This window comes from Streptococcus sp. SI1, assembly GCF_030439945.1.
In the GTDB taxonomy this organism is placed as follows: Bacteria; Bacillota; Bacilli; order Lactobacillales; family Streptococcaceae; genus Streptococcus; species Streptococcus intermedius.
The window spans coordinates 57,672-110,330 of sequence record NZ_JAQFJE010000008.1 but is presented as its reverse complement, the minus strand read 5'-3'; the positions used below and the strand labels follow the sequence as shown (position 1 = coordinate 110,330).

Here is a 52,659-nt window from a genome sequence, read left to right as displayed (position 1 = left end):
AAGCAGGTCAAAGTGAAACAATCAAACTGAAAGCCGGCACTTATACTTTCCATGAAGAATCCGCTCCAACTGGTTACTTGGCCGTAACGGATATCACATTCGAAGTAGATGTTCAAGGAAAAGTGACGGTCAAGAATGCGAATGGGAACGGTGTTAAGGCGGATGGTAACAAGCTAACGGTGACCGATCAAGCTGCTCCTAGCGTACCAACGCCTGGAAAATCAAAAACGCCATCAACTCCAAAACAAGATCTTCCGCAAACAGGAGATGGAGTGAAGCTATCTTTGTATGCTTGGTTGATGCTAATATCAGGAAGTTTGCTTGCTATTGTAGGGTATGCACGCAGAAAAAATGAAGGATAAAAGTAGCGGTTACAAAAGAGAGTGAGGAATCACTCTCTTTTGTTATGAGGACGGATAAAAAAGGGGGTATAATAGTAATAAATTCAGACATTAAATAAAGGAATGATGTTAGTATGATTTCAGGGGCATCTCCTTTGGTTAGATACTATTCTACCAAAACGTATCCATGACATCACACTAACATCAAGATTAATTATAATATAAGAAAGAGAGATAAATGAATACAATAAGATTATTAGTAAATTTTTCTAAGAAGATTATATTAGGAACAGATAGGTTAGTGTTAAAGCCTTTAAATATGACAATTTACCTCATAAAACATTGAAAGAAACCGAAGAAGGTCTAGTCACATGGCACTTATCAGCACCTTTAGGAAAATATGGGCTTTTTTTAAAATCAAATAGTGAATTAATCGGAAATATTAATTTTAGACCTGAGACCAATGAGAAAGTTTTTATCGGTTACACTTTAAATAAAAACTTTTGGAAGCTGGAGTATGCTACAGAAGCATTACAAAAATTAATATCATTATCCTTTAAGCAATTAGGTATTAAACAAATTTTAGCAAAAGTTCATTCAGAAAATAGAGCTTCTATAACATTTTTACTGAAATTGGGATTTTCTCTGTGGTTAATATTGAAAGTAATATCAAACACTATCGGGGCTATGCTTTTGATGAGTTAGCTTATGAAAAAAGAAGAGATGATTAAGATATTTTGGATGATTTCTAAAAAGTATCTAAAAAACAAAAAAGTTCAATGTTCCTAAGAGAATAAAATGATAAGAAGCTTATTAAATTAGTATTTTTAGCTTAAAAAATAACAGCATCGCACTCAAAATCCAGTGTCCGCAAGGACGTGCCGGTTCGACCCCGGCCTCCGGTAAGTTAAAGGTCTTCAAACATTGATTTGAAGGCTTTTTTCTTTGTTTTGAGCAATTTTATATTCTTTCTTTTATTCATTTAATCGAAATAAAAAAGCACCTTATCTAATAAGATAACCCCTAGCTCAGTATTTTATTTTTTTGGAAGTGTTACAAAATTCACCTTATTTAGATGAAATTATTTGAAATCAATATAACATAAAGTGAAAAGAACATAGTGATAAAAGTGCAATAGTAAAGGCTTTTAGTATTTAAAGAGATGTAAGTTCCACCAACCAGGTCTTAAGAAAGCTCGTAAAGCTAGTCAGTTCTCAAAACGTTAATTCAAAAGAATTACGATACTTATAAAGAGCACCTCGAAAGGTGCTCTTTTTTATAATGTTATAATAGCTTTTGTAAACTTTCCTCAATCTCTTTAGGTTCTGCTTTAGATGAAAATCGTTTCACAACTTGCCCTTCTCGGTTTATTAAGAATTTAGTAAAATTCCATTCGATTCTTTTTCCGAGGGGGCCAGCTTGTTGTTCTTTTAGCCAGATATAGAGAGGATCTGCTTCCTTACCATTGACTTTAACTTTAGCAAAACGTGGAAAAGTAGTTTGGTAGTGGAGGCTGCAAAAACGATTGATTTCTTCTGCTGTACCTGGTGCCTGCCCCATAAATTGATTACAAGGAAAGTCGAGGATTTCAAAGCCCTGGTTTTGATAGCGGGTGTAGAGGTGTTGTAGTCCCTTATATTGAGGGGTCAAGCCACAACCTGTTGCAGTATTGACAATAAGCAGAACATTCCCTTTATAAATTTCTAGGGAGATAGATCGATTATTCTGATCGAAAATGGAAAAATCATATATTTTAGTCATAAGTGCTTCTCTCCTATTTTTCTTTCATTGTAACAGTTTTTATCTTATTAGTCGATTCTAAAAAGATTTTCCATTTAGAATGGATTTGTTATATTCAATAAAATTGAAAAAAGTTTAGGAAGTGTCGTGTCAGTCATGAAGTATAAAAAAACAGATAATATTTACAAGACGAAAACAGATATTTATCAGAAAACGTTTACAAATAGAATTAAAAATGATATGATTTGTATAAACCGGTTTACTAAAAGAATAAATTTCATTTTGAGATTTATAGCTCTTTATTTTATAGAATAATTAATTGAGGTTTATACATGCAATCAAAAACAAAAAAGATGCTATTTAGTCTGTCATCACTTGCATTATCAGGATTTTTACTTCATCATTTATTGACAGTTACAGCAGAGGAAACACCAATAAATGCCACTCAGCAAACTCAGAAGCAATCTACTGCTGAAAAAGCGCAACAGGTAGAAAAAAATCTTGTAAAAAATGGAAATTTCAGTCAAACAGAAGCAAAAAGTGGCCTTTGGACAGGAGTAAAAGCTGTTGGATGGAATGCTTGGCTTGATACTACAAAAAGCTCTACCAATACTTCAGCAAGAACGATTGAAGTAAAAGATAATGCGGTTACTATTTCTGGAACAGAAACTTTGCGAGCGGTTGTTTATCAAGAAGTTAATTTACAGCCAAATAAAAAATATAAATTGCGTTTTAAGGTTAAAACGGAAAATAAGACGGGAATTGCCAAAGTCCGAATTATTGAAGAAGTAGGAGACAAGAAACAACTCTGGAATTCTTCTGAATTTAAAGGAACCGAAGATTGGAAGACGGTTGAAACTGATTATAGTCCAACTTTATCCGTGAACAAGATCAAGTTAGAATTATTCTACGAAACAGGGACAGGAACGGTTTCTTTCAAAGATGTAGAATTGGTGGAAGCCCCCAATCAGTCAGTTGACAAATCTCAAACATCTGAAAAGAGTTTAGAGAAAATCGTCAATTTGCCGTTGGGGAAAAAGTACGTCTTCACTAGAGAAGATTATACATATACTGTTGAAAATAGTAGTATTGCGACTGTAAAAAATGGTATTGTAGAACCTTTGAAAGAAGGGACAACCACTATCACAGTCTCTAAAGATGGGAAAGAAATCAAAAAGATTCCTTTGACAGTAAAGCCTTCTGTAAAGGATAAATACACAGAACGATTGGATGATTGGAATGGTATTATTGCCGGAAATCAATACTATAATTCTAGTAATGACAATATGAAGAAATTGAACCAAGAATTAGAAGGAAAGGTCAAGAAGAGTTTAGAAAGTATTGATTCACAAGCTGATCGGAAAAGCCTTTGGAAGGAATTATCAGACTATCAAAAATCCTCTAATTTAACTGCTACTTATCGTAAATTAGAAGAAATGGCGAAACAAGTGACCAATCCTTCGTCTCAATATTATCAAGATGCTAAAGTTATTCGTACAGTAAGAGATGCGATGGAATGGCTTCATAAAAATGTCTATAACAGCTCAAAAAGCATTGTTGGAAACTGGTGGGATTATGAAATCGGTACACCACGTGCAATCAATAATACGCTATCTTTGATGAAAGAGTATTTCTCCGATAATGAAATCAAAACTTATACCGATGTTATTGAGAAATTTGTGCCGGATCCAGAAAATTTCCGAAAAACAACAAATAATCCTTTTAAAGCTTTGGGCGGAAACCTAGTTGATATGGGACGAGTTAAAGTAATTGCAGGTCTTTTGCGTAAAGATGATCAAGAAATTTCATCAACGATTCGTTCAATTGAACAAGTATTTACTTTGGTTAATAAAGGCGAGGGTTTTTATCAAGATGGCTCTTACATTGACCATACAAATGTTGCTTATACAGGTGCTTACGGTAGTGTTTTAATTGATGGTTTATCTCAATTGTTACCAGTTATTCAAAAGACAGACACTCCAATTGATACAGCAAAAATGCAGACGATGTATCATTGGATTAACAAGTCATTTGCGCCCTTGATGGTTCATGGAGAATTAATGGACTTAAGCCGCGGACGATCTATTAGTCGCGCTAATAGTGAAGATCATGTAGCAGCAGTTGAAGTACTTAGAGGGATTCATCGCATTGCCGAAATGTCTGAAGGAGAAATAAAACAAAATCTGAAATCTCTTGTAAAGACAATTGTAAAATCTGATACTTACCATGATGTCTTTAGAAATTTGAAGACTTACAAAGATATTAATTTGATGGAAGCTTTGTTGAAAGATGTTACAGTGCCGGTCACTCCGCGAGAAAGTTATTTATCAGCTTTTAACAATATGGATAAAACTGCTATGTATAACGCCGAAAAGGATTTTGGCTTTGGGCTATCTATGTTCTCCAGTCGTACATTAAATTATGAAAGTATGAACAAGGAAAATAAACGGGGCTGGCACACTGGTGATGGAATGTTTTATCTGTATAATGGTGATTTGAGTCATTATAGTAATGGCTACTGGCCAACAGTGAATCCTTATAAGATGCCAGGAACAACAGAGACAGATGCCAAGCGTTCTGATACAGAAACTGGGAAAGTGTTGCCATCTGGTTTTGTAGGAACCAATAAACTGGATGAGAAAAATGCAACTGCAGCAATGGACTTCACTAACTGGAACAAAACTTTAACGGTTCATAAGAGTTGGTTTATGCTGAATGATAAAATAGCTTTTCTTGGAAGCAATATCAAGAATACATCAAAGGATGCGGCATCAACAACTATTGAGCAAAGAAAGGTTGAAAAAAATAGCCCATATAAGGTCTATGTCAATGATAAGGAAGCGAACTTGACGGATAAAGAACAAGCATACAATGAAACGAAGAGTGTCTTTCTTGAATCTGCAGATAAGAAAAGGAGTATTGGTTATTTCTTCTTTAAAAAGAGCAATCTTACAATGATGAAAGCTATCCAAAAAGGTGCGTGGAAAGATATCAATGATGCTCAGCCAGCAGCTCAATTACAAAATGAATTTATCACAATTAGTCAGGCGCATAAACAAAATGGGGATAGTTATGGCTATATGCTTATTCCAAATGTAGATCGTGCTACTTTTAATCAAATGGTGAAAGATTTAGAGGGTAGTCTTCTTGAAAATAATGATAAATTACAAGCAGTCTATGATGCGAAGCAGAAAATTTGGGGAATTGTCAAATATGACGATTCTGCGTCTACAATTTCCAATAAATTCCAAGTTTTGAAACGAGGAATCTATACTATTCGTAAGGAAAATAATGGCTATAAAGTTTCTTACTACAATCCAGAAACAAAGAACTCTGCTAGTAAAGATAGTGTCTTTAAAGAATTAGCATCAAAACCAACTGTTGAAGATTCGTCAAAAAAGACAGGAAAAAAAACGAAAGAAAATCAGCCAACACTTCCTCAAACAGGGGAATATAGCGGCGTTTTACCTCTTGTAGGTATGCTATTGATGGGAAGCGGTTATTTTAGTCTTCGATTGAAATAAGTCCCCAAAAACCGAGAATCTAAGGATTAGTTTTTCGGTTTTTTGATTATGTAACTTTCAGTCTATCTTGCTCCGTCATGATTGTTACTTAATTAATAGTTATGATGATAGAAAAATAAAAAAAAATTACATAAAATTAGAAGTTTGTTGCCTATTTTTAACTAAAATATTATATAATATAATACATGAGGTAACTATTTAATGATTGTTACGATTTTTATTTGGTTGGAGGAACTATAATAGTGTTAAAGATTGGAAAAAAAGCCAAGCAGAGAATTGGTGTTGTATTATTTTTGCTAGCACTGATATTTGGTTTTAATATAATAAGTAATCAGGTGATTCATGCCAAAACGATTCCGAATGTTATTACGTCAATGAAAGTCACAAGTAGTGAAGGTAAACCTTTACAGGGTGATCTTAAAAAATGGCAGGATTTCAAGGTTAGTGCAACCTTCTCGTTGCCAAATAATACGGTAGAAGCAGGTGATACGACCACAATTGATTTCCCCAAACAGCTTGTTTATAACTCGCCTAATAAAAGTTTTAATATTGTAAGCAGTCAGGGAGATATTGTTGCAGTAGCAAAGATTGATGCAGCGAAGAAAAAAATTGTCTTGACCTATACAGATTATGTTGAAAAACATTCTGACATTAAAGGGACATTCGATTTTCATGTTCGTTTTGATCATCGGGAGCACAAAGCTAATGGAAAAGTCGATTTGGAATTTAAAATCGATGGTAAGATTACAAATGCAGGTAGTCCAGGATTTGCTGGTGCAGGCGATTCCGAAAAATTCTCAATTGTAAAAGGTGGATGGCCTTTAACAAATGATCCAGAACGTTTGGGTTATGATGTAGCGCTAAATCGGACACAAGAACTCTTTAAAAATGCTGTTGTTGAAGATGAATTTATGGGCAATGGTGTTATTGAGGCTGACTCTGTCAAGATTATCAAGGGAGTATGGCTTTACAATTCGAAAATTTCTGAGTGGGAATTGCAGCATGCAGAAGATGTGACAGCTAAATTGAAAGCTAATATTACAGTAAATGAGCGAAAAGCTACTGTCAAGATTGGCGATATTGCTCCAAACGAGGGCTATTATATCAATTATAAAGTTAAACTAAACGGTGAGCCAAAGATTGGGGATGCTTTCACAAACAAAGCCAAATTAACAGCCGACAATACTGGTAATAGAACTACAGAAGTTGAAACACGCTATGTAAAAGCTAACGGTAAAGCAGATGGGAAAGACTTCACGATTAAGGTTAAGAAAATTGATGCTAATGGTCAGCCTCTTGCAAATGCGGAGTTTCAAGTGATTCGCAATCGTACTAAAGAAGTGGTTGGAACCATTACCACGGATACGAATGGTATGGGGAATTTGTCACATCTTGTGAAAGATGAGTACACCCTGAAAGAAAGCAAGGCACCAGATGGTTATGAAAAAACTGATGAAGAGTTTAAGATTTCCCCTTCTGATTTTGGAACAGAACAATCTGTTTTAAAAACAGTTGTCAATCAAAAAATAGGTAATAAGAAGATCAAAATCGGTAAGCTAAATCCAAATGGTAAAAGGATTGCGGGTGCTAAGCTTCATGTTTATAAGGGAGAAGGAACACAGGGTGACGTCGTTGCTTCTTGGACATCAGAGTCAGGTAAAGCACACGAATTAAGTTTAGAGCCTGGAATTTATACTTTCCATGAAGAATCGGCCCCTAATGGTTACACAGTTGTTAGTGATATTGTCTTTGAAGTAACAGCAGCTGGACAAGTGAATATCCTTAAAGCTGAGAACAATACAGCGACTGTCAAAAATGATACATTAAATATTACAGATCAGTTTGATGATGCAAGAACAAATATCTCGGTTGTGAAACATTGGGATGACAAAGATAATCAAGCCGGAAAACGTCCAAATCATATTACAGTGAATTTGCTGGCTGACGGGAAAAAGATAGAGTCTCAAACGATTAGACCAAATGAAAACGGTGAATGGCGTGCAGAATTTGCCAATAAACCAAAATATAAAAATGGAAAAGAAATTCATTATACCATTACTGAAGAGGTTGTTGCTTCTTATCGCTCAGAGATTAGTGGGGATACAGCATCAGGTTTTGTATTGAAAAATCTGTATGATCCATCTCAACCGCCAGCACCAAAACAAAAGATTTTACCAAGGACAGGAACGACGGTTATGGGCGCCTTGATTGTTGTAGGGGTCGTAGTTCTTAACGGGGGTATCTACTTAGCAAAACGAAAAAATAAATAGGGTTATCTGGTTTGACAAATCGTCCTTTATAGGTGCTTTTGATAGTGTAAGATAGTTAAAACAGGCTAGGATTTTCCTAGCCTGTTTAGCTTGTATTTTTCAATAATAGATTTCTTGTTTTTCTTTTTTTAATCGAAAAGGACTAGATTTTTTACTTTAGTGCGGTATATTGTTTAGCAATCGTTGTGATCGCTTCGTAATTACCTTGGCTGGCAAGTTTGTTAAATTCTCCACCAATACCAATGGCATCCGCACCGGCAGAAAACCAATCTGAAACATTATCCAAATTGACGCCGCCTGTCACCATGATAGCTACTTGAGGAATCGGTGCTTTAACGGCAGAGATATATTTTGGACTTAGAGCGCTTCCTGGAAAGAGTTTGATGATTTCACTGCCAGCTTCTAGTGCTGTGGTGATTTCTGTTAAGGTCATACAACCCGGAATATAGGGAATGCTGTAGAGATTACAGATTCTTGCAGTTTCAGAGTTGAAAGAAGGAGAAACAATATAATGAGCACCTGCTAGCATTGCATCTCTTGCGGTTACAGCATCCAGTACAGTTCCAGCTCCGATACAAACACTGGCATCATCTTGATATAGGTGGTTTAGCTCTTTTATAATTTCGCCGGCGTATTGATTGGTATAAGCAACTTCAATAGCTTTGATACCACCTTTGATACAGGCGATAGATGCTTTGAGGCCTTCTTCTTTTGTCTTTCCACGAACAACAACGACAATTTTTTGTGTTTTTAATTCAATAATGATATCTGATTTAGTCATGCTATTCTCCTAACGAATAATATCTTTGGTGGTTGTTAGCAATTTTTCAATAGCTGTAGCAGATTTGCTCATACTGTCGCCAGCGAGAGTACACTTCATGGTCGCACTAGCAACAGCAAAGTCAAGTGTATCTTTTAAAGAAGCTTGCATGAGTAATTGATAGAGTGCGCCAGAAACAAAAGCATCTCCGCTTCCAACGCGTTGATAGACAGCGGTTTTTAGCTGGGCAGATTGCTCAAATGTATCACTGAGCGCATAAGCCTGATAGACATTTTTATCTTGTGCATCAGTGGAGCGGAACGTATGAAAAATGGCTTTAAAGGAATAGATTTCTTTTAAATGACGCATGCGATTTTCAATCTCCGCCAAACTTGCTGTTTCTCTTGGAAACATGTCAAGATCTGTTTCATCTGCCATAATTGGATCGATTCCAAAGCAATAGTCGGCATAGCGAGCGAATTTTGAAAATTCATATTTGGCTTCTAATACAGAAATCATTTTAGTGCGCAAGTTGAGATCCATAGAAATGGTGATGTTCCTTTGCTTTGCTTCTTTCAAAAGACATAGTAGCACTTCGCGGACTTGCTCATCAATGGCAACTGTGATGCCACTGAAATGAAAATGGCTGATTCCTTTAAACAAGCAGTCCATATCCAGCATTTCAGGACGAATCTGACTGATACTAGTATGCTTACGGTCGTAAAAAACTTCACTTTGGCGGCAACCAAATCCATTTTCCAGATAATAAACCCCAAGTCGGTCACCAAGTCGGAAAATAGTGCTAGTGTCAATGTCATGCTGTTTCAAAAACGTTAGGAATCGATTACCGATTTCATTATCTGGCAATCCTGTAAAAAGTTTTGTGCAAATTCCTAAGGCCTGTAAATTACAGGCGATATTGACTTCCGATCCACCAAAATAAGTTGTGCTGACCACTTGGTCACCAAGAGAAGCAACGTCTACAGGCGTAATTCGAATCAGTGGCTCACCAAATAGCAATAATTTCGTCATGTGTCAATTCCTTTCGGGTTGCAAAATGGATTTATGCATCAAGAAGTCCTTTTAAGTAAGCTGCGATTTCGTTATCTTGGCAGTTCGCAAAGAAGTATTCTTGGAAATGTTCCCCTGCAATGGTTTCTCTCAAGAAATCTTGGTCGATGTTTTTTAGAACGCTTAGCAGGTCGTTATGGGTAATCTTTTTAACCTCGTTTAAAATACGAGCATTTCGTTGTTCAGGAATTGCTCTTTCCTTTGGATAGCCACCGCCAACTTCTTCAGCAAAAAGTCGTTCAAATATCAATTTTAGATTTAATTCTGCACCCCAGCCAAAGCCTTTTGCATAAGGGATTGAAAGAGCATTGCCACCATTTATTTGAGAGAAGAGATAGGCGTCTGTTGGTTCGACAGCCAAGCCACAGACAACACCAGGAAAACTATTTAAAGCAACCATTGCTCCTTCACCAGTACCGCAACCGGTGATGACAAAGTCAGCAGCTTTTGTATTTAAGAGAATGGCTGCCAGTAAACCATTTTGAACATAAGTTAATTGGCTTTCGCCTTCTTTTCCATACATACCGTAGTTGTACAGTTCATATCCTTTTTTGTCAGTTGTTTCTTTTAAAGCATCATAAATAATGTGGTTTTTAGCAGCTTGACTATTTTCGTTAATTAAAGCAATTTTCATTTTTATTCCTTCTTTCTATTCTGGTTGTTTTCCGATATAAGCTAGGATACCACCGTCAACGTAGAGAATATGTCCATTGACAAAGTCGCTAGCATCACTAGCGAGAAAAACAGCTGGTCCCATGAGGTCTTCTGGATTTCCCCAGCGTGCCGCAGGTGTTTTAGCGATGATAAATTGGTCAAATGGATGGCGTGAGCCATCTTCTTGTAATTCGCGTAATGGTGCTGTTTGAGGAGTGGCAATATAGCCAGGACCAATACCATTACACTGAATATTAGCACTGCCGTATTCTGAAGCGATGTTACGTGTTAGCATTTTGAGTCCACCTTTAGCAGCGGCGTAAGCACTAACTGTTTCGCGACCGAGCTCACTCATCATGGAACAAATGTTGATGATTTTTCCGTGTCCTTTTTTAATCATCGAAGGAATGACGGCTTTGGAAACAATAAACGGTGCGTTTAAGTCAATATCAATCACCTTGCGAAAATCAGCTGCACTCATTTCGCACATAGGAACTCTGCGAATGATGCCTGCATTGTTGACCAAAATATCAATAATGCCAACTTCTCGCTCAACTTGCTCAACCATTGCTTGGATACCAGCTTCATCAGTAACATCGCAAACATAACCATGTGCTGAGATTCCTGCTTCATGATAAGCAGTTAAACCTCGGTCAACTAATTCTTGGTTGATGTCATTAAAAACAATAGTAGCCCCTACTTCAGCGTAGGCTTTGGCAATGGCAAAACCTATTCCGTAGGAAGCTCCAGTGATAAGGGCGATTTTTCCCTTTAGAGAAAATTGTTCTATGGAGAAAATTTTTTCTGTCATATTTTATTTCCTTTCAATTTAGTAAGATTTCATTCTAACAAGATTATATTCTAGTAAACCGGTTTTGTCAACGATAAAAAATGTTTTTTTGATATTTAAGTAGTGGAACCTTTGTAAAAATCTGCTTTTCGGATTTTTGGAAATAATCTATGAAATGTTAAAAAAGAATATAGATTTCAAAAGAGATGTAAGCGCTAATATTTTTTTGAAAAAAGTATTGACAAGTAAAAAACAATAGGCTACAATGGAAAATGTAAGTAAACCGGTAAACTTAAAAGAGAGGAGAATGTATGAAAATCATAGTTATAGGACATGGAAATTTTGCTACAGGGATTCATAGTTCTTTGAAATTGATTGCGGGCGAGCAAGAGAAAGTAGATGCTATTGATTTTGTGGAAGGCATGTCCGCAAACGAACTAAAAGAAAAAATTCTAGCTGCTATTACAAGCGACGAAGAGGTCTTAGTCTTGTGTGACTTATTAGGTGGAACGCCGTTTAAAGTGGCATCCACGATAATGGGAAATAGACCAGATTTGCAAATGAATGTTTTGTCAGGTTTGAATTTAGCTATGTTGCTGGAAACCGTTTTTGCGAGAATGACACTTTCATTTGATGAAGTTGCTGAAAAAGCAGTTGCAGCAGCACATAGCGGTGTTGTCAATGGCAGAGAGTTGTTTTCAGATGATTCAGAAGTAATAGAAGAAGATTTTGAGTCAGGAATTTAAAAAGGTAAAAGGAATGATTAAAAAAGTTACAATTGAAGAAATTAACACTCCTGAACGATTTTTAGAAGTTCCGCTTTTGACAAAAAATGAAGTAGAACAGGCAATTGAGAAAGTCATTCGGCAGTTAGATATAAATCTTGATTATTTTAAGGAAGACTTCCCGACTCCCGCAACCTTTGATAATGTTTATCCAATTATGGATAATACAGAATGGACCAATGGTTTTTGGACGGGAGAACTGTGGCTGGCTTATGAATACAGTCATGATGAAAAATTTAAAGAAATAGCTCATAAAAATGTCTTGTCTTTCTTGGAACGGGTCAATAAAAGAGTAGAACTAGATCACCATGACTTAGGCTTTCTTTATACTCCGTCGTGCATGAGTGAATATAAGTTGGATGGTGACAAAAATGCTAAAGAGGCTGCCTTAAAAGCAGCAGATAAGCTGATTGAACGCTACCAAGAAAAAGGAGGCTTTATTCAGGCTTGGGGTGAGTTAGGTAAGAAAGAACATTATCGTTTGATTATTGATTGTTTGCTCAATATTCAGTTGCTATTCTTTGCGTATCAAGAAACAGGTGAGCAAAAATATTATGAGATTGCAGAAAAACATTTTTATGCCTCTGTCAATAATGTCATTCGTGATGATGCCTCATCTTTTCACACATTTTACTTCGATCCTGAAACAGGTCATCCTCTAAAAGGTGTAACAAGACAAGGTTATAGCGATGATTCTTGCTGGGCAAGAGGACAATCTTGGGGTGTGTATGGTATTCCATTGACTTATCGCCATTTGAAAGATGAATCTTGTTTTGATTTATTCAAAGGTGTAACGAATTATTTCTTGAATCGCCTACCAAAAGATCATGTTTCCTATTGGGATTTAATCTTTAGTGATGGTAGTGAACAGTCTCGTGATTCTTCTGCGACAGCTATTGCGGTCTGTGGGATTCATGAGATGCTGAAATACTTGCCGGAAGTAGATGAAGATAAAGACATTTACAAACATGCGATGCACGCTATGCTTCGCTCTCTGATAGAAGATTATGCTAGTGATCAGTACAAGCCTGGAGGAACGACGCTTCTTCATGGAGTGTACTCATGGCATTCTGGCAAAGGAGTAGATGAAGGCAATATATGGGGCGATTATTATTACTTGGAAGCTCTAATACGTTTCTATAAAGATTGGAATTTATATTGGTAGGAGGAGAGAGATGACAACACCAAATATTATTATGACCCGTGTGGATGAACGATTGATTCATGGCCAAGGACAGTTATGGGTGAAATATCTAGGCTGCAATACAGTTATCGTGGCAAATGATGAAGTGAGTACTGATAAGATTCAACAAACATTGATGAAGACGGTTGTACCAGATTCTATTGCCATGCGTTTCTTCTCGTTGCAAAAAGTTATTGATATTATTCACAAAGCAAATCCTGCTCAAACGATATTTATTGTTTTGAAAGATATGAAAGATGCACTAACTTTGGTCAAAGGTGGTGTTCCAATTAAGGAAATCAATATTGGAAATATTCACAATGCAGAAGGAAAAGAACAGGTTACACGTTCGATTTTCCTTGGAGAAGAGGATAAGGCAGCGATTAAGGAGCTGAGTCAGTCTTATCAGGTAACTTTTAATACAAAAACAACTCCAAGCGGTAATGATGGAGCTGTAGAAGTAAATATATTGGATTATATTTAAAAAAAGGAGATTCATGATGTCAATTAATTTATTTCAAGCGATTTTAATTGGTTTATGGACAGCGTTCTGTTTTAGTGGAATGCTGTTAGGGATTTATACGAACAGATGTATTGTTTTGTCATTTGGCGTAGGGATTATTTTAGGAGACCTGCCAACTGCTTTAACAATGGGAGCAATTGGTGAATTGGCTTATATGGGATTTGGTGTTGGTGCTGGAGGAACGGTTCCGCCAAATCCAATCGGACCTGGTATTTTTGGAACGTTGATGGCGATTACAAGTGCAGGAAAAGTTACACCAGAAGCAGCACTTGCTCTATCTACTCCAATTGCCGTTGCAATTCAATTTGTACAAACTTTTGCATATACGGTACGTGCAGGTGCGCCAGAAACAGCTATGAAGCATTTAAAAAACCGTGATATGAAGAAATTCAAAATTACGTTGAATGCGACGATTTGGTTGTTTGCTGTGATTGGCTTTGCTTTGGGATGCTTGGGTGCTCTGTCAATGGATACTTTGCTGAAATTAGTAGGCTACATTCCACCAGTATTACTTTCTGGTTTAACGGTTGCTGGTAAAATGCTTCCGGCTATTGGGTTTGCAATGATCTTATCTGTCATGGCTAAGAAAGAATTGATCCCGTTTGTATTACTAGGTTATGTTTGTGCGGCCTATCTAAAAATTCCGACAATTGGTATTGCTATTGTAGGTACAATCTTTGCTTTAATCGAATTTTACAACAAACCAAAAACAGCAGATCATGTGGTAGAGGAGGAAGCACACGATGACTGGATCTAAATTAAACAAGAATGATTATCTCAAAACATCTTTGCGGGCATTCTTTTTACAAAATGGCTTTAACTACAGCAATTATCAAGGGTTAGGGTATGCAAATGTTATGTATCCTGCTTTGAAAAAACACTATGGTGATAATCAAGAAGGTCTCTACAAAGCATTAGAAGAAAATTGTGAATTTTACAATACGAATCCTCACTTTCTACCCTTTATTACGAGTTTACACTTAGTCATGTTAGAAAATGATCGTCCCACAGAAGAAACACGTAACATTAAAATGGCATTGATGGGACCTTTGGCTGGGATTGGAGATTCACTTTCACAATTCTGCTTGGCACCACTCTTCTCCACAATCGCAGCTTCTTTTGCGAAAGATGGTTTGATCATTGGTCCAATCTTGTTTTTCTTGGCTATGAATACCATTTTGACAGGGATTAAATTATCTACTGGTTTGTATGGCTATAAGTTGGGAACAACTGTCATTGACAAACTGAGTGAGCAAATGGCGACTATTTCGCGGATTGCTAATATCATTGGCGTGACGGTTATTGCAGGTCTAGCAGCTACTTCTGTTAAGATGACAGTGCCTATTACATTTGCCGCTGGAAAAGTAAAAGCAGGTACAAACCAAAGCATCGTGAGCATTCAAGGTATGCTTGATAAAGTAGCACCAGCGCTTCTGCCAGCTCTCTTTACTCTTTTGGTTTACTATTTGATCAAAGAAAAGAAATGGACAACCTATAAACTAGTTATTCTGACAGTTATCATTGGTATTATTGGCAGCTGGCTTAAGATTTTAGCATAATGAATACGACTTTACTTTATGGAATATTGATTGTTTTGGCAGGAACTCCGATTATACTGTCAAGCATCAGTCATTTCCGTCAGCAAAAAATGCTTCAAGAACAGATGGAGCAACGAAAAACTTATCTAGCTTCTTTAACAGCTGGTGATGAAGTTCTATTACTGTCTGGAATTCATGGTAAAATTATTTCCATTCAAGATGAGTTGGTGACCTTGCAAATTGCTAAGAATGTAACGATTTATGTGGAAAAAGAAAGCATAATGGGAAAGACAAAGGAACAAGGACAGAAGTTTCCAACCTCTGATTAATGGTAAGGTGTAGCATTATATGGTATTTGAATTGATAATCTAGTAACACGAATGCTGCTTGCTTTATTTATGATGGATTGGAGATAAAAATCTCTAACCTCAAAGCGTACTGTATAATAAATCAACAACTAGATGACAGATTAGGTTCTCTTCCAAGCTTAAAAAAGCGAATGGAGAGAACCTAATCTGCTTTGTAGGGTGGGATAAAAGGCAGATTTCTAGAGAAGCAGAACTGTATCAACCATTTTTTAGGTAAGGAAATATGAAACAAGAACGAACTATTTTTTTTGAAGATTTTGATATAGAGTATTATCGACATTATATTCTTCGCTATCAAAAGGAAGAATATAGCCGCATTCAGCACTCCCTTGAACGAATGTTCAACCATTATTTTTTATTTGATGGAAATTGGGATATGGAGCCGTGTCCGAGAGAACATCAGATTCAGCCGATGAATTGGGAAGTGCTATTTGAAGAAGATCCAGAGTGGGCTTACATGCTCAATCGGCAGGAGTATTTACTGAACTTTGTTATTGGTTACTTGGTTGAGGGAGACATGCGATATATTCAAAAATTGAAGTTTTTCATTTTTGATTGGATAGAGCAAGTACAGGAATTTTCTCCGCAATCTTTGACGACTAGAACCTTAGATACAGGGATTCGCTGTTTTACTTGGTTGAAAATTTTGCTGTTTTTACTGGAATTGGATTTGCTGGAAGAAAAGGAGTTGCAAATCATTTACCGCTCTCTTGAAACTCAGATTCACTTTATGAGAAGGTGTTATCGTGACAAGTATACACTCAGTAATTGGGGGATTTTGCAGACCATTCCAATGATTGCCATCTATCATTTCTTTTCAGAACAGCTCGATATTGAAGAAGAATATCTGTTTGCAATAGAAGAATTACAGCAACAGGTACAAATTCAAATTTTGGAAGATGGCACCCAGTTTGAGCAGTCTATTTTGTATCATGTAGAAGTTTATAAAGCTCTGTTAGAATTGTGTATCTTGCTACCAGAGTTGAAGCACAAGTACGCGACTTTGTTAGGAAAAATGGCTACCTACATTCAGATGATGACAGGCTTGGATGGAAAGACGATTGCTTTTGGTGATAGCGACTGTACAGATACGTGGGATATTCTGAATTTATCTGCTCTCGTTTTAGAAGATGAACAATTACTCTCATTAAAAAATCCATACTTAGATCCATATAGTTTGCTGTTGGTTGGGAGAAAAGGTGCTGATCGTTTAGCAACATTAAAAGCTCAAAAACAAGGAACAAGAACTGCTTTTTTCAAGGATTCTGGTCAGGTTTGTATTCAGACACCTCGGAGCCATTTCTTTTTCAAAAATGGACCAATGGGTAGTGCCCATACTCACAGTGATCAAAATAGCTTTTGCCTACAGGATCAAGGCAAGCTAATTTTTGTGGATTCTGGTCGCTATACCTACAGAGAGACAGGAGAACGTTCTGTTCTAAAAAGTGCTTGGAGTCACACCGGATGTATCCTTGATGAAACACCACCTGAAATGGTATCTGGTTCTTGGGATTACGAAAATTATCCACAATCTTTGTTTTGCGGATATCAAGAGAACGCAGCTATTCACTATGTAGAGGGGAGTTATCTTGCTTCAAATCCATCTTCTTACTTGCATACTCGGAAAATCATCATGTTGGAAGAAGGTGTTTGGCTTGTAATAGACGATATTAGATGTGCCGGAGATCATAAGTTACGAACTCAATTTATACTAGATAGTCAAGTTATCTACAGTCCAAGTCAAGTCAATAACCTCAAGCTTTGGAGTAAGATTCCGCTAGAGTTAGAAAAAACATTTATTTCGAAGAAATACAACGAATTAGAAGAGAGTTCTAAACTGGTTAAAATACAGGAATTTTCAGATCGAATCATTGATGCTACTCTGATTGCGGATCAATCATTTACTGTCAAGCATCATAAAGTGTATCAAACAGATGGCGGTCAACTTCCTAATGCACTTGCAATTGAAATAGAAAACAATCACACAAATAAGCTTATCTTAGTATTAAATGATGACCTTTACAAAGGAGAAAAATTGTGTGTAGTGGATGGTGTGAAAATGAGAGGAAAATGTGTTGTTTATGACAAAAAAACTTGTACAAAAATCAGGCTAAAATGCTAGAAAAGTCTGGTTTTATGGGATTTCAAGAAATTCCTTTTGAATAGAATATGTTATAATATAAGTGCTTAGGAGGGACTTTAGATTGGCAAAAAAGCTTACAATAAAAGATATTGCAGAACTTGCTCAAACCTCAAAAACGACTGTCTCCTTTTATTTAAATGGTAAGTATGAAAAAATGTCTCAAGAAACAAGGGACAAGATTAAAAGGGTTATTGAAGAAACCAATTATAAGCCTAGTATTGTAGCGCGAAGTCTCAACTCTAAACGAACCAAATTGATCGGTGTGTTGATTGGTGACATCACTAATAGTTTTTCCAATCAAATTGTCAAAGGAATTGAGGATATCGCACATCAAAATGGCTATCAGGTTATGATTGGGAATAGTAATTACAATCAAGAAAGTGAAGATAAGTATATAGAAAGTATGCTTCTTTTAGGAGTGGATGGGTTTATTATTCAGCCAACGTCTAATTTCCGCAAGTATTCGCGTATTATTGATGAAAAAAAGAAGAAAATGGTCTTTTTTGATAGTCAGTTGTACGAGCACCGGACTAATTGGGTTAAGACTAACAATTATGATGCAGTATATGATGTGACGCAAGCCTGCGTTGCGAAGGGGTATGAGAAATATATCCTTATCACAGCAGATATTAGTCGATTGAGTACACGGATTGAACGGGCTAGTGGTTTTATGGATGCTTTGGCTGATTCTAACTTTGAATATACAAGTCTAATCATTGAGGACAAGCACACGGACTTGGATAAAATGAAAGAATTTCTGCAAAGGGAAATCAATCCAGAAGAGAAAACGTTAGTTTTTGCACCCAATTGTTGGGCTTTGCCGCTTGTGTTTACCGTTATGAAAGACTTGAATTTTGTCATGCCAAATGTGAGCTTGATTGGTTTTGATAATACAGAATGGACGAGTTTATCTTCGCCGAGCATCACGACAATTGTGCAACCAGCTTTTGAAGAAGGGCAGCAGGCAACTAAGATTTTGATTGATCAGATTGAGGGACGTTATCAAGAAGAAAAGCAACAAGTGCTGGATTGTAGTGTTCATTGGAAAGAATCAACGATTGATTGATAACGATTGAGTAAAATCTGAAGGCCAAAAGGCATATTTTCTCTGTTGGTCTATGCAAATTTCATTTACTTGTGCTACAATAGGAAAAAGTGTGTTGATTGGAGTAAAAGATGAAAGCAATTATTACGGTCGTTGGTAAGGATAGAACAGGAATTGTGGCAGGAGTTTCTAGCAAGATTGCCGAACTTGGTTTGAATATTGATGATATTTCTCAAACGGTTTTAGATGAATTTTTCACGATGATGGCTGTTGTTTCAAGTGATGAGAAGAAGGATTTTGCAGCTCTTCGCAATGAATTTGAAACCTTTGGTGAGACTCTCCATGTGAAAATTAATATTCAGAGTGCAGCGATTTTTGATGCCATGTACAATATTTAACAGAGGTGCAAAATGGATATAAAGCAAGTTACTGAAACGATTGCCATGATTGAAGAACAGAATTTTGATATTCGAACCATTACCATGGGCATTTCACTCTTAGACTGTATTGACACAAATATTGAACGGGCGGCGGAGAAGATTTACCAAAAGATCACGACCAAAGCTAAAAATCTGGTGGCAGTTGGGGACGAAATTGCAGCAGAGCTCGGGATTCCCATCGTCAACAAGCGGGTCTCAGTGACACCAATTTCTCTGATTGGGGCGGCTACGGATGCAACAGATTATCTTCCGTTGGCTAAGGCTTTGGATCAAGCAGCCAAAGAAATCGGCGTGGACTTTATCGGTGGTTTTTCTGCTCTGGTGCAAAAGGGTTATCAAAAAGGAGATGAAATCCTTATCCGTTCCATTCCACGAGCTTTAGCAGAGACGGATAAGGTTTGCTCCTCTGTCAATATCGGTTCAACAAAAAGTGGTATTAATATGACGGCAGTTGCAGATATGGGACGGATTATTAAGGAAACAGCTGAACTTTCTGATATGGGAGCTGCGAAATTAGTTGTTTTTGCGAATGCAGTTGAGGATAACCCTTTCATGGCAGGAGCTTTTCACGGTGTCGGTGAAGCGGATGTAGTCATCAATGTTGGGGTTTCTGGTCCTGGTGTTGTCAAGCGAGCTCTTGAAAAAGTTCGTGGTGAAAGTTTTGATGTGGTTGCAGAAACAGTTAAGAAAACAGCCTTTAAAATCACGCGGATTGGTCAATTGGTCGGACAGATGGCTAGTGAACGACTAGGTGTCAAGTTTGGAATTGTTGATTTGAGTTTAGCGCCAACACCAGCCATTGGTGATTCAGTGGCTCGTGTTTTGGAAGAAATGGGATTAGAAACGGTTGGTACGCATGGGACGACTGCAGCTTTAGCTCTGCTCAATGATCAAGTGAAAAAAGGCGGTGTTATGGCTTGTAATCAAGTTGGCGGTTTATCTGGTGCTTTCATTCCGGTGTCAGAAGATGAAGGGATGATTGCAGCAGTTCAAAATGGGTCTCTCAACTTAGAAAAATTAGAGGCTATGACAGCTATTTGCTCAGTTGGGTTGGATATGATTGCGATTCCTGCGTCAACGCCTGCTGAGACTATTGCGGCTATGATTGCAGATGAAGCTGCTATCGGTGTTGTCAACCAGAAAACGACAGCGGTGCGGATTATTCCAAAAGGCAAGGAAGGCGATATGATTGAATTTGGCGGGCTCTTGGGAACGGCTCCGGTCATGAAGGTCAATCAGGCTTCGTCAGCTGATTTTATTGCGCGTGGTGGCCAAATTCCAGCACCGATTCACAGTTTTAAAAATTAAAAAGGTCTGTATGACAGACTTTTTCTTTTGAAAGCGATATTGAAATGGGCAAAACACAATTATACATTATTCGTCATGGGAAGATGATGTTTAATACCATTGGCAGAGCCCAAGGCTAATCAGATACTCCTCTGACTGCTGAAGGGGAACTAGGGATTCGTGAGTTGAGGATTGGACTGAGAGAATCAGGGTTGACATTTTCAAAAGCATTTTCAAGTGACTCGGGTCGAACCATTCAGACCATGGGGATTGTGTTGGAGGAACTTGGCTTAACCGGTCATATCCCTTATGCTTTTGATAAAAGAATCCGCGAGTGGTGTTTTGGTAGTTTTGATGGAGCTTATGGTGGCGATCTTTTTCATGGTGTGATTCCACGAGTGCTTGATGTAGAAGATTATAAGAAACTAAGCTTGTAGGAGTTGGCAGATGGTCTAGGAGAGGTGGACACGGCCAGCTGGTCAGAGACTTGGGAACAGTTGAGCGGTCGATTTTAGAAGGATTTGCAGCTATTGCAAAAGATGTAGAAAGTTCTGGCGGAGGCAATGCTCTGGTTGTTAGTCACAGCATGACAATCGGTACTTTCGCTTGTTTGATTGATCCATCGATTATCTTAAATCCTGGTGTACAAATGGCAGCGTAACGGTCATAGAGTATGAAAATGGAAAAATCACCATTCAAACATTAGGAGACCTGTCTTACCGTCAAGTAGGTGCTAAGATATTGGAGGGACAAAAATAATTAAGAGAGACTGAAATGCTTCCTCGCTTTAAAGTAGATGATGGATATAGCTGCTAGTTGCTTAAAGATCTTCTGTGAGACTACAGAGAAACTTTTGGCCTTCAAGTTTGGAAATAGATTTAATAAAGAAAATGCCGTTTCCCTATTGACAACTTCAGATAGGTTAGTAGACTATTTGAATCATGTTAGGGTGAGACTATGAACTAAAAAAATCAAATTTTAATTCAGTCTCATTCCTTTTTCATTCATCTCGCAAATGATTTTCTATAAAAAGTGATATAATGTAGTAAGAAAAACGGAGGTGAAATATGGCAAAGACAAAATTATATATTGTTCGCCATGGGAAAACGATGTTTAACACCATTGGTCGGGCACAAGGCTGGTCTGATACGCCTTTGACTGATGTAGGAGAACGTGGGATTCGTGAACTTGGAATTGGACTGCGTGAATCCAAGCTTCAATTTTTAAAAGCCTTTTCTAGCGACAGTGGACGAACCATACAAACTATGGGGATTATTTTAGAGGAACTTGGCTTGACAGAGCGCATTCCTTATCGCACAGATAAACGAATCCGTGAATGGTGTTTTGGTAGTTTTGATGGAGCCTATGATGGTGAACTGTTTATGGGAGTAATGCCCCGTGTTTTTAACGTAGAGCATGTTCATCAATTGAGTTATCCTGAGTTGGCTGAAGGCCTAGTAGAAGTAGATACTGCAGGTTGGGCTGAAAGTTGGGAACAATTGAGTGGTCGCATTTGGACAGGATTTTCAGATATTGCTAAAGAAATAGAAGCTGCTGGTGGGGGGAATGCTTTAATTGTTAGTCATGGTATGACCATCGGAACCTTTGTGTATCTCATTAACCAAACGAGACCGCATGGTTTAGATAATGGCAGTGTGACTGTTATTGGTTATGAAGATGGCCAGTTTACCATTGACTGTGTCGGAGATATGTCTTATCGAGAGACTGGTGCCAAAGTAATGGAGGAAGAAGTTGAAACACGCTAAACATCGCAGAGAAAATCGAAGCCTAAGCATATTGGGTTAACAGTTCTGCTGTTAATTGTCTTGTGTCTGGCAGCTGGAGGAACGGCGATTTATTGCCGTTCCTCCCTGTTTTAGAACCTTCTTGGTAAGATTCAGTTTTCGGGATTGTTTAGTAGTTCTGCTAAAAAGGGCTCTTTTAGCTCAGAGAGTTCGCGGTCTGATTTGTCCAAGGCGTCTGACTGGAATTTGATTTTGGTTAATCGTGACAACCAGCAAGAAGAAAAGATGCCTGATCTGACTTAGATTGGAGAGGTACAGGTGGACAGCCGCATTGGTGAAAACACTCGGCAATTCCTAGCTGCAGCCCAAGCGATAACTCTGCAAGACACTCTAATCTCTGGCTATTGCAGCCGAGTAGAGCAGGGGGAACTTTATAACGAAAAAGTTGCTGGGGAAGTAACCAAAGGCTTGTCGAATGAAGAAGCAGTCAGCATCGTGTTGAAGCAGGTGCAGCTTCCAGGAGCCAGCAAGTATCAAACGGGCTTGGCTATTGATATGAGTGTTCCAGAAGGCCAGGAGGATGAACTAGCAGGCAAGATTGACCAACTAGCTCCCCAATATGGTTTTGTCCTTCGCTATCCGGATGGCAAGAGTGCCATTACTGGAGTTGATTTTGAGAACTGGCATTACCGCTATGTCGGTGTAGAGAATGCCCAGTATATGCAGAAGCACAATCTGGTTCTGGAAGAATATATCGCCCTACTTAAAGCAGCGGGGAAATAAAAAAGCAAGTCAGGTTTTCCTGGCTTTTTTTTATGCTGATTTATCAGGATGCAGCTCTATAATCACTTATGCTTCTGACTTAAAGCTACAAGTATTAAAAGATAAAAACGAATCACTTTCTGTAAAAAATATTTCTAAATTCTTGACAACTATATCGGACTGCGATATAATTTTTATATCAAGGTTCGATATATCGAGATAAAAGTGAGGTAAAAAGTGAGTGAGTTAACAGAAAAGCTTAGGCGGGTCTATGCGCCTATGACAGAGACAGGTTTTTATATCCTCTTCTGTCTTCAGAAAGAGAGGCACGGTTACAGTATTACTCAAAAAGTCAAGCAATTGACAGAAGGACAGCTATCTATTAGCCCAGGAACCATGTACGGAACCTTGGCAAAGATGGAAAAAGATGGTCTGATAGCCTTTGTTCGCGAGGAAGAAAAGAGAAAACTGTATTCTATCACGAAGCTTGGAAGACAGATTTTAGAGTTGGAAATCCAGCGGATTGAGCGCCTTTATCGCAATAGTAAGGAGGAAGTTTGATGGAAAAGAAAATTGTCTATAAAATCTTTACCATTGCAGACTATGACAGAGAAGCGGTTTATTTAAAAGACATGCATAGCCAAGGCTGGAAATTGAAAAAAGTAAGTTATTCTCCCTTTCTTGTTGCAGTTCGCTATACCTTTGAAGCATGTCTGCCTCAGGAAGTGGCCTATCAATTAGATTTTCGCCCCATAAAGAAAGCGGAACAAGAACCCTATTATCAACTGTTTGAGGATTGTGGCTGGGAGCATATTACAAACTTTAATCAATTTTCTTATTTCCGCAAGCCAGTTTCTCAGCTTGATGCAGACAGCGATCTTGAAATCTATAATGACGCATGGTCTAAGCTAGAAATGGTCAAGCGTTTGCTTATATGGCGATTTTTGCCAGCTATTATGGTTTTGTGTGTCACTACCTATCTCATTCTAGATATTTTCCAGAAGAGTTTGAAAGCAAGTCTATTATTCAAATCAATCTTAGCAATAGACTGTGTTATATTGCTCATTCTGTTCTGTCAACTGCTTCATATTGGTTTGAGTTTCTGGAAAATGAAGCAGGAACTGAAAGACTGATTGCAGTTTTGTTAAATACTGTTTTGAAAGTGAGGGAAACAATGAAAAAGACGATTATTGAAGTGCAAGGCTTGAAAAAGAAGTTTAAGGAACAAGAAGCCTTGGCAGGAATCGATTTTTCCATCCAAGAGGGAGAAATTTTTGGCTTCCTAGGACCGTCTGGATCTGGTAAAACTACGACCATCAATATCTTGACTGGTCAGTTATCTGCTGACGCTGGAACAGCCTATGTGCTGTCTGCACCAGTTGAGGATTTAAAGGCAGAAGTGCTGGAGCAGATAGGGATTGTCAGCGATGCTAGCGGTTTTTATGAAAAGATGTCACTTTATAAAAATCTCAAGGCCTATGCTATGCTCTTTGGTGTTAAGATGACAGAAGTCGATAAACTTCTCCGAAAAGTGGGGCTCTATGATAGCCGCAACAAGGTAGCTGAAAAACTATCTACCGGCATGAAGCAGCGCATGTTACTGGTTCGTGCCTTGATTAATCGACCTAAACTGCTCTTCTTGGATGAGCCGACTAGTGGCTTGGATCCGTCAACCTCTCGCACTATTCACGAATTACTATTGGAACTAAAGGCTCAGGGGACAACTATTTTTCTGACGACTCATGATATGCAGGAAGCTACTCTTTTGTGTGATCGCTTGGCCTTGCTAAGTAAAGGGAAACTAGTCGAAATAGGCAGTCCGCATGATATTATCCAAAAGTATAATACAGATAAGAAAGTTTGCTTAGAGTATGCGGATTTATCAACTAAGACGGTGGCCCTTGAGGAACTGCAAGGTGGGGTGAACCTATCAAATGTCATTAGTATTCATTCTTGCGAACCAACTTTGGAAGATGTTTTCATCACTTTGACAGGAGGTACCTTAAATGTCTAGTAAGTTAAAAGGTATGATTTGGCTGAGAGGTCAAGTGACACTAGCTAATAAAAGTATTCTATTGCAGGTTTTCATGCCGATTTTCCTCATTTTTCTCTATAAATTTATGTTTTCTCTAAATGGAGCAGGTCAAGAACTAGGAGCAGATAGACTGGCTATGATGCTGCTCAATATCTCGCTGCCATTTTCCTTAGCTATGTCTGTTGGGACGCCCATTATCATCATTCTAGCTGAGGAGAGAGAAAAACATAATTTGCAAAGTTTGCGCTTGGCTGGTGTGACAGCTGGTCAATACATTCTCTCTGTCTTAATCTGGCCAGCGATTATTGGAATTTTTTATATTGTCATTACCCCAATTTTGGTAGGAGCTAAGCTTTCTAATCATGTATTTAGCTATAGTTTGGTTCTCTTATTGACCATGCTAGTCTTAATTTTCTTCTTTTTAATGGTTGGTCTATTTTGTAAAAATCAGGTCATGGCACAATCTCTTAGTGTTCCAGCTATGCTCTTGGCGACATTTATTCCTATGTTTTCAAATATGAGTGAGGATTTATTTAAGGTGTTGCGTTATAGCTTTATGGGTCTATTTACTAGTTATATGAAAGGTTGGGCTCATTTCCATTTATGGAGCGGAGAATTTTTGGCTCTGCTACTTTGGTTGCTTCTTTTTGCAGGACTTTCTTTCTATTTGATGCGCCATTTGCAAATTCTGGACGACTAATCTAGGTCGCCAGACTGATTTTTAGCACTCTTGTAAAAAGAGTGCTAATTTTTTGAGTTTTTGTCTTGACTTTGGAGTAGAAGAGTGTATAATAGAATCATGAGTTAGCACTCGAGGTGATTGAGTGCTAATTGAGATTGGAATCTTGATTGGAGGTGATGCCGTGGTCACGGAGCGTCAAAATGAGATTTTGAATTTGATTATTGATATCTTTACCAAGACTCACGAGCCAGTCGGATCCAAAGCGCTACAAGAGTCAATCAAATCAAGCAGTGCGACGATTCGTAATGATATGGCTATTCTTGAAAAACAAGGCCTTTTAGAAAAATCACACACATCAAGTGGACGTAAGCCTAGTGTTGCAGGTTTTCAATACTTTGTCAAACATTCACTTTCCTTTGATCGTCTCGCTGAAAATGAACTCTATGAAGTGATAAAGGCATTTGATCGTGAATTCTTCAAGTTAGAGGATGTTCTTCAACAGGCAGCAGATGTTCTTTCAATGTTGAGCGGATGTACAGTGGCAGCACTTGATGTAGAGCCAAGTCAACAACGCTTGACTGCTTTTGACATCGTGATTCTCAGCCAACATACAGCTTTAGCAGTTTTCACTTTAGATGAGTCCAATACGATTACCAGCCAGTTCATGATTCCTCGTAATTTTCTACGAGGTGATTTGGTTCAGCTGAAAGAATTGATTCAAGATCGTTTTTTAGGACAAACAGTTCTTAATATTCACTATAAAATCCGAACAGAGATTCCTCAGATTATCCAGCGTTATTTTACAACGACCGACAATGTTCTGGATCTTTTCGAGCATATCTTTAGTGATATTTTCAAAGAAAATGTCATTGTGTCTGGGAAGGTAAGATTATTAGATTTTGCAGATTTAGAGAGTTATCAGTTCTTTGATCAGCCCCAAAAAGTTGCTTTTGAGCTTCGAGATAGTTTAGCTGAAGATCAGATACAAAGCGTGCGCGTGGCAGACAGTAGAGAAAGCTGTTTGGCTGATTTGACACTAATTTCCAGCAAATTCCTGATTCCTTATCGAGGTTTTGGGGTGCTGGCAGTTGTTGGTCCGGTCAATCTTGACTACCAACGGCTGGTCAGCCAGATGAATGTTGTCAACCGTGTGCTGACCATGAAATTGACTGATTTTTATCGATATCTGAGTAGTAATCACTATGAAGTCCATTAATTATAGTATAAATATTCCTAAAAAGGAGGTGCCTTGTGGCAAAACATAAACAAGAAGAACATTCAGAAGATGTAGAAGTAAAAGAGGAAGCTGTAGAAACAGCTGAACAAGTTGAATCAGCAAGCCCTGAAAAAACAGAATTAGAACTAGCTAATGAGCGTGCAGAAGATTTTGAAAACAAATATCTCCGTGCTCACGCTGAAATGCAAAATATTCAGCGCCGCGCTAATGAAGAACGCCAGCAGCTGCAAAGATACCGCAGTCAGGATCTGGCAAAAGCTATCTTGCCTTCGTTGGACAATTTAGAGCGAGCCCTGGCTGTCGAAGGGTTGACGGATGATGTCAAAAAAGGTTTAGAGATGGTGCAGGAAAGCTTAATTCACGCTCTGAAGGAAGAGGGAATTGAAGAAATCGCAGCTGACGGAACGTTTGATCATAACTATCACATGGCCATTCAAACAGTTCCAGCTGATGATGAGCACCCTGCCGACACTATTGCGCAGGTCTTCCAAAAAGGCTACAAACTCCACGATCGTATTCTTCGACCAGCAATGGTGGTTGTTTACAACTGAGTGGTAAGTTTGACATCTTTTGTTTTGTCCGAAACGACAATAAACTATGAGGAAAGATAAGAGGCAAGCCGGAGGCTTGCAAGGAAGATATTTCCCGCCGTGGTGAAAGTTTCAGTAGCTTGTGCTACTGAAACAGGGGATTTTTGAGACAATAGGCTCAAAAATAAGTGATGAAATCCCGTAGGGAGTTGCTCACGTCCCCACCACTTAAGGGAAATATCAAAAATAGAAAATTAATTAACAAGGAGAAAAACACATGTCTAAAATTATCGGTATTGACTTAGGTACAACAAACTCAGCAGTTGCAGTTCTTGAAGGAACTGAAAGCAAAATCATCGCAAACCCAGAAGGAAATCGCACAACTCCGTCTGTCGTGTCATTCAAAAATGGTGAAATCATCGTTGGTGATGCGGCAAAACGTCAAGCAGTGACAAACCCAGATACAGTGATTTCTATCAAATCAAAAATGGGGACTTCTGAAAAAGTTTCTGCAAACGGTAAAGAATATACTCCACAAGAAATCTCAGCTATGATTTTGCAATACTTGAAAGGTTATGCAGAAGAGTACCTTGGTGAAAAAGTAAGCAAAGCGGTTATCACAGTACCTGCTTACTTTAACGATGCGCAACGTCAAGCAACAAAAGACGCTGGTAAAATCGCTGGTCTTGAAGTAGAGCGTATCGTCAACGAACCAACTGCAGCAGCCCTTGCTTACGGTCTTGACAAACAAGATAAAGAAGAAAAAATCTTGGTATTCGACCTTGGTGGTGGTACCTTTGACGTTTCAATCCTTGAGTTGGGTGATGGTGTCTTTGATGTATTGGCAACTGCTGGTGACAACAAACTCGGTGGTGACGACTTTGACCAAAAGATTATTGACTACATGGTAGCTGAGTTTAAGAAAGAGAACGGCATCGACTTGTCAAATGATAAGATGGCTGTGCAACGTTTGAAAGATGCAGCTGAAAAGGCTAAGAAAGACCTTTCAGGTGTGACTTCTACGCAAATCAGCTTGCCGTTCATCACAGCTGGTGACGCTGGACCTCTCCACTTGGAAATGACTCTGACTCGTGCAAAATTTGATGATTTAACGCGTGACCTTGTAGACCGTACAAAAGAACCAGTTCGCCGTGCTCTTTCTGACGCAGGTTTGAGCTTGTCAGAAATTGACGAAGTTATCTTGGTTGGTGGGTCAACTCGTATCCCAGCTGTTGTAGAAGCTGTTAAGGCTGAAACTGGTAAAGAACCAAACAAATCAGTAAACCCTGACGAAGTAGTTGCTATGGGTGCTGCTATCCAAGGTGGTGTCATTACTGGTGATGTCAAAGACGTTGTCCTGCTTGACGTAACACCATTGTCACTTGGTATCGAAACAATGGGTGGTGTCTTCACTAAACTGATTGACCGCAACACAACGATTCCGACTTCTAAATCACAAGTCTTCTCAACTGCAGCAGACAACCAACCAGCCGTTGATATCCACGTTCTTCAAGGTGAACGCCCAATGGCAGCGGATAACAAGACTCTGGGGCGTTTCCAATTGACAGATATCCCAGCTGCTCCTCGCGGAATCCCTCAAATCGAAGTAACCTTTGACATTGATAAGAACGGTATCGTATCTGTTAAGGCCAAAGACCTTGGAACTCAAAAAGAACAAACAATTGTTATCCAATCTAACTCAGGTTTGACAGACGAAGAAATTGACCGTATGATGAAGGATGCAGAAGCAAACGCTGAAGCAGATAAGAAACGTAAGGAAGAAGTTGACCTTCGTAACGAAGTAGACCAAGCAATCTTTGCGACTGAAAAAACTATCAAGGAAACTGAAGGAAAAGGCTTCGATGCAGAACGTGATGCTGCTCAAACTGCCCTTGATGACCTTAAGAAAGCCCAAGAAGACAACAACTTGGACGACATGAAAGCGAAATTGGAAGCTCTTAACGAAAAAGCCCAAGCTCTAGCAATGAAACTTTACGAACAAGCTGCTGCTGCTCAGCAAGCCCAAGCAGGAGCAGAAGGTGCAAATCAAGCAAATACAGGCGATAACAAAGGTGATGATGTCGTAGACGGAGAGTTTACGGAAAAGTAAGATGTTGAGGCGTTAGGAAAACGAAAGAAAAATAGGAAGCCATCACCTTGTGCGATGCACAAAAGATAGCTTATCTTTTTTCCGAAGTTTTTAGCCGAAACTCAATACAGCCTAACTCGTTAAGAATGATTAATCACTAAAGTGATTGTCATTCCTACGGCAATCGCTATGGCGCCTTGCCTAAACGCTGTACTACTTCTAAAACAAAGTGTAATCGACTTTGTTTCAGAAGGTCGTAATGATAAGAAGAAATCCAGAGGTTGCAGCCCAGCCTCTGTTTTTCGGTAAGAAAGAAATTGGAATGGAAACTTCCGGTTCTTTCTTGTACTAAATTAGAAAGGAACTGAACCCGACCTAAATTCTCAGAAAAAAGAGAAATCAGCCTAGGAGCATCACTCCGTCACCTGATTTCCTATTTTTCAGTTGAATTTTACGGTCTTGGTATCTTACATGAACAATACAGAATATTATGACCGTCTAGGCGTCTCCAAGAATGCTTCTCAAGACGAGATCAAGAGAGCCTATCGGAAATTATCTAAAAAGTATCATCCGGACATCAATAAAGAATCAGGTGCTGAAGAAAAATATAAAGAAGTCCAAGAGGCTTATGAAACCTTGAGCGATGAGCAAAAACGGGCAGCTTATGATCAATATGGTACCGCAGGTGCTAATGGCGGCTTCGGCGGTGGAACTGGCGGTTTCGGAGGCTTTGATGGTTCTAGCTTTGGTGGTTTTGAAGATATTTTTTCTAGCTTCTTTGGCGGAGGTGGTTCAACTCGCAACCCGAATGCACCTCGTCAAGGGGATGACCTTCAATATCGGGTCAACCTGAAGTTTGAAGAAGCCATTTTTGGTACAGATAAAGAAATTAAATATCATCGTGAGGCTACCTGCCATACTTGTCATGGTTCGGGTGCGAAACCAGGAACTAGTCCAGTCACTTGTAGTCGCTGTCACGGAGCAGGAGTGATTAATGTTGATACGCAAACTCCTCTTGGTATGATGCGTCGCCAAGTAACTTGTGATGTCTGTCATGGGCGAGGGCAAGAAATTAAAGAACCTTGCCAAACCTGTCACGGAACAGGGCATGAAAAACAAGCTCATAGTGTCCATGTAAAAATCCCAGCAGGTGTTGAAACTGGTCAGCAGGTTCGTCTGTCTGGTCAAGGTGAAGCAGGCTTTAATGGTGGTCCTTATGGTGACCTTTATGTCGTGGTCCAAGTTGAGCCGAGCGACAAGTTTGAGCGAGATGGCTCTACCATTTACTACAAGCTCAATCTCAACTTTGTCCAAGCAGCTCTTGGTGACAGTGTGGATATTCCAACTGTTCACGGGGATGTGGAGCTGAATATCCCAGAAGGAACACAGACTGGCAAACGATTCCGTCTGCGTGGTAAGGGAGCACCGAGTCTGCGCGGTGGAAGCATGGGTGACCAGTATGTAACTGTCAATGTTGTGACGCCGACTGGCCTCAACGATCGTCAAAAAGCAGCGCTGAAAGAGTTTGCAGAAGCTGGTGATATTAAAGTCAATCCAAAGAAAAAGGGCTTCTTTGATAAAATGAAAGATGCTTTTGAAGGAGAATGAAATAAACGGGGATCACACTGTTCCCCGTTTTACTGTGCTATATTTCTTGTAATGATGTGTTGCACGCCCGAATTTAATTCGTTTAAAATGTGCGGAATGAAATTTGGAAATACCTTGTAATTTTCTAATTCTTGAATAGGAATCCAGTAAACCTGTTCATTCCCTATTTGGTTTTGAAATTGTTTCCCTTTAGATTTCATAAGATAGTATAGGCAAATCTCATGACAATCTAGTCCTGTTAAAACACCACTTGAATTTGAAAAGAAATTTTCATGAAGACAAAGCAAACGATCAATTGCATACTGCTGTCCCGTTTCTTCTATAATTTCTCGCAAGACAGCCTCTTCTGTTGTTTCACCAAATTGAACGGCTCCACCAACGGAGTAGGCATAGTCTTCGGTAGTGTTTTGTATAAAGCAAACAGCTTCTTCTTCAATAATGATAGCAGCTACTCGATAGCGAAAACGCTGCTGTCCATTTGTGTAACTAATATCTGCTGGCATTTATTTCTCCTTAGTTGCTTTATTGTATATTCTTTCGTTAATGTTGTCAAGTCAAACTGTACCCATACAGTTTGACTTTTATAGTCTTGCGATGGGCATTTTTTCTTGTTACAATAAACACATGACACGATATAAAGCGATTATTTCTTATGATGGCCATGACTTTGCTGGTTTTCAGCGACAACCTCATGAACGTAGTGTGCAGGAAGAAATTGAAAAGACCTTGATCAAAATCAATAGTGGAAAACAAGTTGTTATCCATGGAGCTGGACGCACGGACAGTGGCGTTCACGCTTTGGGACAAGTCATTCATTTTGATTTGCCACAAAAAAGAGATGAAGAAAAGCTACGTTTTGCTCTTGATACACAGACGCCAGAAGACATTGATTTTATTAGCGTAGAAGAGGTGGATGATAAGTTTCATTCCAGATATAGGAAACATAGCAAAACCTATGAATTTATAGTAGATATTGGACGCCCTAAAAATCCCATGATGCGTCATTATGCAACACATTATCCTTATCCACTTGATTTGAAACTGATGGAAAAAGCAATCGTAAAGCTAGAAGGAACTCATGATTTTACGGGATTTACAGCTTCAGGGACTAGTGTAGAAAATAAAGTTCGAACAATTACAAGAGCCCGTTTAGAGTTTGATGAAAATCGTAATTTTCTGATTTTTACCTTCTCTGGTAATGGATTTTTATATAAGCAAATTCGCAATATGGTTGGAACATTGCTGAAAATTGGGAATGGACGAATGCCTGTTGAGCAGATTGATAGAATTTTAATAGAGCAAGATCGTCATTTGGCTGGTCCAACAGCGGCTCCAAACGGACTTTATCTAAAGGAGATACGGTATGAAGAATAATTATATTTTAGCTATATCAGGGAATGATATTTTTAGTGGTGGTGGCTTACATGCTGATTTAGCAACTTATACAGTCAACCGGCTTCATGGTTTTGTAGCAGTAACTTGCTTAACAGCTATGACAAAGCAAGGTTTTGAGGTTCTTCCGGTAGATACAACGGTCTTTGCTCAGCAGCTCGATTCTCTCAAAAATGTGCCTTTTTCAGCCGTTAAGCTAGGCCTTTTGCCAAATGTAGAGCTGGCAGATTTAGCTTTAGATTTTGTGAAAGCTCATGTTGATATTCCAGTTGTACTGGATCCTGTCTTAGTTTGTAAAGAAAATCATGACGTTGAGGTCTCGGCACTTCGAGATGAATTACTAAAATTCTTCCCTTATGCCAGCATTATCACACCAAATTTGCCAGAAGCTGAGCTCTTGGTTCAAAAAGAGTTGCGAACGGTGGAAGACGTAAAAGAAGCGGCTAGAACTCTCTATTCCTTAGGGGCTAAGACTGTTGTTATCAAAGGAGGGAATCGTCTAGATTCTCAAAAAGCAGTTGATGTTTTTTATAATGGAGAGCAATTTCAAATTCTGGAATCACCTGTTTTAGACAACAATAACACAGGTGCTGGCTGTACCTTTGCTTCCAGCATTGCCAGTCAGCTTTTGCTAGGAAAATCCACTTTTGAAGCGGTTCAAATTTCAAAAGAATTTGTTTACCAAGCTATCCAATACTCAGATCAATATGGGGTCGTTCAATATGAAAAAGAATCAGACGTATAGACTTGTCCTTTTATCCATGATTGCTGCGTTGACAGTTGTTTTGGGCTACTATTTAAAAATTCCAACACCGACGGGGATTTTAACGTTCCTTGATGCGGGGATTTTCTTTACTGCTTTTTACTTTGGTAGAAAAGAAGGAGCAATTGTTGGTGGTTTAGCTGGATTTCTCATTGATTTGATTTCTGGCTATCCACAGTGGATGTTTTTTAGCTTGCTTTTTCATGGCCTACAAGGATATTTTGCAGGTTTGAAAGGGAAAAGTCGCTATCTCGGCTTGCTATTAGCTACTCTTGTTATGGTAGGAGGATACGCTCTCGCATCTACTATCATGCACGGTTGGGGAGCAGCTTTCCCAGAAGTGTTTCCTAACTTTTGTCAAAACACTTTGGGGATGCTTGTTGGAGCTATCTTAAATAAGGTGATGACCGATATTTTAGGAAAGTATGATTGAAGATTTTGAGGTGAAATTACCTAGATTTTTAGAATGAAGTGCAGTAATCAAGAGTATCTTTAATTTTTTGTCAAACAAAGGCTAATGTCTGACTTAGCAATCTACGTGGGAGTAGTGGAGCAGCGAAAGTGATTTTTGCTCCACTCTTTTTAAATGTTTATTTGTAAAAATGTTTAGAATGGTTTATGATAAGGATAAAAAGAGGTGGAATGATGGATTTACAAGAATTGAAAAAACAAACTGAAACCATTTTGGCAGATATTTTAGAGAAATCGGCACTTTCTTCAGGTGATATTTTTGTCCTTGGTTTGTCATCTAGTGAGGTGACTGGAGGGCATATTGGGAAAAATTCCAGTCAAGAAGTGGGAGAAGCTATTGTCAAAACTATGTTGGATACGTTGTCAGTTCGCGGAATTTACTTGGCGGTTCAGGGCTGTGAACATGTGAATCGCGCTTTGGTCGTGGAGAAAGAATTGGCGCAAAAACAAAACTTGGAAATTGTCAATGTTCTGCCAACTCTTCATGCTGGTGGAAGTGGTCAATTAGCAGCTTTTAAATATATGAACAACCCAGTTGAAGTGGAATTTATTACGGCTCAAGCAGGGATGGACGTCGGAGATACGGCAATTGGTATGCATATTAAGCACGTCCAAATTCCGGTACGACCAATTTTGAGAGAACTCGGAGAAGCGCATGTGACTGCACTTGCCAGCCGACCAAAACTCATCGGCGGAGCACGAGCTACTTACCAAAAGGATAAAATCCGGAAAGTGTAAAGCGAAAAATCAGCAAGTTGTTGGGAAATGGCAAATTTTCATTAGAAAATTTGTGAATTAATGTGTATTTATGGTATAATTGATTGTATTCAATAAATTTTAAGGAGAAATGACAGAATGTCTGTATCATTTGAAAGCAAAGAAACAAATCGCGGAGTTTTGACATTTACAATTAGTCAAGAACAAATCAAGCCAGAATTGGATCGCGTATTTAACTCAGTTAAGAAAAATCTGAATGTACCAGGTTTCCGTAAAGGTCATCTTCCACGGCCAGTGTTTAACCAAAGATTTGGGGAAGAAGCTCTTTACCAAGACACGCTGAATGCTCTTCTCCCAGCTGCCTATGAGGCGGCAGTTAAAGAAGCAGAAATTGAAGTTGTCGCTCAACCACAATTTGATGTGACGTCTATGGAAAAAGGTCAAGATTGGACGATTACTGCTGAAGTGGTTACAAAACCTGAAGTAAAATTAGGTGAATATAAAAACTTAGAAGTATCTGTTGATGTCTCTAAAGAAGTATCTGATGCAGATGTAGATGCAAAAATTGAACGTGAACGTAATAACTTAGCAGAACTTGTATTGAAAGAAGATAAGGCTGCTAATGGTGATACAGTTGTAATTGATTTTGTTGGAACAGTTGATGGTGTTGAATTTGATGGTGGAAAAGGAGATAACTTCTCACTGGAGCTTGGAAGCGGTCAATTCATTCCAGGCTTTGAAGATCAATTGGTTGGGCATGCTGCTGGTGAAACAGTGGAAGTAAATGTAACATTCCCAGAAGACTATCAGGCAACAGACCTTGCTGGTAAAGATGCTAAGTTCGTAACCACAATTCACGAAGTCAAAGAAAAAGAAGTTCCAGCATTGGATGATGAACTTGCTAAAGACATCGATGAAGATGTTGAAACACTGGATGAATTAAAAGAAAAATATCGTAAGGAATTAGCTGAGTCAAAAGAAGCTGCTTTTGACGATGCTGTTGAATCTGCAGCGCTGGATCTTGCTGTAGAAAATGCAGAGATTATCGAATTGCCAGAGGAAATGGTTCATGAAGAAGTTCATCGCTCTGTAAATGAGTTTCTTGGAAATATGCAACGACAAGGTATTTCACCAGATATGTATTTCCAAATTACTGGCACAACCCAAGAAGATCTTCACAAGCAACATGAAGCTGATGCCGAAAAACGTACTAGGACTAATCTTGTGATTGAAGCTGTTGCAAAAGCAGAAGGATTTGAAGCGAGCGATGAAGATATTGAATCAGAAATTTCATCACTTGCAACTGACTACAATATGGAAGTAGAGCGTGTTCGGCAACTTCTTTCAGCAGATATGTTGAAACATGATATTGCTATTAAAAAAGCCGTTGAATTGATTACAAGTACTGCGACAGTAAAATAATCTAATGAGACATAAGGCAAGTTCAGTCGGAGGTTCGGCTGAATTGCCTTTTTGCTTCTTTTTATATAAAAGTAGAAATCGTGTTGGTGAAAAAGAGTGATTTTATTGAATGGAGGGTAAAATTCTTTTGACGAAAGAAGATTTTTATCGTACAATAAAAAGTAGCGAAAATTGAACAATTAAATTTTTGGGAGCTAATGCGGGCAAAAGCTCTCAAACCTTAGAAGGAGATCAACTTTGGAATTAGAAGTATTTGCTGGACAAGAAAAAAGTGAGCTTTCTATGATTGAAGTGGCACGTGCTATCTTAGAGACACGTGGTCGTCATCATGAAATGTATTTTAACGATCTTGTCAATGAAATTCAAAATTACCTTGAAAAATCAAATAGTGATATTCGTGAAGCATTGCCACTCTTTTATACAGAATTGAATGTGGACGGTAGTTTTATTTCTCTAGGGGATAACAAATGGGGCTTGCGTTCCTGGTATGCCATTGACGAAGTAGATGAAGAAATCATTACACTTGAAGAAGATAATGAAGAAGCTCCTAAGAAACGGAAGAAGAAACGTGTGAATGCCTTTATGGACGGAGATGAAAACGCCATTGACTATAATGACGATGATCCAGAAGACGAAGATTCATACGAAGCGGATCCTGCTCTCAATTATGACGAGGACAATCCAGACGATGAGAAAAGCGAAGTGGAAGCTTACGATGCTGAAATTAACGAAATTGCACCTGATGATTTAGATGAAGAAGTCGAACTCAATGAAGAAGATGAGGAGTACTCAGATGATGAGGTAGATTCAGAGGATGAAGAATAGTTAAGTCCACTAACGTTTGCTTCTGTTCTTATTTGACAAAAAATTTATTCTGCGTTATTATAATATCGGGCACTTCTTTTAAGAAGTCAAAAGCTCCCTAGCTCTAGGGAGCTGTTTTTGTTTTTACTATTAGGGATGACCACGCCTGAAAGCGTCGAAAAGAGAGAAGATGATTTGTGATGGTTGCTTCCTATTTTCGTGTGTTTTCTAAACGAGTTTTGTATCTTAGATAAGGAGAATTTATGGCAACAAAATATATTTTTGTTACAGGTGGTGTAGTTAGTTCGATCGGCAAAGGGATTGTGGCAGCAAGTCTCGGTCGTCTTTTGAAAAATCGGGGTCTTAAGGTAACCATTCAAAAGTTTGACCCATATATCAATATTGACCCAGGAACAATGAGCCCTTATCAACACGGTGAAGTGTTTGTGACAGATGATGGTGCAGAAACTGACTTAGACCTTGGACACTATGAACGCTTTATTGATATTAACTTAAACAAATATTCTAATGTGACAACGGGTAAGATTTATAGTGAAGTTCTTCGCAAAGAACGCAAAGGTGAATATCTTGGAGCTACTGTTCAGGTCATCCCACATATTACAGATGCTTTAAAAGAAAAAATTAAACGTGCGGCAACGACAACCGATTCAGATGTTATCATTACCGAGGTTGGTGGTACTGTAGGAGATATTGAAAGTTTGCCATTCTTAGAAGCACTTCGTCAAATGAAGGCAGATGTTGGTGCAGATAATGTCATGTATATCCACACGACGTTGCTTCCTTATCTGAAAGCTGCTGGGGAAATGAAAACGAAGCCCACTCAGCATTCTGTAAAAGAATTACGTGGACTTGGAATTCAACCGAACATGCTTGTTATTCGTACTGAAAAACCAGCTGGCCAAAATATTAAGAACAAATTGGCACAATTTTGTGATGTAGCACCAGAAGCAGTGATTGAGTCCTTGGATGTGGAACATTTGTACCAAATTCCGCTCAATCTGCAAGCGCAAAACATGGATCAGATCGTTTGTGAACATTTGCAGTTGGATGTTCCAGAAGCAGATATGACAGATTGGTCTGCTATGGTTGATAAAGTAATGAATTTGAAGAAAAAAGTAAAAATTGCTCTGGTTGGGAAATATGTGGAATTACCAGATGCTTATATTTCTGTTGTGGAAGCTCTCAAACATTCTGGTTACGCCAATGATGCAGAAATTAAATTGAGCTGGGTCAACGCAAATGATGTCACGACTGAAAATGTTGCCGAATTGCTAAAAGATGTAGACGGGATTATTGTGCCTGGTGGATTTGGTCATCGTGGAACGGAAGGAAAGATTGCGACGATTCAATATGCTCGTGAAAATGATGTGCCAATGCTTGGAATTTGCCTCGGCATGCAGTTGACTTGTGTCGAATTTGCTCGCCATGTGCTAGGATTTAAGGACGCTAATTCTTCAGAATTGAACCCTGATACGCAACATCCTGTTATTGATTTGATGCGTGATCAGATTGATGTGGAAGATATGGGAGGGACACTTCGCTTAGGACTTTATCCGTCTAAACTAAAACGTGGATCCAAAGCAGCTGCAGCTTATGATAATCAAGAAGTTGTTCAGCGTCGCCACCGCCACCGTTACGAATTTAATAATGAATTCCGTCAACAATTTGAAGATGCCGGTTTTGTATTCTCAGGAGTTTCACCGGACAATCGCTTGGTGGAAATTGTTGAAATTCCAGAAAATAAATTCTTTGTAGCTTGTCAATACCACCCAGAATTATCTAGCCGTCCTAATCGTCCAGAGGGACTTTATACAGCTTTTGTTACAGCAGCAGTTGAAAATAGTGAAAATAAATAGAGCGAGACAGACTTTCATGACTGCAGTCATGGAAGTCTGCTTAGCATCATTCTTTCATAAAAGAATTTTATTGGTAGAATAAACTGGTACACTATTTTGAATGAGATTTATAATTTGATTATCATAAAAAGCAGTAGTTTAAAGAAAATATAAGTCTTTTTGCAAGAGTATAAGACTCTAATCGTTAATCAATGAACTAAACTATTAACCGGAGGTGGATCATGATGAAATTTATACTGAATGAAAGTCTCGCAATGCTTGGGATTAAAAATGTGGTTATTGGCATCGCTAAAAATGTAGACCCACATGCACCTTTACCTGCTTCATTTTTGAAAAAGCAAAAAGAGATGGAAAAGTGGGCGTTGAATTGCGATATCGATGAGGTGTCTGATACTCCAGTCATTCAAGGCTACAAGGATTTATTGCAAAGTGTCGGACGTAGTGTCAAGAAGAACCCTCCTACCGTTTTGGCGCTTATTCGGAATATTCGACATCGTGGATCCATCCCGAATATTAATAGTATTATTGATATTTATAATGTTGAATCTTTACATTCTTTATTAGCCATCGGTGGGCATGATTTGGATAAAATAGCAGGGCAAATTGAATTTACGGTTAGTCAAAAAGAAGATGTGTTTCTACCGATTTTATCTACGGAAAAACACGTTTCACAGACTGATTATGTTTATCGTGATCAAAAAGGAATTTTAGCATGGCTAGATGTTCGCGATGGAGAACACTATAAATTTGATGATGAAACCCAAAACGCCATTTTTATTATTCAAGGGAATGCACATACATCTGTGGAAATGCGTTTGGAAGCACTGGAGCGCATTGAGAACGATTTAGCAGAATGTATGCCGAATCTAGAGTTTGAAACGTATGTCATTTGTTCAGAGAAAGAGATATAAAAACAGTGCATTCACTGATAGGATACGAGAAGTAAAGCGGTTTTTTGAAGGCATTTGGAACACAACCACATTTTTTAATAAAAGATTTGTTTGAAAATTCTTTACTTTTTGTTAAGTTATAGTATAATTAGAATATATCATACTTTTCGGAGGTAACTATGAAAAAAGGTAAAATCATCGCAGTTGCGGGGTTAGCTCTTTTAACTTCTGGCCTTTTAGCTGCTTGCTCGGGTTCGAAATCGAACTCCGCTGAAACCAAGTTCGGTTATGTGTATTCTGGTGATCCAGAAACTTTGGATTACGTAACATCAGGAAAAGCAACTACTAGCGATCTTGTGACAAATGGAGTTGACGGATTGTTAGAAAATGACAAATATGGAAATCTTGTACCATCAATGGCTAAGTCATGGACTGTATCAAAAGATGGTTTAACCTATACTTATAAACTTCGTAAGGGTGCCAAATGGTACACATCAGAAGGTGAAGAGTATGCTGAAGTCAAGGCGCAAGATTTTGTAACTGGACTGAAACATGCTGCCGATAAAAAATCTGAAGCTCTTTATTTGGTTCAAAATTCAATTAAAGGTTTAGATGCTTACGTGAATGGTCAAACAAAAGATTTTTCAACAGTAGGTGTGAAAGCAGTTGATGACTATACTGTTCAGTATACATTAAACAAGCCAGAACCATATTGGAATTCTAAGACAACCTCTGCCATTATGTGGCCAATCAATGCCGAATTTTTGAAATCTAAAGGAAATAAATTTGGCCAATCAACAGATCCTAACTCTATCCTTTATAATGGGCCATTCCTGATGAAAGCTATTACAGCGAAATCTGCGGTAGAATATGTTAAAAATAAACATTATTGGGATAAAGATAAAGTAAAAGTTGATAAGATTAAACTTGCTTACTATGATGGTCAAGACCAAGACTCTCTTGCGCGTAACTTTAAAGATGGAGCTTACTCTTATGCTCGTCTCTTCCCAACAAGCTCAAACTTTGCAACTTTTGAAAAGCAGTTCAAAGATAATATCTATACTGCAGAAGCAGGTGCAGGAACAGCAGCTTTAGCATTGAATATCGATCGTCAATCATACAAGCATACTGCCAAAAAGACAGATGAGCAAAAGAATTCAACGAAAAAAGCATTGTTGAACAAAGACTTCCGCCAAGCGCTAAACTTTGCACTGGATCGTGAATCTTACGCAGCACAAGTCAATGGTAAAGCTGGAGCTGCCACAGCAATCCGCAATATGTTTGTGCCATCTAACTTTGTTCAAGTTGGTGAAAAATCATTTGGTGATGCTGTAGAAGAAAAATTAGCGAGCTATGGTGATACATGGAAGGGTGTTAAATTAGCTGATTCACAAAACGGCTTGTACAATCCAACAAAAGCAAAAGAAAAATTTGCAAAAGCAAAAGCAGCTTTGCAAGCTCAAGGTGTACAGTTCCCAATCCACTTAGATGTTCCTACTGTGGAAACTTCTAAGAGCTATGTTGCTCGGATGCAGTCTTTGAAACAATCTGTTGAAAAAGTACTTGGCAAAGAAAATGTTGTCATGGACTTGAATATGATGTCAGAAGACGACTTTAATAACATCACTTACTATGCTCCAAACGCAGCTGGAGAAGACTGGGATATTTCAGGTGCTGTTGGTTGGAGTCCTGATTATCAAGATCCATCTACTTATCTTGATATTTTGAAATCAACGGCTTCTGACAATACGAAGACTTGGTTTGGATTTGACTCTGGTAGTGAAAATGCTGGTGCTAAAGCAGTTGGCTTGGACGAATATAATAAATTAGTCGATGAAGCAGGTGCAGAAACAACAGACATTGCAAAACGTTATGAAAAATATGCAGCAGCACAAGCTTGGTTAACAGACAGTTCACTTGTCTTACCAACAATGGCTTCAACAGGTGCCGGAACTTTTGTGTCACGCATTCAACCGTTCTCAGGTGCATTTGCGCAAACAGGTAGTAAAGGTAGCTCAACCTACTATAAATACATTAAAGTCGGTAAAGATGCTGTCACGAAGAAAGACTATGAAGCAGCTAAGAAGAAATGGCAAAAAGAAAAGGCCGAATCTAATAAAAAAGCTCAAGATAAATTAGCTGATCATGTAAAATAATACAACTTATAAAAGCAGGTGAAACTCACTAAAAGGTGAGGAAAACCTGCTTTTTTAATTTCTAAAGATTAATAGATTAATATAAACCTTATTAAATCAACTTCCAAAATTTGTCATAAAATTTAGAAAATTCTATTTACTTTTTTCTTTTTGTGTGCTAGAATGTATAAAAATAATGATTTTGGGGGGAATATTCATGAAGAAAAGTAAAATCATTGCCTTAACGGCTGTTGCCTTACTCGCGACGGGGACATTAGCGGCTTGTTCTGGTTCTAAAACAGGTTCTAGTAACAAAACGTTTTCGTATGTTTATGAACAAGATCCGGATAATCTAGATTATCTGACAACTGGGAAGGCCTCTACTTCAAACATTACAAGTAACGTCATTGATGGCCTCTTGGAAAATGACCGTTATGGGAACTTAATTCCTTCTGTGGCAAAAGATTGGACCGTCTCTAAAGACGGCTTGACTTACACTTACAAACTTCGCAAGGGAGTTAAATGGTATACTTCAGAAGGGGAAGAGTATGCAGAAGTTAAAGCGCAAGACTTTGTGACAGGTTTGAAGCACGCTGCAGATAAGAAATCTGATGCCATTTATTTGGTGCAAGATTCCATTAAAGGTTTGGATGCTTATATGAAAGGTGAAAATAAAGATTTCTCTGCTGTTGGTATAAAAGCAGTTGATGATTATACCGTCCAATACACACTTAATCGACCAGAAAGCTTTTGGAACTCGAAAACAACAATGGGAGTTTTAGCACCAGTTAATGCAGAATTTTTGAAATCAAAAGGCAATAAATTTGCGCAAGCAACAGATCCATCTAGTATTCTTTACAATGGACCTTACTTGCTAAAATCTATCACAGCGAAATCATCTGTTGAATTTGCTAAAAATCCAAACTATTGGGATAAGAAAAACGTGCACATTGATCACATCAAGTTATCTTACTATGATGGTCAGGATCAGGATAAACTGGCTAAAGGATTTAGCGATGGCTCATTTACCAATGCCAAAGTATTTCCAACCAGTCCAAGTTATGCTTCTGTCAGCAAGAAATACAAAAACAACATCGTTTATACTCCGCAAGATGCAACCACTTATCTAGTGGCTACAAACATTGATCGTCAATCTTACAATCATACATCAAAGACAACAGATGCTCAAAAGACATCTACTAAGAAAGCATTATTGAATAAAGATTTTCGTCAAGCAATTACCTTTGCATTTGACCGTACTGCTTATGCTTCACAGGTGAATGGTAAAGACGGTGCGACGAAGATGCTTCGTAATCTCTTTGTACCGCCAACTTTTGTTCAAACAGATGATAAGAACTTTGGAGAATTGGTCAAAGAAAAATTAGTTGGTTACGATGAAAGTTGGAAAGATGTCAATTTAAATGATGCGCAAGACGGGCTTTACAATCCAACGAAAGCCAAGGAAAAATTAGCTAAAGCCAAAGCAGCGCTTCAAGCAGACGGTGTTCAATTCCCGATTCACATTGATATGCCAGTTGACCAAACGGCAACGAATAAAGTTCAACGTGTACAATCATTGAAACAATCGATTGAAAAGAATCTTGGCAAAGAAAATGTTGTGATTGATATTCAACAAATGTCTAAAGACGATGTAAATAATATCACTTACTTTGCTGAATCTGCTGCTGCAGAGGATTGGGATCTTTCAGACAATGTTGGTTGGAGTCCAGATTTCCAAGATCCATCTACTTATCTTGATGTCATCAAGCCTTCAAGTGGTGAAAACACTAAGACTTATCTAGGATTTGATTCAGGTAAAAATAATGCTGCTGCGGCACAAGTTGGTATGAATGAATATGAAAAATTACTGAATGAGGCCGAAAAAGAAACCACTAATACGAATGCACGCTATGAAAAATATGCTGCAGCCCAAGCTTGGTTGACTGATAATGCTTTGGTTATTCCGACAACAACCTTGACTGGTCGTCCAATTCTTTCTCGCACAGTGCCATTTACTAATCCATTTGCTTGGTCAGGAAACAAAGGGAATAGTGAAATCATTCTATATAAATATCTTGAACTCCAAGATGAGCCTGTTACACAAGATCAGTACAAGAAAGCTATGACTAAATGGAATAAAGAGCGATCAAAATCTAATAAAAAAGCTCAAGAAGAACTTGCAGATCATGTTAAATAATTGAAAAAAATTAGAAAAAATTTAACAGAAAAACAAAAAAGGTTCATTTATGATAAAAATATTCTGACAATTGATTTTACAATTGACTAGAATTGTGGTATAATTTTAAACAATCAGTTTAAAATTGAAGGTATTCTAAAATCGAAAATAGATATTTGTCGTGACGCGTGACATTTTTCTAGCTCTTCCTTCGGTCTTGACTGACAGGTTAAGTTTAATAACTTAATCATAGTGATTGAAGTAGAATATCTGATGTGACTCATGCTAAATCAGTAAATACCAAAGAATTAGCAGATCATGTAAAATAAACTTCTCATCAGAACTTTCTCTAACAGGGGAGAAAGTTCTTTTGGGATTTTAAAGGAAACGGTAAATGAAGAAATATATTTTTATGCGTATCTTACGCTCTTTAGTATCTATTTTCATGGTAACAACATTGACTTACACCATTATCTATACTATGGTGCCAAGAAAGTTGATTTTTAAACAGGATCCAAACTATAATAAAATAGCTACAACTCCTGATAAAAAGACTAATTATGAAAATACAATTTTTGATCGTATGGGTTACATTGACTACTATGATACGAAGGAATTACAAGAAAAAGCTAGTAAAGAGAATCCTTCTGTAACAGTAGAACCTACTAATGCAAATAAAAAAATCTATGAAGCTTACATCAAAAAGTTGGGGCGTGGTTGGAAATTGCAGCAATTCAAAGAAAGTAAGCAATTTTATGCAACTCGAGAGGTTCCGGTTTATGAACGCGTTCTTGGTTTCTATGGTAATTTGATTCAAATTGATCATACAGGGGCTGTGAAAGATGCTTCTAATCCAAACTTGAAGCGTTATCTTCGTATTGAAAATGATCCTGCTATTGGTTGGTCTGTTGTTGGTTCTGGAACGAAACATAAATACTTGTTATATTTCAACAGTCAATTTCCATTTATCCATCAAAATTTTGTAAGATTAAATTTGGGAACATCTTATCCAACCTATGCAAATCTCCCTGTTCTACAAGTTATTTCACAAGGGCAAGGTCAAACGCAGACTTCAGAAGTTCAATTTCCAACAGGAAAGAAAACATCGTCTGTTAATATTTACACGCGTACCTATAAGTCTCCAAAACACGCTGATGTGCGAGATGTTGCTAATTACGGGAAAGACGATCCTTATACAGCAACAGAAAGCAACTATCAGTATCCATCAATGCTTGTAAGTTCTTCAATTGTTGGTTTGATTGGTCTAGCATTGTCTTACTTAATCGCTGTGCCGTTAGGCTCTTATATGGCTCGTTTTAAGAATACATTGTTTGACAGTATTTCAACTGGTGCTTTGACTTTCTTAATGTCGCTGCCAACTATTGCTTTGGTTTATATCATTCGCTTGATTGGTTCAGCAATAGGATTGCCAGACTCCTTCCCTATTTTAGGTGCAGGAGATTGGCGTTCTTATGTGTTGCCAGCAGTCATTCTTGGACTGTTGAGTGCGCCTTGGACTGCTGTTTGGATTCGCCGTTATATGATTGACCTGCAATCACAAGACTTTGTTCGTTTTGCTCGGGCAAAAGGTCTCTCTGAACAAGAAATTTCAAATAAACATATTTTTAAAAACGCTATGGTACCACTTGTATCCAGCATACCTGGTGCTATTATTGGAGTTATCACAGGTGCAACCTTGACTGAAACAATTTTTGCTTTCCCTGGAATGGGTAAAATGCTGATTGACTCTGTCAAAGCATCTAATAATTCTATGGTCGTTGGTCTTGTATTTATCTTTACATGTCTATCTATCTTTGCTCTTCTATTGGGTGATATTCTGATGACCATGCTTGACCCACGTATTAAATTAACATCAAAAGGAGGTAAATAATGGCTACAATTGATAAAAGTAAGTTCACATTTGTAAAACGCGATGATTTTGCCTCTGAAATAATTGATGCACCAGCTTATTCTTACTGGAAATCTGTTATGCGTCAATTCTTAAGGAAAAAATCAACAATTGCTATGTTGGGTATTCTTGTTGCAATTGTTTTGATGAGTTTCATCTATCCGATTTTTTCAAATTTCGATTTTAATGATGTAAGTAAAGTAAATGATTTTAGTGCTCGTTATATCAAACCGAATGCTCAATATTGGTTTGGTACAGATAGTAACGGGAAGTCTCTCTTTGACGGAGTGTGGTTTGGAGCACGTAACTCTATTCTTATTTCAGTTATTGCAACCGTGATTAACCTTGTGATTGGTATTGTTATTGGTGGCATCTGGGGAATTTCAAAAACTGTCGATCGTGTGATGATTGAGATTTATAATATTATTTCTAACATCCCACCGCTTTTGATTGTCATTGTCTTGACGTACTCAATCGGTGCAGGTTTCTGGAATTTGATTTTTGCCATGACGATTACTGGTTGGATTGGGATTGCTTACAACATTCGTATCCAAATTCTACGTTATCGTGATTTAGAATACAACCTCGCCAGTCGTACCTTGGGAACGCCAACGCTTAAAATTATTGTGAAAAATATTATGCCACAATTGGTTTCTGTCATTGTGACTACTGCTTCACAATTACTACCAAGTTTCATTTCATACGAAGCCTTTCTATCTTTCTTTGGTTTGGGGCTTCCTGTGACGGTGCCAAGTTTAGGGCGTTTGATTTCAGATTATTCACAAAACGTTACAACAAATGCATATCTTTTCTGGATTCCATTGACAACTTTAATCTTGGTTTCCCTTTCATTATTCGTTGTCGGTCAAAACTTAGCGGATGCTAGTGATCCACGTACACATAGATAGGAGTAAATATGACACAAGAAAAAAATGTAATATTGACTGCTCGCGATATTGTCGTGGAATTTGATGTTCGTGACAAAGTTTTAACAGCTATTCGGGGCGTTTCGCTTGACCTCATCGAAGGTGAAGTTCTTGCGCTTGTAGGAGAATCTGGTTCTGGTAAGTCCGTTTTGACAAAAACCTTTACTGGAATGTTAGAGGATAATGGTCGAGTAGCGCAAGGATCGATTAACTATCGTGGACAAGATTTGACAAAATTGAAATCCAATAAAGATTGGGAACCTATTCGTGGTGTTAAAATTGCGACAATTTTCCAAGATCCAATGACAAGTTTAGACCCAATTAATACGATTGGTAGCCAGATTACAGAAGTTATTGTAAAACATCAAAAGAAAACGGCAAAAGAAGCGAAGGAAATGGCTGTTGACTATATGAATAAAGTAGGTATTCCTGATGCTGAAAAGCGTTTTAATGAGTATCCTTTCCAATATTCAGGGGGAATGCGTCAACGGATTGTTATTGCCATTGCACTTGCTTGTCGTCCAGATATTCTAATCTGTGATGAACCTACGACAGCACTGGATGTTACCATTCAAGCGCAAATCATTGATTTGTTGAAATCATTGCAACAAGAGTATCAATTCACCACTATTTTTATCACCCACGATCTTGGAGTAGTAGCAAGTATTGCGGATAAGGTTGCTGTTATGTATGCTGGAGAAATCGTCGAGTATGGTACAGTAGAAGAGGTCTTTTATGATCCACGTCATCCGTATACTTGGAGCTTGTTATCAAGCTTACCACAGTTGGCAGACGATAAAGGGGAGCTGTACTCTATTCCTGGTACGCCACCGTCTCTTTATTCACATTTGCAAGGAGATGCGTTTGCTCTCCGCTCAGACTATGCGATGGAAATTGATTTTGAGGAAAAACCGCCTCAAATCTATGTATCAGATACGCATTGGGCAAAAACATGGTTGCTTCATGAAAATGCTCCAAAAGTGAATAAACCTGCTGTTATTGATGATTTACACGAAAAAATTAGCTCAAAAATGGGATTTGCCCATTTAAATGCTTAGGAGGAAGGAAATGTCTGAAAAATTAGTAGAAGTTAAAGATTTGGAGATTTCCTTCGGAGAAGGAAGCAAGAAATTTGTTGCTGTTAAAAATGCTAATTTCTTTATCAATAAAGGAGAAACGTTTTCGCTTGTAGGAGAGTCCGGTTCTGGTAAAACAACAATCGGACGCGCGATTATTGGTTTGAATAATACTAGTAAGGGAGATATCTTCTTTGATGGAAAAAGAATCAATGGTAAGAAATCAAAAGAAGAAGAATCAGAAATCATTCGCAAAATTCAGATGATTTTCCAAGATCCTGCTGCTAGTTTGAATGAACGTGCGACGGTTGATTACATTATTTCAGAAGGTCTGTATAATTTCCATCTGTTTAAAGATGAAGAAGAACGTCAGAATAAAGTAAAAGATATTATTCATGAGGTAGGGCTGTTATCAGAGCATTTAACTCGCTATCCGCATGAATTCTCGGGTGGTCAGCGTCAGCGGATTGGGATTGCTCGTGCGCTTGTTATGGAACCAGACTTTGTGATTGCCGATGAGCCAATTTCAGCACTTGACGTGTCTGTTCGTGCTCAAGTTTTAAATCTTCTTAAGAAATTCCAAAAAGATCTGGGCTTGACCTATCTTTTCATTGCTCATGACCTTTCTGTAGTGCGTTTTATCTCAGATCGGATTGCTGTTATTTATAAGGGAGTGATTGTTGAAGTTGCTGAAACAGAAGAACTCTTCAATAATCCAATCCATCCTTATACTCAGTCTTTATTGTCAGCTGTCCCAATTCCGGATCCGATTTTGGAACGGAAGAAAGTGTTGAAAGTCTACGATGCTGATCAACATGATTATTCAGTAGATAAGCCAGAAATGGTTGAAATTCGTCCGGGGCACTTTGTCTGGGCTAATAAAGCAGAAGTTGAAAAGTATAATAAGGAATTATAATTTGCCCTCGACTTTGTTGATAGATTAAAATCACTTCAAATGAACTTTGAAGTGATTTGTTATTTGTTTCTCCTTTTCTATTAGATTTTATGCTATACTGAATTTAGTAGAAAAAGGAGAAATGTTATGTATCAATTGATTGCATTTGACATGGATGGAACGCTTTTGACCAGTCAAAAGACGATTGCTAAAAGTAGTATTGCAGCTATTGACAGAGCGTATGCAGCTGGAAAACAAGTTGCACTTTCAACAGGGCGCTCTTTGTCAGAACTAGGTCTTTATAAAAAAGATTTGCAAGGGATTCGCTATGCCGTTCTTGCTAGTGGTGCATTGATTTATGATATGGAAGCTAAGCAAACTTTAGCAGAGCAAACATTACCTGCTGTTGTGGTGGATAAAGTGAAAACGTTGGCAGAAGCTCACGATTTAATGGTGGTCGGTGTAATCAATGGACAAGGCTATCTTCAGCGCTCTAATTTTGAGAACATTGCGAACTACTATATGGAAATTTATACTGAACTTTATGACGAAACAGCGGTATTAGTAGATAATATCTGTGATTTGTTAGCAAAGGAAAGAGAAAATTTTGGTAAGATCAATATTTATCACTTAACAGCTGATGAGCGAGATCAATCGTATGAGGTTTTGTTATCTGAGGATATTGCCATGATAAAATCAGAAGTAAGTGGTCTTGAACTAACAGCGCGGGGTGTTGAAAAAGGGAAAGGTTTAGCTCACCTGGCTCAATATTTGCAACTCCCTATGGAACAGATCATTGCTGTTGGTGACGCAGATAACGATGAAAGTATGATTCGTGAAGCAGGCTTGGGTATTGCTATGGGAAATGCTAATGAGAGTATTAAAGGATTGGCGGATGTCATTGTAGCTGATAATGATCATGATGGCTGCGCTCAGGCAATTGATGAGTTTCTCCTTGTAGAATAATTAATAGAAGTCCATAGGAAACGAATAAAGATTAGACCCACTTAAGTATGAAGAAAGCTTAAGTGGGTTTTCACTATTTACAGTATTAAATACTTTTACCAGAAGATAGATGAACAGGTAAGAAGTAACCAGTTGTTGGAATTTCTTCTCCTTCAATTTTTCGCAACAATAAATCGACCAGTAAGCAAGCTATATCTTTTAATGGTTGCTGAATAGTGGCGAGCTGTGGATAGTAATTTTCCACAAAATAAGTTCCGTCATAACCAATAACTTTTAGTTCCTCTGGGATGTTGACCCCCAGTTCTTGAGCGACTTTCATGATTAAAATGGCAGTTAAATCATCTGAAGCAAAAATAGCATCAGGTTTTCTATTTTTTAAGATATTTTTGATTTCCATTTCTTTGCGAATGGGAGAGAAGTCGCTAGATACATTGATAATAGGAGCGGTTGGTAGGATAGAGGCAAAGCCTGCATGGCGGAGACCTGTTGGTGAATTGGAATTATCATTTCCGGTAATCATAATAATCTTTTTAGCTCCAGATTTGACCAATGTTTCTGCGGCTAGGGTTCCACCAGCATAGTTGTCGGAAGATACAACAGGAATAGAAGGAGACAAGTTGCGGTCAAAAGAGATAATAGGAGCTGTTACGCGGTCATAATCCGAAATGCCTAAGTTATGGCTGCCAGAGATAATGCCATCGACTTGATTGGCTTCTAGCATCTCCAGATATTCTTTTTCTTTGTTCGAATTGTGTTCGCTGTTGCAGATAATTGTTTTGTAACCTCTATTAAATAACTCGTGTTCTAATTTATCAATGAGTTCAGCATAAAATATATGACTAATATTTGGAAAGATCAATCCAATTAATTTAGCGGATTTTCCTTGTAAGCTGCGAGCGAGATTATTAGGTTTGTAGCCTAATTCTCGCATAGCTTCAGTTACTTTTGTGATTGTTTTTTCTGAGAGGTAGCCTTTTTTGTTAATCACACGGGAAACAGTTGTTGGGCTAACTCCGGCAATTTTTGCAACATCAGTTAACTTTGCGACCATAATCTAATTCATAGTAAGTTCCGGTTGGATTTCCCTCAGTGATACAAATGCCGTTTTGGTCATTATGTGGGAAAATACGACCTGAAAATACTTTCTCTCCTTTGTTAATAAAAATTTCAAAAACTGACTTATCAATGAAAATTGAGGCAGTTGTAGTTTGGTTTTCAATCATACAGCGGCGAACTGTCCCAAATTCAAGAGCATATTGTTCGCCAACTTCACTACGGTCAATTGTTACTTGACCATTTTTGATGTCAAAGCGAATACGGAAGCCTTTTTGTTTTTGATCTGCAAAGAGGACGATTTCAGTTTGTGAATCACTTGCAAATTCTAATTCCAGTTCATAGCTATTTTTTGTTTTTGCTTGGTTGGTGAATACTTTATTCTCTTTTCGCAGGTTTTGGATTGCTTGGACAGGATATTGATAGAGTTTTCCTTTTTTTAGTGTTAATTCTTTGACAAGCGAGAAAATTCCTTGATGATCAAAACGATCAGATGGGTAAGCAATATCCGGCAAACCTAACCAGCTGACTGCTAAGACACGGCCATCTGGAGCATTGAAAGCTTGGGTGGCATAGCAATCAAATCCATAATCTAAATTTTGCAGAGGACTCGGATCGACAATTGCTGTCTTTGCTGTGTCAAACGATTGACCTATCTTATACATGTTTGGGAAAATATTGTCGTAAGGAGCAACTTCTTTTGATAAACCTTGAGGGCAGTAGAGCAAAATAGGTGTTTCATCAATAAAGACAAGATTGGGGCATTCCATCATGTAGGCTGTATTGTCATTTTCAAAGTCTAAATCGCCGACTTCTTCCCAGTTTATATAGTCGTTTTCAACTGCTTTATAAAGCTTGATAAACCCTTTTTTGTCCAGATTTTGTCCGCCGACAATGGCATAGATCTGGCCTTTATAATTGAAAATCTGTGGATCGCGAAAGTGATCTGTAGCTTCTTTTGGTTGCTCAATCAAGACTTTATCAATCTTCTCGACTTTCCCTTCTTTATTCAACAATGCTCCAATTTGGTATGGGTGGCGTACCCAATTTTCATCGCGAACATTTCCGGTATAAAAAAGGAAAAGCTTGTCATTGAACTGCATAGCAGAGCCAGAGTAGGCGCCGTGGCTATCCAGTTTCGTATCTGGTAGAACTCGTACACCAGTTTCCGTGAAATGGACTAAATCATCACTTTCGAGCTGTACCCAGCATTTTAGACCGTGGGTTGCTCCAAAAGGGAAGTTCTGATAGAACACAATCCATTTACCATTAAAATAAGAGAAGCCGTTTGGATCATTGAGTAATCCTGTCTGAGGTTCTACATGGTAACTAGTACGCCAAGGGGATTTTTCAATATTTTCTTTTATTTGATTGATTTCATCTGTTGTCCAGTTTTCATAACGTTTGTAGCGTTGTTCGGTTGTCCAAGCCAATCTTTTATCCTCCAATATAGTTTTCTTACTTATATAGTAAACGTTTTCTTTAGAAAAATCAACTTTTTAGCAGAAAAAAATAAAATTTCTGCAAAACGCTTGACATATTTTTAAATCATGTTAAAATAATAGTCGTAGGAGCGATTAAATCGCTTTCATAAAAGTTAATTATTTTCAATAAGGAGATGCAAATGGAAAATAAGGACATTGCAAAAGCGGTCATTGAAGCCATTGGTGGACGAGACAATGTAAGTAGTGTTGCTCACTGTGCGACCCGTCTGCGTATCATGGTCAAGGATGAAGCTAAAATTGCTAAAGACAGAGTTGAGAATCTTGAGAAGGTTCAAGGAGCGTTCTTTAATTCAGGTCAATATCAAATTATCTTTGGGACTGGTACCGTTAATAAAATATATGATGAAGTGGTTGCACTTGGCTTACCAACTTCTTCAACTGGTGAACAAAAAGCAGAAGCTGCTAAAAAAGGAAATTGGTTCCAACGTGCTGTTCGTACATTTGGTGATGTATTTGTACCTATCTTACCAGCCATCGTAGCAACAGGTCTGTTCATGGGGATTCGTGGTGCGATTAATAATGATACGATTCT

General features: G+C 38.2%; 47 protein-coding genes and 2 pseudogenes (1 of these 49 cut by a window edge). 41 read left to right on the top strand and 8 right to left on the bottom strand.

Features of this window, described 5'->3' with window-relative positions; translation table 11 throughout:
- Both PCY10_RS09540 and PCY10_RS09535 read left to right on the top strand, forming a co-directional pair.
- The coding region (locus PCY10_RS09540; protein ID WP_301559012.1) for a SpaA isopeptide-forming pilin-related protein at positions 1–362 on the top strand (362 nt) is incomplete at its 5' end.
- 321 nt (positions 363–683) lie between these two features.
- Entirely contained in the window at positions 684–1,046 is a 363-nt protein-coding gene (locus PCY10_RS09535; RefSeq protein ID WP_052318186.1) for a GNAT family N-acetyltransferase, read from the top strand.
- A gap of 579 nt (positions 1,047–1,625) precedes the next feature.
- Here the strand turns inward: PCY10_RS09535 and PCY10_RS09530 are convergent.
- Positions 1,626–2,102 carry a glutathione peroxidase gene (locus PCY10_RS09530; protein WP_003076218.1) on the bottom strand — a complete coding sequence of 159 codons (477 nt, stop codon included), beginning with the start codon at positions 2,100–2,102 and terminating at the stop codon, positions 1,626–1,628.
- A gap of 311 nt (positions 2,103–2,413) precedes the next feature.
- On the opposite strand from PCY10_RS09530, the gene PCY10_RS09525 reads away from it, so the two are divergent.
- Together PCY10_RS09525 and PCY10_RS09520 are read left to right on the top strand one after the other, a co-directional pair.
- On the top strand, positions 2,414–5,605 hold the full coding sequence (locus PCY10_RS09525; RefSeq protein ID WP_021003190.1) for a polysaccharide lyase family 8 super-sandwich domain-containing protein: 3,192 nt from the start codon (positions 2,414–2,416) through the stop codon (positions 5,603–5,605).
- A 242-nt stretch (positions 5,606–5,847) separates the two neighbouring features.
- Positions 5,848–7,875: a SpaA isopeptide-forming pilin-related protein gene (locus PCY10_RS09520; RefSeq protein ID WP_021003189.1), complete on the top strand. Its 2,028-nt coding sequence runs from the start codon at positions 5,848–5,850 to the stop codon at positions 7,873–7,875.
- A 151-nt stretch (positions 7,876–8,026) separates the two neighbouring features.
- Here the strand turns inward: PCY10_RS09520 and PCY10_RS09515 are convergent, their stop codons facing one another.
- The 4 genes from PCY10_RS09515 to PCY10_RS09500 are packed head-to-tail and all read right to left on the bottom strand — an operon-like array spanning position 8,027 to position 11,171.
- On the bottom strand, positions 8,027–8,656 hold the full coding sequence (locus PCY10_RS09515; RefSeq protein WP_003075974.1) for a bifunctional 4-hydroxy-2-oxoglutarate aldolase/2-dehydro-3-deoxy-phosphogluconate aldolase: 630 nt from the start codon (positions 8,654–8,656) through the stop codon (positions 8,027–8,029).
- Positions 8,657–8,665: 9 nt separating this feature from the next.
- The gene (locus PCY10_RS09510) at positions 8,666–9,667 is read right to left on the bottom strand and encodes a sugar kinase (RefSeq protein ID WP_125455691.1); all 1,002 of its coding nucleotides are present in this window, start codon (positions 9,665–9,667) and stop codon (positions 8,666–8,668) included.
- A 31-nt stretch (positions 9,668–9,698) separates the two neighbouring features.
- On the bottom strand, positions 9,699–10,340 hold the full coding sequence (locus PCY10_RS09505; RefSeq protein WP_009569354.1) for an RpiB/LacA/LacB family sugar-phosphate isomerase: 642 nt from the start codon (positions 10,338–10,340) through the stop codon (positions 9,699–9,701).
- A 15-nt stretch (positions 10,341–10,355) separates the two neighbouring features.
- On the bottom strand, positions 10,356–11,171 hold the full coding sequence (locus PCY10_RS09500; RefSeq protein ID WP_301559011.1) for a gluconate 5-dehydrogenase: 816 nt from the start codon (positions 11,169–11,171) through the stop codon (positions 10,356–10,358).
- A 290-nt stretch (positions 11,172–11,461) separates the two neighbouring features.
- Here PCY10_RS09500 and agaF point away from each other — a divergent pair, with 290 nt between their 5' ends.
- The 21 genes and pseudogenes from agaF to dnaJ all read left to right on the top strand — a co-directional run bounded on the left by agaF (position 11,462) and on the right by dnaJ (position 31,150).
- The gene (gene agaF / locus PCY10_RS09495; protein WP_048785488.1) at positions 11,462–11,896 is read left to right on the top strand and encodes a PTS galactosamine/N-acetylgalactosamine transporter subunit IIA; all 435 of its coding nucleotides are present in this window, start codon (positions 11,462–11,464) and stop codon (positions 11,894–11,896) included.
- 13 nt (positions 11,897–11,909) lie between these two features.
- Positions 11,910–13,100, top strand: a complete 1,191-nt coding sequence (locus tag PCY10_RS09490; RefSeq protein ID WP_003076002.1) for a glycoside hydrolase family 88 protein — start codon at positions 11,910–11,912, stop codon at positions 13,098–13,100.
- A 10-nt stretch (positions 13,101–13,110) separates the two neighbouring features.
- Complete coding sequence (locus PCY10_RS09485) at positions 13,111–13,602, top strand: PTS system mannose/fructose/N-acetylgalactosamine-transporter subunit IIB (RefSeq protein WP_003035570.1); 492 nt, start codon at positions 13,111–13,113, stop codon at positions 13,600–13,602.
- A gap of 16 nt (positions 13,603–13,618) precedes the next feature.
- Entirely contained in the window at positions 13,619–14,398 is a 780-nt protein-coding gene (locus PCY10_RS09480) for a PTS mannose/fructose/sorbose/N-acetylgalactosamine transporter subunit IIC (RefSeq protein WP_003070605.1), read from the top strand.
- A complete protein-coding gene (locus PCY10_RS09475) occupies positions 14,385–15,200 on the top strand; it encodes a PTS system mannose/fructose/sorbose family transporter subunit IID (RefSeq protein ID WP_003035586.1) in 816 nt (271 codons plus the stop codon). The genes PCY10_RS09480 and PCY10_RS09475 overlap by 14 nt, the downstream gene beginning before the upstream one ends.
- Entirely contained in the window at positions 15,200–15,508 is a 309-nt protein-coding gene (gene yajC, locus PCY10_RS09470; protein ID WP_003035584.1) for a preprotein translocase subunit YajC, read from the top strand. Before PCY10_RS09475 ends, yajC begins: the two co-directional genes overlap by 1 nt.
- 262 nt (positions 15,509–15,770) lie before the next feature.
- Positions 15,771–17,669 (top strand): heparinase II/III family protein, encoded by a 1,899-nt coding sequence (locus PCY10_RS09465; RefSeq protein ID WP_021003185.1) that lies wholly within the window; start codon positions 15,771–15,773, stop codon positions 17,667–17,669.
- Positions 17,670–17,751: 82 nt separating this feature from the next.
- Positions 17,752–18,756 (top strand): LacI family DNA-binding transcriptional regulator, encoded by a 1,005-nt coding sequence (locus PCY10_RS09460; protein WP_003074345.1) that lies wholly within the window; start codon positions 17,752–17,754, stop codon positions 18,754–18,756.
- Between the two features lie 110 nt (positions 18,757–18,866).
- The gene (locus PCY10_RS09455) at positions 18,867–19,133 is read left to right on the top strand and encodes an ACT domain-containing protein (protein ID WP_003075941.1); all 267 of its coding nucleotides are present in this window, start codon (positions 18,867–18,869) and stop codon (positions 19,131–19,133) included.
- Between the two features lie 12 nt (positions 19,134–19,145).
- On the top strand, positions 19,146–20,483 hold the full coding sequence (locus tag PCY10_RS09450; RefSeq protein WP_021003184.1) for a PFL family protein: 1,338 nt from the start codon (positions 19,146–19,148) through the stop codon (positions 20,481–20,483).
- Positions 20,484–20,527: 44 nt separating this feature from the next.
- Positions 20,528–21,221 (top strand): annotated as a pseudogene (locus PCY10_RS09445) (histidine phosphatase family protein).
- 308 nt (positions 21,222–21,529) lie between these two features.
- A complete protein-coding gene (locus PCY10_RS09440) occupies positions 21,530–22,228 on the top strand; it encodes a histidine phosphatase family protein (RefSeq protein WP_021003182.1) in 699 nt (232 codons plus the stop codon).
- A pseudogene (locus PCY10_RS09435) lies at positions 22,215–22,990 on the top strand (D-alanyl-D-alanine carboxypeptidase family protein). The gene PCY10_RS09440 and the pseudogene PCY10_RS09435 overlap by 14 nt, the downstream one beginning before the upstream one ends.
- Before the next feature lie 216 nt (positions 22,991–23,206).
- Positions 23,207–23,530 carry a PadR family transcriptional regulator gene (locus PCY10_RS09430; RefSeq protein WP_021003181.1) on the top strand — a complete coding sequence of 108 codons (324 nt, stop codon included), beginning with the start codon at positions 23,207–23,209 and terminating at the stop codon, positions 23,528–23,530.
- Positions 23,530–24,102, top strand: a complete 573-nt coding sequence (locus tag PCY10_RS09425; RefSeq protein WP_021003180.1) for a DUF2812 domain-containing protein — start codon at positions 23,530–23,532, stop codon at positions 24,100–24,102. Before PCY10_RS09430 ends, PCY10_RS09425 begins: the two co-directional genes overlap by 1 nt.
- Positions 24,103–24,143: 41 nt before the next feature.
- Complete coding sequence (locus tag PCY10_RS09420; RefSeq protein WP_021003179.1) at positions 24,144–24,983, top strand: ABC transporter ATP-binding protein; 840 nt, start codon at positions 24,144–24,146, stop codon at positions 24,981–24,983.
- Positions 24,976–25,704 (top strand): ABC transporter permease, encoded by a 729-nt coding sequence (locus PCY10_RS09415; protein ID WP_112384775.1) that lies wholly within the window; start codon positions 24,976–24,978, stop codon positions 25,702–25,704. The genes PCY10_RS09420 and PCY10_RS09415 overlap by 8 nt, the downstream gene beginning before the upstream one ends.
- Before the next feature lie 163 nt (positions 25,705–25,867).
- Complete coding sequence (gene hrcA, locus PCY10_RS09410; protein ID WP_112384796.1) at positions 25,868–26,902, top strand: heat-inducible transcriptional repressor HrcA; 1,035 nt, start codon at positions 25,868–25,870, stop codon at positions 26,900–26,902.
- Between the two features lie 35 nt (positions 26,903–26,937).
- Complete coding sequence (grpE, locus tag PCY10_RS09405; RefSeq protein ID WP_112384774.1) at positions 26,938–27,474, top strand: nucleotide exchange factor GrpE; 537 nt, start codon at positions 26,938–26,940, stop codon at positions 27,472–27,474.
- Between the two features lie 256 nt (positions 27,475–27,730).
- Positions 27,731–29,563 (top strand): molecular chaperone DnaK, encoded by a 1,833-nt coding sequence (gene dnaK / locus PCY10_RS09400; protein ID WP_021003176.1) that lies wholly within the window; start codon positions 27,731–27,733, stop codon positions 29,561–29,563.
- 450 nt (positions 29,564–30,013) lie between these two features.
- Positions 30,014–31,150 (top strand): molecular chaperone DnaJ, encoded by a 1,137-nt coding sequence (gene dnaJ, locus PCY10_RS09395; protein ID WP_021003175.1) that lies wholly within the window; start codon positions 30,014–30,016, stop codon positions 31,148–31,150.
- A 29-nt stretch (positions 31,151–31,179) separates the two neighbouring features.
- Here the strand turns inward: dnaJ and PCY10_RS09390 are convergent, their stop codons facing one another.
- Positions 31,180–31,653, bottom strand: coding sequence for an NUDIX hydrolase (locus PCY10_RS09390; protein ID WP_021003174.1), 474 nt, complete (start codon positions 31,651–31,653; stop codon positions 31,180–31,182).
- Positions 31,654–31,774: 121 nt separating this feature from the next.
- Between PCY10_RS09390 and truA the strand changes: the two genes are divergently transcribed.
- The 15 genes from truA to PCY10_RS09315 all read left to right on the top strand — a co-directional run bounded on the left by truA (position 31,775) and on the right by PCY10_RS09315 (position 49,569).
- Positions 31,775–32,524 carry a tRNA pseudouridine(38-40) synthase TruA gene (gene truA, locus PCY10_RS09385; RefSeq protein WP_082312365.1) on the top strand — a complete coding sequence of 250 codons (750 nt, stop codon included), beginning with the start codon at positions 31,775–31,777 and terminating at the stop codon, positions 32,522–32,524.
- Positions 32,514–33,287, top strand: a complete 774-nt coding sequence (locus tag PCY10_RS09380) for a bifunctional hydroxymethylpyrimidine kinase/phosphomethylpyrimidine kinase (RefSeq protein ID WP_082312131.1) — start codon at positions 32,514–32,516, stop codon at positions 33,285–33,287. Before truA ends, PCY10_RS09380 begins: the two co-directional genes overlap by 11 nt.
- A complete protein-coding gene (locus tag PCY10_RS09375; RefSeq protein WP_020999100.1) occupies positions 33,265–33,738 on the top strand; it encodes an ECF transporter S component in 474 nt (157 codons plus the stop codon). The genes PCY10_RS09380 and PCY10_RS09375 overlap by 23 nt, the downstream gene beginning before the upstream one ends.
- 212 nt (positions 33,739–33,950) lie before the next feature.
- The gene (locus PCY10_RS09370) at positions 33,951–34,514 is read left to right on the top strand and encodes a TIGR01440 family protein (protein WP_021003171.1); all 564 of its coding nucleotides are present in this window, start codon (positions 33,951–33,953) and stop codon (positions 34,512–34,514) included.
- Between the two features lie 117 nt (positions 34,515–34,631).
- Positions 34,632–35,915 (top strand): trigger factor, encoded by a 1,284-nt coding sequence (gene tig, locus PCY10_RS09365; protein WP_009569331.1) that lies wholly within the window; start codon positions 34,632–34,634, stop codon positions 35,913–35,915.
- 237 nt (positions 35,916–36,152) lie between these two features.
- Positions 36,153–36,740: a DNA-directed RNA polymerase subunit delta gene (gene rpoE, locus PCY10_RS09360; RefSeq protein WP_003074392.1), complete on the top strand. Its 588-nt coding sequence runs from the start codon at positions 36,153–36,155 to the stop codon at positions 36,738–36,740.
- 242 nt (positions 36,741–36,982) lie between these two features.
- Positions 36,983–38,596, top strand: coding sequence for a CTP synthase (locus tag PCY10_RS09355; protein ID WP_021003170.1), 1,614 nt, complete (start codon positions 36,983–36,985; stop codon positions 38,594–38,596).
- A 221-nt stretch (positions 38,597–38,817) separates the two neighbouring features.
- On the top strand, positions 38,818–39,507 hold the full coding sequence (locus PCY10_RS09350) for a B3/4 domain-containing protein (RefSeq protein ID WP_021003169.1): 690 nt from the start codon (positions 38,818–38,820) through the stop codon (positions 39,505–39,507).
- A gap of 158 nt (positions 39,508–39,665) precedes the next feature.
- Positions 39,666–41,642, top strand: a complete 1,977-nt coding sequence (locus tag PCY10_RS09345; protein WP_009569328.1) for a peptide ABC transporter substrate-binding protein — start codon at positions 39,666–39,668, stop codon at positions 41,640–41,642.
- A 196-nt stretch (positions 41,643–41,838) separates the two neighbouring features.
- Positions 41,839–43,818, top strand: a complete 1,980-nt coding sequence (locus PCY10_RS09340; protein ID WP_021003168.1) for a peptide ABC transporter substrate-binding protein — start codon at positions 41,839–41,841, stop codon at positions 43,816–43,818.
- Positions 43,819–44,191: 373 nt separating this feature from the next.
- On the top strand, positions 44,192–45,688 hold the full coding sequence (locus tag PCY10_RS09335) for an ABC transporter permease (RefSeq protein ID WP_301559010.1): 1,497 nt from the start codon (positions 44,192–44,194) through the stop codon (positions 45,686–45,688).
- A complete protein-coding gene (gene oppC / locus PCY10_RS09330; RefSeq protein WP_003074404.1) occupies positions 45,688–46,614 on the top strand; it encodes an oligopeptide ABC transporter permease OppC in 927 nt (308 codons plus the stop codon). Before PCY10_RS09335 ends, oppC begins: the two co-directional genes overlap by 1 nt.
- Positions 46,615–46,622: 8 nt before the next feature.
- Positions 46,623–47,690: an ABC transporter ATP-binding protein gene (locus PCY10_RS09325; protein ID WP_009569325.1), complete on the top strand. Its 1,068-nt coding sequence runs from the start codon at positions 46,623–46,625 to the stop codon at positions 47,688–47,690.
- 10 nt (positions 47,691–47,700) lie between these two features.
- Positions 47,701–48,624, top strand: a complete 924-nt coding sequence (locus tag PCY10_RS09320) for an ATP-binding cassette domain-containing protein (protein ID WP_021003167.1) — start codon at positions 47,701–47,703, stop codon at positions 48,622–48,624.
- A gap of 126 nt (positions 48,625–48,750) precedes the next feature.
- Positions 48,751–49,569: a Cof-type HAD-IIB family hydrolase gene (locus PCY10_RS09315; RefSeq protein WP_021003166.1), complete on the top strand. Its 819-nt coding sequence runs from the start codon at positions 48,751–48,753 to the stop codon at positions 49,567–49,569.
- 85 nt (positions 49,570–49,654) lie between these two features.
- Here PCY10_RS09315 and PCY10_RS09310 read toward each other — a convergent pair whose 3' ends face one another.
- Positions 49,655–50,620 carry a LacI family DNA-binding transcriptional regulator gene (locus PCY10_RS09310; protein WP_021003165.1) on the bottom strand — a complete coding sequence of 322 codons (966 nt, stop codon included), beginning with the start codon at positions 50,618–50,620 and terminating at the stop codon, positions 49,655–49,657.
- Positions 50,601–52,055 carry a sucrose-6-phosphate hydrolase gene (locus tag PCY10_RS09305; protein WP_021003164.1) on the bottom strand — a complete coding sequence of 485 codons (1,455 nt, stop codon included), beginning with the start codon at positions 52,053–52,055 and terminating at the stop codon, positions 50,601–50,603. The genes PCY10_RS09310 and PCY10_RS09305 overlap by 20 nt, the downstream gene beginning before the upstream one ends.
- Before the next feature lie 191 nt (positions 52,056–52,246).
- On the opposite strand from PCY10_RS09305, the gene PCY10_RS09300 reads away from it, so the two are divergent.
- On the top strand, positions 52,247–52,659 hold the start of the coding sequence (locus PCY10_RS09300; RefSeq protein WP_021003163.1) for a sucrose-specific PTS transporter subunit IIBC. 1,486 nt of this gene lie beyond the right edge of the window; only the first 413 of its 1,899 coding nucleotides appear in the window; the start codon lies at positions 52,247–52,249; its stop codon lies beyond the right edge, outside the window.

Coding starts and splice junctions, on each gene's coding strand:
- PCY10_RS09530 (WP_003076218.1), bottom strand. CDS start 2,102: ATGACTAAAATATATGATTTTTCCATTTTCGATCAGAATAATCGATCT.
- PCY10_RS09525 (WP_021003190.1), top strand. CDS start 2,414: ATGCAATCAAAAACAAAAAAGATGCTATTTAGTCTGTCATCACTTGCA.
- PCY10_RS09515 (WP_003075974.1), bottom strand. CDS start 8,656: ATGACTAAATCAGATATCATTATTGAATTAAAAACACAAAAAATTGTC.
- PCY10_RS09510 (WP_125455691.1), bottom strand. CDS start 9,667: ATGACGAAATTATTGCTATTTGGTGAGCCACTGATTCGAATTACGCCT.
- PCY10_RS09505 (WP_009569354.1), bottom strand. CDS start 10,340: ATGAAAATTGCTTTAATTAACGAAAATAGTCAAGCTGCTAAAAACCAC.
- PCY10_RS09500 (WP_301559011.1), bottom strand. CDS start 11,171: ATGACAGAAAAAATTTTCTCCATAGAACAATTTTCTCTAAAGGGAAAA.
- agaF (WP_048785488.1), top strand. CDS start 11,462: ATGAAAATCATAGTTATAGGACATGGAAATTTTGCTACAGGGATTCAT.
- PCY10_RS09490 (WP_003076002.1), top strand. CDS start 11,910: ATGATTAAAAAAGTTACAATTGAAGAAATTAACACTCCTGAACGATTT.
- PCY10_RS09485 (WP_003035570.1), top strand. CDS start 13,111: ATGACAACACCAAATATTATTATGACCCGTGTGGATGAACGATTGATT.
- PCY10_RS09480 (WP_003070605.1), top strand. CDS start 13,619: ATGTCAATTAATTTATTTCAAGCGATTTTAATTGGTTTATGGACAGCG.
- PCY10_RS09475 (WP_003035586.1), top strand. CDS start 14,385: ATGACTGGATCTAAATTAAACAAGAATGATTATCTCAAAACATCTTTG.
- yajC (WP_003035584.1), top strand. CDS start 15,200: ATGAATACGACTTTACTTTATGGAATATTGATTGTTTTGGCAGGAACT.
- PCY10_RS09465 (WP_021003185.1), top strand. CDS start 15,771: ATGAAACAAGAACGAACTATTTTTTTTGAAGATTTTGATATAGAGTAT.
- PCY10_RS09455 (WP_003075941.1), top strand. CDS start 18,867: ATGAAAGCAATTATTACGGTCGTTGGTAAGGATAGAACAGGAATTGTG.
- PCY10_RS09450 (WP_021003184.1), top strand. CDS start 19,146: ATGGATATAAAGCAAGTTACTGAAACGATTGCCATGATTGAAGAACAG.
- PCY10_RS09440 (WP_021003182.1), top strand. CDS start 21,530: ATGGCAAAGACAAAATTATATATTGTTCGCCATGGGAAAACGATGTTT.
- PCY10_RS09425 (WP_021003180.1), top strand. CDS start 23,530: ATGGAAAAGAAAATTGTCTATAAAATCTTTACCATTGCAGACTATGAC.
- PCY10_RS09420 (WP_021003179.1), top strand. CDS start 24,144: ATGAAAAAGACGATTATTGAAGTGCAAGGCTTGAAAAAGAAGTTTAAG.
- PCY10_RS09415 (WP_112384775.1), top strand. CDS start 24,976: ATGTCTAGTAAGTTAAAAGGTATGATTTGGCTGAGAGGTCAAGTGACA.
- dnaK (WP_021003176.1), top strand. CDS start 27,731: ATGTCTAAAATTATCGGTATTGACTTAGGTACAACAAACTCAGCAGTT.
- dnaJ (WP_021003175.1), top strand. CDS start 30,014: ATGAACAATACAGAATATTATGACCGTCTAGGCGTCTCCAAGAATGCT.
- PCY10_RS09390 (WP_021003174.1), bottom strand. CDS start 31,653: ATGCCAGCAGATATTAGTTACACAAATGGACAGCAGCGTTTTCGCTAT.
- truA (WP_082312365.1), top strand. CDS start 31,775: ATGACACGATATAAAGCGATTATTTCTTATGATGGCCATGACTTTGCT.
- PCY10_RS09380 (WP_082312131.1), top strand. CDS start 32,514: ATGAAGAATAATTATATTTTAGCTATATCAGGGAATGATATTTTTAGT.
- PCY10_RS09375 (WP_020999100.1), top strand. CDS start 33,265: ATGAAAAAGAATCAGACGTATAGACTTGTCCTTTTATCCATGATTGCT.
- PCY10_RS09370 (WP_021003171.1), top strand. CDS start 33,951: ATGGATTTACAAGAATTGAAAAAACAAACTGAAACCATTTTGGCAGAT.
- tig (WP_009569331.1), top strand. CDS start 34,632: ATGTCTGTATCATTTGAAAGCAAAGAAACAAATCGCGGAGTTTTGACA.
- PCY10_RS09355 (WP_021003170.1), top strand. CDS start 36,983: ATGGCAACAAAATATATTTTTGTTACAGGTGGTGTAGTTAGTTCGATC.
- PCY10_RS09350 (WP_021003169.1), top strand. CDS start 38,818: ATGATGAAATTTATACTGAATGAAAGTCTCGCAATGCTTGGGATTAAA.
- PCY10_RS09345 (WP_009569328.1), top strand. CDS start 39,666: ATGAAAAAAGGTAAAATCATCGCAGTTGCGGGGTTAGCTCTTTTAACT.
- PCY10_RS09340 (WP_021003168.1), top strand. CDS start 41,839: ATGAAGAAAAGTAAAATCATTGCCTTAACGGCTGTTGCCTTACTCGCG.
- PCY10_RS09335 (WP_301559010.1), top strand. CDS start 44,192: ATGAAGAAATATATTTTTATGCGTATCTTACGCTCTTTAGTATCTATT.
- oppC (WP_003074404.1), top strand. CDS start 45,688: ATGGCTACAATTGATAAAAGTAAGTTCACATTTGTAAAACGCGATGAT.
- PCY10_RS09325 (WP_009569325.1), top strand. CDS start 46,623: ATGACACAAGAAAAAAATGTAATATTGACTGCTCGCGATATTGTCGTG.
- PCY10_RS09320 (WP_021003167.1), top strand. CDS start 47,701: ATGTCTGAAAAATTAGTAGAAGTTAAAGATTTGGAGATTTCCTTCGGA.
- PCY10_RS09315 (WP_021003166.1), top strand. CDS start 48,751: ATGTATCAATTGATTGCATTTGACATGGATGGAACGCTTTTGACCAGT.
- PCY10_RS09310 (WP_021003165.1), bottom strand. CDS start 50,620: ATGGTCGCAAAGTTAACTGATGTTGCAAAAATTGCCGGAGTTAGCCCA.